At 72.5% G+C, this 55,894-nt stretch carries 51 protein-coding genes, 1 tRNA gene, 1 rRNA gene and 1 riboswitch (1 of these 54 cut by a window edge); of the genes, 32 read left to right on the forward strand and 21 right to left on the reverse strand.

Annotated features, from left to right (window positions below):
* From rrf to ACFQBR_RS24445, 3 genes are all read left to right on the forward strand, one after another.
* Positions 1–85, forward strand: a 5S ribosomal RNA gene (gene rrf, locus ACFQBR_RS33675); the annotation flags it as partial.
* Between the two features lie 186 nt (positions 86–271).
* A complete protein-coding gene (locus ACFQBR_RS24440) occupies positions 272–904 on the forward strand; it encodes a class I SAM-dependent methyltransferase (RefSeq protein ID WP_344178165.1) in 633 nt (210 codons plus the stop codon).
* 323 nt (positions 905–1,227) lie between these two features.
* Complete coding sequence (locus tag ACFQBR_RS24445) at positions 1,228–4,461, forward strand: transglycosylase domain-containing protein (protein ID WP_378554519.1); 3,234 nt, start codon at positions 1,228–1,230, stop codon at positions 4,459–4,461.
* 107 nt (positions 4,462–4,568) lie between these two features.
* Here ACFQBR_RS24445 and ACFQBR_RS24450 read toward each other — a convergent pair whose 3' ends face one another.
* The 4 genes from ACFQBR_RS24450 to ACFQBR_RS24465 all read right to left on the reverse strand — a co-directional run bounded on the left by ACFQBR_RS24450 (position 4,569) and on the right by ACFQBR_RS24465 (position 8,974).
* A complete protein-coding gene (locus ACFQBR_RS24450) occupies positions 4,569–5,651 on the reverse strand; it encodes a prenyltransferase (protein ID WP_344178171.1) in 1,083 nt (360 codons plus the stop codon).
* Positions 5,651–6,370 carry a class I SAM-dependent methyltransferase gene (locus ACFQBR_RS24455; RefSeq protein WP_267950491.1) on the reverse strand — a complete coding sequence of 240 codons (720 nt, stop codon included), beginning with the start codon at positions 6,368–6,370 and terminating at the stop codon, positions 5,651–5,653. The genes ACFQBR_RS24450 and ACFQBR_RS24455 overlap by 1 nt, the downstream gene beginning before the upstream one ends.
* A 54-nt stretch (positions 6,371–6,424) precedes the next feature.
* Complete coding sequence (locus ACFQBR_RS24460) at positions 6,425–7,774, reverse strand: glycosyltransferase family 4 protein (protein WP_267946289.1); 1,350 nt, start codon at positions 7,772–7,774, stop codon at positions 6,425–6,427.
* A 171-nt stretch (positions 7,775–7,945) separates the two neighbouring features.
* Entirely contained in the window at positions 7,946–8,974 is a 1,029-nt protein-coding gene (locus ACFQBR_RS24465; RefSeq protein WP_344178174.1) for an MBL fold metallo-hydrolase, read from the reverse strand.
* Positions 8,975–9,334: 360 nt separating this feature from the next.
* Here ACFQBR_RS24465 and ACFQBR_RS24470 point away from each other — a divergent pair, with 360 nt between their 5' ends.
* Complete coding sequence (locus tag ACFQBR_RS24470) at positions 9,335–9,961, forward strand: TetR family transcriptional regulator (RefSeq protein ID WP_344178177.1); 627 nt, start codon at positions 9,335–9,337, stop codon at positions 9,959–9,961.
* A gap of 56 nt (positions 9,962–10,017) precedes the next feature.
* Here the strand turns inward: ACFQBR_RS24470 and ACFQBR_RS24475 are convergent, their stop codons facing one another.
* Positions 10,018–11,478, reverse strand: a complete 1,461-nt coding sequence (locus ACFQBR_RS24475; RefSeq protein WP_344178178.1) for a sigma-70 family RNA polymerase sigma factor — start codon at positions 11,476–11,478, stop codon at positions 10,018–10,020.
* 171 nt (positions 11,479–11,649) lie between these two features.
* Entirely contained in the window at positions 11,650–12,648 is a 999-nt protein-coding gene (gene nadA / locus ACFQBR_RS24480; RefSeq protein ID WP_267946285.1) for a quinolinate synthase NadA, read from the reverse strand.
* A 136-nt stretch (positions 12,649–12,784) separates the two neighbouring features.
* On the opposite strand from nadA, the gene ACFQBR_RS24485 reads away from it, so the two are divergent.
* The 6 genes from ACFQBR_RS24485 to ACFQBR_RS24510 all read left to right on the forward strand — a co-directional run bounded on the left by ACFQBR_RS24485 (position 12,785) and on the right by ACFQBR_RS24510 (position 18,103).
* Complete coding sequence (locus tag ACFQBR_RS24485) at positions 12,785–13,516, forward strand: NUDIX hydrolase (protein ID WP_378554574.1); 732 nt, start codon at positions 12,785–12,787, stop codon at positions 13,514–13,516.
* A 74-nt stretch (positions 13,517–13,590) separates the two neighbouring features.
* A complete protein-coding gene (locus ACFQBR_RS24490) occupies positions 13,591–14,262 on the forward strand; it encodes an HAD family hydrolase (protein ID WP_267946283.1) in 672 nt (223 codons plus the stop codon).
* A gap of 285 nt (positions 14,263–14,547) precedes the next feature.
* Positions 14,548–15,663, forward strand: a complete 1,116-nt coding sequence (locus ACFQBR_RS24495; protein ID WP_344178182.1) for an ABC transporter ATP-binding protein — start codon at positions 14,548–14,550, stop codon at positions 15,661–15,663.
* On the forward strand, positions 15,663–16,472 hold the full coding sequence (locus ACFQBR_RS24500) for an ABC transporter permease (protein ID WP_267946281.1): 810 nt from the start codon (positions 15,663–15,665) through the stop codon (positions 16,470–16,472). Before ACFQBR_RS24495 ends, ACFQBR_RS24500 begins: the two co-directional genes overlap by 1 nt.
* A complete protein-coding gene (locus ACFQBR_RS24505; protein ID WP_267946280.1) occupies positions 16,460–17,140 on the forward strand; it encodes an ABC transporter permease in 681 nt (226 codons plus the stop codon). The genes ACFQBR_RS24500 and ACFQBR_RS24505 overlap by 13 nt, the downstream gene beginning before the upstream one ends.
* Positions 17,141–17,194: 54 nt before the next feature.
* Positions 17,195–18,103 carry an ABC transporter substrate-binding protein gene (locus ACFQBR_RS24510; RefSeq protein WP_267946279.1) on the forward strand — a complete coding sequence of 303 codons (909 nt, stop codon included), beginning with the start codon at positions 17,195–17,197 and terminating at the stop codon, positions 18,101–18,103.
* Between the two features lie 271 nt (positions 18,104–18,374).
* On the opposite strand, the gene ACFQBR_RS24515 is transcribed toward ACFQBR_RS24510, so the two are convergent.
* Positions 18,375–19,376 carry a LacI family DNA-binding transcriptional regulator gene (locus ACFQBR_RS24515; RefSeq protein WP_267946278.1) on the reverse strand — a complete coding sequence of 334 codons (1,002 nt, stop codon included), beginning with the start codon at positions 19,374–19,376 and terminating at the stop codon, positions 18,375–18,377.
* A gap of 151 nt (positions 19,377–19,527) precedes the next feature.
* Between ACFQBR_RS24515 and ACFQBR_RS24520 the strand changes: the two genes are divergently transcribed.
* From ACFQBR_RS24520 to ACFQBR_RS24540, 5 genes are all read left to right on the forward strand, one after another.
* The gene (locus ACFQBR_RS24520) at positions 19,528–20,088 is read left to right on the forward strand and encodes a TRAP transporter small permease (RefSeq protein WP_344178185.1); all 561 of its coding nucleotides are present in this window, start codon (positions 19,528–19,530) and stop codon (positions 20,086–20,088) included.
* On the forward strand, positions 20,085–21,359 hold the full coding sequence (locus tag ACFQBR_RS24525) for a TRAP transporter large permease (protein WP_344178187.1): 1,275 nt from the start codon (positions 20,085–20,087) through the stop codon (positions 21,357–21,359). The genes ACFQBR_RS24520 and ACFQBR_RS24525 overlap by 4 nt, the downstream gene beginning before the upstream one ends.
* 123 nt (positions 21,360–21,482) lie before the next feature.
* On the forward strand, positions 21,483–22,478 hold the full coding sequence (locus tag ACFQBR_RS24530) for a DctP family TRAP transporter solute-binding subunit (RefSeq protein WP_267946275.1): 996 nt from the start codon (positions 21,483–21,485) through the stop codon (positions 22,476–22,478).
* Positions 22,479–22,523: 45 nt separating this feature from the next.
* Positions 22,524–24,413, forward strand: a complete 1,890-nt coding sequence (locus tag ACFQBR_RS24535; RefSeq protein ID WP_344178189.1) for a bifunctional sugar phosphate isomerase/epimerase/4-hydroxyphenylpyruvate dioxygenase family protein — start codon at positions 22,524–22,526, stop codon at positions 24,411–24,413.
* Positions 24,410–25,291 (forward strand): shikimate dehydrogenase, encoded by an 882-nt coding sequence (locus ACFQBR_RS24540; protein WP_267946273.1) that lies wholly within the window; start codon positions 24,410–24,412, stop codon positions 25,289–25,291. The genes ACFQBR_RS24535 and ACFQBR_RS24540 overlap by 4 nt, the downstream gene beginning before the upstream one ends.
* Positions 25,292–25,338: 47 nt before the next feature.
* Here ACFQBR_RS24540 and ACFQBR_RS24545 read toward each other — a convergent pair whose 3' ends face one another.
* Positions 25,339–25,797, reverse strand: coding sequence for a flavin reductase family protein (locus tag ACFQBR_RS24545; RefSeq protein ID WP_267950490.1), 459 nt, complete (start codon positions 25,795–25,797; stop codon positions 25,339–25,341).
* A 20-nt stretch (positions 25,798–25,817) separates the two neighbouring features.
* A complete protein-coding gene (gene sppA / locus ACFQBR_RS24550; protein WP_344178191.1) occupies positions 25,818–27,560 on the reverse strand; it encodes a signal peptide peptidase SppA in 1,743 nt (580 codons plus the stop codon).
* Between the two features lie 157 nt (positions 27,561–27,717).
* Between sppA and ACFQBR_RS24555 the strand changes: the two genes are divergently transcribed.
* The 4 genes from ACFQBR_RS24555 (at position 27,718) to ACFQBR_RS24570 (ending at position 32,820) form a co-directional block, all read left to right on the forward strand.
* On the forward strand, positions 27,718–28,401 hold the full coding sequence (locus tag ACFQBR_RS24555; RefSeq protein ID WP_267946271.1) for a hypothetical protein: 684 nt from the start codon (positions 27,718–27,720) through the stop codon (positions 28,399–28,401).
* Positions 28,402–28,571: 170 nt separating this feature from the next.
* Positions 28,572–29,915: a M16 family metallopeptidase gene (locus tag ACFQBR_RS24560; RefSeq protein WP_267946270.1), complete on the forward strand. Its 1,344-nt coding sequence runs from the start codon at positions 28,572–28,574 to the stop codon at positions 29,913–29,915.
* A gap of 55 nt (positions 29,916–29,970) precedes the next feature.
* Positions 29,971–31,317, forward strand: a complete 1,347-nt coding sequence (locus ACFQBR_RS24565; protein WP_267946269.1) for a M16 family metallopeptidase — start codon at positions 29,971–29,973, stop codon at positions 31,315–31,317.
* Positions 31,318–31,653: 336 nt separating this feature from the next.
* Positions 31,654–32,820, forward strand: coding sequence for a serine/threonine-protein kinase (locus ACFQBR_RS24570; protein ID WP_344178195.1), 1,167 nt, complete (start codon positions 31,654–31,656; stop codon positions 32,818–32,820).
* A 318-nt stretch (positions 32,821–33,138) separates the two neighbouring features.
* Here ACFQBR_RS24570 and ACFQBR_RS24575 read toward each other — a convergent pair.
* Positions 33,139–33,213 (reverse strand) — tRNA-Leu (locus ACFQBR_RS24575).
* An 88-nt stretch (positions 33,214–33,301) separates the two neighbouring features.
* Complete coding sequence (gene bcp, locus ACFQBR_RS24580; RefSeq protein WP_267946267.1) at positions 33,302–33,784, reverse strand: thioredoxin-dependent thiol peroxidase; 483 nt, start codon at positions 33,782–33,784, stop codon at positions 33,302–33,304.
* A 327-nt stretch (positions 33,785–34,111) separates the two neighbouring features.
* Between bcp and ACFQBR_RS24585 the strand changes: the two genes are divergently transcribed.
* A complete protein-coding gene (locus ACFQBR_RS24585; protein WP_267946266.1) occupies positions 34,112–35,296 on the forward strand; it encodes a CDP-alcohol phosphatidyltransferase family protein in 1,185 nt (394 codons plus the stop codon).
* Positions 35,256–35,651, forward strand: coding sequence for a DUF3618 domain-containing protein (locus tag ACFQBR_RS24590; protein WP_267946265.1), 396 nt, complete (start codon positions 35,256–35,258; stop codon positions 35,649–35,651). The genes ACFQBR_RS24585 and ACFQBR_RS24590 overlap by 41 nt, the downstream gene beginning before the upstream one ends.
* Before the next feature lie 210 nt (positions 35,652–35,861).
* On the opposite strand, the gene ACFQBR_RS24595 is transcribed toward ACFQBR_RS24590, so the two are convergent.
* Positions 35,862–37,100: an alanine racemase gene (locus ACFQBR_RS24595; protein ID WP_344178198.1), complete on the reverse strand. Its 1,239-nt coding sequence runs from the start codon at positions 37,098–37,100 to the stop codon at positions 35,862–35,864.
* Between the two features lie 171 nt (positions 37,101–37,271).
* Here ACFQBR_RS24595 and purU point away from each other — a divergent pair, with 171 nt between their 5' ends.
* The 8 genes from purU (at position 37,272) to ACFQBR_RS24635 (ending at position 41,339) form a co-directional block, all read left to right on the forward strand.
* A complete protein-coding gene (gene purU / locus ACFQBR_RS24600) occupies positions 37,272–38,159 on the forward strand; it encodes a formyltetrahydrofolate deformylase (protein ID WP_344178200.1) in 888 nt (295 codons plus the stop codon).
* 305 nt (positions 38,160–38,464) lie between these two features.
* Positions 38,465–38,653: a CsbD family protein gene (locus ACFQBR_RS24605; RefSeq protein ID WP_267946262.1), complete on the forward strand. Its 189-nt coding sequence runs from the start codon at positions 38,465–38,467 to the stop codon at positions 38,651–38,653.
* A 48-nt stretch (positions 38,654–38,701) separates the two neighbouring features.
* Complete coding sequence (locus ACFQBR_RS24610; RefSeq protein WP_267946261.1) at positions 38,702–39,175, forward strand: Asp23/Gls24 family envelope stress response protein; 474 nt, start codon at positions 38,702–38,704, stop codon at positions 39,173–39,175.
* Positions 39,175–39,495 (forward strand): hypothetical protein, encoded by a 321-nt coding sequence (locus ACFQBR_RS24615; protein ID WP_267946260.1) that lies wholly within the window; start codon positions 39,175–39,177, stop codon positions 39,493–39,495. Before ACFQBR_RS24610 ends, ACFQBR_RS24615 begins: the two co-directional genes overlap by 1 nt.
* Positions 39,496–39,533: 38 nt before the next feature.
* On the forward strand, positions 39,534–39,707 hold the full coding sequence (locus ACFQBR_RS24620; protein WP_267946259.1) for a hypothetical protein: 174 nt from the start codon (positions 39,534–39,536) through the stop codon (positions 39,705–39,707).
* Between the two features lie 63 nt (positions 39,708–39,770).
* Complete coding sequence (locus tag ACFQBR_RS24625; RefSeq protein ID WP_344178203.1) at positions 39,771–40,139, forward strand: Asp23/Gls24 family envelope stress response protein; 369 nt, start codon at positions 39,771–39,773, stop codon at positions 40,137–40,139.
* Between the two features lies 1 nt (position 40,140).
* Positions 40,141–40,746 (forward strand): DUF6286 domain-containing protein, encoded by a 606-nt coding sequence (locus tag ACFQBR_RS24630; protein ID WP_267946257.1) that lies wholly within the window; start codon positions 40,141–40,143, stop codon positions 40,744–40,746.
* Between the two features lie 2 nt (positions 40,747–40,748).
* Positions 40,749–41,339: an Asp23/Gls24 family envelope stress response protein gene (locus tag ACFQBR_RS24635; RefSeq protein WP_344178207.1), complete on the forward strand. Its 591-nt coding sequence runs from the start codon at positions 40,749–40,751 to the stop codon at positions 41,337–41,339.
* 320 nt (positions 41,340–41,659) lie between these two features.
* Here the strand turns inward: ACFQBR_RS24635 and ACFQBR_RS24640 are convergent, their stop codons facing one another.
* Positions 41,660–42,928 carry a metal-dependent hydrolase family protein gene (locus ACFQBR_RS24640; protein WP_344178209.1) on the reverse strand — a complete coding sequence of 423 codons (1,269 nt, stop codon included), beginning with the start codon at positions 42,926–42,928 and terminating at the stop codon, positions 41,660–41,662.
* 144 nt (positions 42,929–43,072) lie between these two features.
* Here ACFQBR_RS24640 and ACFQBR_RS24645 point away from each other — a divergent pair, with 144 nt between their 5' ends.
* Both ACFQBR_RS24645 and ACFQBR_RS24650 read left to right on the forward strand, forming a co-directional pair.
* The gene (locus ACFQBR_RS24645) at positions 43,073–43,906 is read left to right on the forward strand and encodes a MurR/RpiR family transcriptional regulator (protein ID WP_344178211.1); all 834 of its coding nucleotides are present in this window, start codon (positions 43,073–43,075) and stop codon (positions 43,904–43,906) included.
* Between the two features lie 177 nt (positions 43,907–44,083).
* Positions 44,084–45,532 (forward strand): sodium:solute symporter family protein, encoded by a 1,449-nt coding sequence (locus ACFQBR_RS24650; RefSeq protein WP_378554536.1) that lies wholly within the window; start codon positions 44,084–44,086, stop codon positions 45,530–45,532.
* Positions 45,533–45,935: 403 nt separating this feature from the next.
* On the opposite strand, the gene ACFQBR_RS24655 is transcribed toward ACFQBR_RS24650, so the two are convergent.
* From ACFQBR_RS24655 to gcvT, 7 genes are all read right to left on the reverse strand, one after another.
* The gene (locus ACFQBR_RS24655; RefSeq protein WP_344178215.1) at positions 45,936–46,586 is read right to left on the reverse strand and encodes a restriction endonuclease subunit S; all 651 of its coding nucleotides are present in this window, start codon (positions 46,584–46,586) and stop codon (positions 45,936–45,938) included.
* Positions 46,571–48,214, reverse strand: coding sequence for an N-6 DNA methylase (locus ACFQBR_RS24660; protein ID WP_344178217.1), 1,644 nt, complete (start codon positions 48,212–48,214; stop codon positions 46,571–46,573). Before ACFQBR_RS24660 ends, ACFQBR_RS24655 begins: the two co-directional genes overlap by 16 nt.
* An 11-nt stretch (positions 48,215–48,225) precedes the next feature.
* Entirely contained in the window at positions 48,226–48,876 is a 651-nt protein-coding gene (locus ACFQBR_RS24665) for a hypothetical protein (protein ID WP_344178219.1), read from the reverse strand.
* 274 nt (positions 48,877–49,150) lie between these two features.
* Entirely contained in the window at positions 49,151–50,563 is a 1,413-nt protein-coding gene (locus tag ACFQBR_RS24670) for an L-serine ammonia-lyase (RefSeq protein ID WP_344178221.1), read from the reverse strand.
* Positions 50,564–50,641: 78 nt separating this feature from the next.
* Complete coding sequence (locus tag ACFQBR_RS24675) at positions 50,642–51,910, reverse strand: serine hydroxymethyltransferase (RefSeq protein ID WP_267946250.1); 1,269 nt, start codon at positions 51,908–51,910, stop codon at positions 50,642–50,644.
* A 7-nt stretch (positions 51,911–51,917) separates the two neighbouring features.
* On the reverse strand, positions 51,918–52,298 hold the full coding sequence (gcvH, locus tag ACFQBR_RS24680; RefSeq protein ID WP_344178224.1) for a glycine cleavage system protein GcvH: 381 nt from the start codon (positions 52,296–52,298) through the stop codon (positions 51,918–51,920).
* Between the two features lie 154 nt (positions 52,299–52,452).
* Complete coding sequence (gene gcvT / locus ACFQBR_RS24685) at positions 52,453–53,568, reverse strand: glycine cleavage system aminomethyltransferase GcvT (protein WP_344178226.1); 1,116 nt, start codon at positions 53,566–53,568, stop codon at positions 52,453–52,455.
* A gap of 145 nt (positions 53,569–53,713) precedes the next feature.
* Positions 53,714–53,814, reverse strand: a riboswitch (glycine riboswitch).
* Positions 53,815–54,085: 271 nt separating this feature from the next.
* Here gcvT and ACFQBR_RS24690 point away from each other — a divergent pair.
* Positions 54,086–54,982, forward strand: a complete 897-nt coding sequence (locus ACFQBR_RS24690; RefSeq protein ID WP_267946247.1) for a penicillin-binding transpeptidase domain-containing protein — start codon at positions 54,086–54,088, stop codon at positions 54,980–54,982.
* Positions 54,983–54,997: 15 nt separating this feature from the next.
* Here the strand turns inward: ACFQBR_RS24690 and ACFQBR_RS24695 are convergent, their stop codons facing one another.
* Positions 54,998–55,894 carry the 3' portion of an Lrp/AsnC family transcriptional regulator gene (locus ACFQBR_RS24695; RefSeq protein ID WP_344178228.1) on the reverse strand. Its footprint extends 129 nt past the window's final position, so the window shows 897 of its 1,026 coding nt (coding positions 130–1,026); the start codon falls outside the window, past its right edge; the stop codon is at positions 54,998–55,000.

The raw sequence follows: 55,894 nt of genomic DNA on the forward strand, positions 1-55,894 counted from the left end.
GTCTCTTTCCGAACCCGGTCGTTAAGTCTCCTTGCGCTGATGGTACTGCCCTGTGGTGGGGTGGGAGAGTAGGTCGCTGCCACGGTTTTTTGTGGGGGAGGGGGTTGCCTTGTGGGCGGCCCCCTCCTTTTTTGTGCCCATGCTTGTGCGTTTGTGAAAAGAGCGGCCGGATGTGTCGGAGAGGGACCGGCCTTTGTGTTCTTCCTGTGTGCTTCTGCGTTTCCGGGAGGCAGGAGGGCCTGCCCGTTTCCACCGGTGGGAGAATTCCCGTATGACGAAGACAATCCCCGCGGACCTCCTGGCCGCCGCAGAGGAAGCCAAGGGCTTCATGCCCACCGACGAGGGCACGCTCCTCTTCGAGACGGCGGTCCGGTACTCCGCCGTCGGCCCCGTCGTGGAGATCGGCACGTACTGCGGCAAGTCCACGATCTTCCTCGGGGCGGCCGCACGCGCCACGGGCACGAAGGTCCTGACGGTGGACCACCACAGGGGCTCGGAGGAGCACCAGGAGGGCTGGGAGTACCACGACGCCTCGCTCGTGGACGCGCAGACCGGCAGGTTCGACACCCTTCCGCACTTCCGCCGCACGATGACCCGCGCCGGCCTGGACGACGAGGTCATCGCGATCGTCGGCCGGTCCTCCGAGGTCGCCGCCGTGTGGGGGACTCCGCTCGGGATGGTCTTCATCGACGGCGGGCACAGCGAGGAGGCCGCGCAGAACGACTACGCCGGCTGGAGCCCCCACGTCGCCGTGGGCGGGGCCCTCGTCATCCACGACGTGTTCCCCGACCCCGCGGACGGCGGACGTCCGCCGCACAACATCTACCTCAGGGCGCTGGAGTCCGGAAGGTTCGAGGAGGTGCGCGCCCTCGGGTCGATGCGCGTCCTCGAACGCGTCGCCTGACCGCTCTCCCGTGCCCCGTACGGGGGCGTGCTCCGGGGACACCGCCCGCGCCGCGGAGGTGGCGTGGTTCCCGGAGTGCGCGGAACTGTCGCGGACATGAGAAAGTGAGGCATTCAACAACTGGCCCGAAACACGCTTGGCGAGGGTAAGCCCTCGGTAAGAAGTGACAGCGCCGTAACGGATTCGACCTCGACCTGGTTACGGGCGGGTATCGTTGCGTGGAGGGCGGAGCGATGGTGGCGTTATTCCCCTCATTACCGCTTCAGTCCTGACTCGAACTGAACGATCAGGGGCACTCGCGCGTCAAACACAAGGACGGCACGGTGCCGGACGTGATTTGCCATGGGGGCGGGGAGCTGAGCGAGAGCACACACGGCGAAGGCGGGGCGGATGGACAGCGTCCCGAGAAGCACACGCCGGAAGTAAAAGACACCTCTGCCGAAGAGCTGTCCAGCAAGAACATTTCTGAGAGTGGCGCGCCCGCCGCACGGGGTGGCGAGACCGAGTCCCCCGACGACGCCGACGAGGCGCAGGGCGGAACGGGCGAGCAGCCGGAGCCGGAGTTCATCAGCCCGATCACCTTCAAGACCAGCGGCACGTTCTTCCGGGAGCGGGTCGCGCAGACCCTCGCCGAGCAGGGTTACGACGATCCCGACCTGATGGAGGGGTCCTCGTCCGCCGGGACAGGCGAAGACGGCTCCGACCGGAGCCCGTCGTCCCCGGGCGGGGGTACCGCGCACGCGGTCGACGCCTCGGGCGAGGACGCGCCGGAGACGGATGACGCGGTCGACGCCGGGGAGGCCCCCACTTCCCGGGACGTTCGCACCGTGTCCTCCGAGGCCGCCCAGGAAGACGCGGAGGAGGGTCCCACCCCGAGGACCGAGGCCTTCCCCGTGCCGCAGGACGCGGCCGACGGCGCGACCGACAGTGCGGCCGGGGCCGACGGCGGGGAGTCCGCCGACGCCGTGGTCGTCGCCGGGGACCCCGGACCCCGCGCTTCGTGGCCCGCGGACCGTGTGTCCGCCGCGGAGTCGGCGCCCCTGTACGGGGACGAGCTCCCGGCGCCCGGAGCCGTCGCTCCGGACAAGGCCGAGGCGGAGAGGATCGACGAGTCCTCCGCCGCCGAGACCGCCGCGCTCTGGCCCGCGCCGCGCCGCCTCTCGGACTACGTGACCGACGAGTCCTCCGCCGTGGAGGGCGTCGGCGCACTCGGCGCCGCGGGTGCCGCCGCGGCCGCCGCCGGCGCCCCGGGCGAGGCGCCCGGGGGACGGTCCGGCGGCCAGGAGCCCACCGGGGCCTCGGCCGCGCACGGTTCGGGCGGCAAGGGCGGTTCCAACGGTCCCGGGGGCCCCAAGGGCCCCGCTGGGCCCGGCGGTACGGGACCTGGCGGCCCCAAGGGCCCCGGAGACCCGAAGGCGGCCAAGGGCGAGAAGGCCAAGAAGCCCCTGTGGTGGCGGATCCTCCGGGTCTTCCTCATCGTCACGGGCCTGTTCGTGGTCCTCGGCGCCGCCGTGTTCGCGTTCTTCTACACCACGGTGGAGGTGCCCGACGCGGCCAAGGCCGACGCGCTCGAACAGGGGTCGACCTTCTACTTCGCCGACGGCGAGACGGAGTTCGCGTACCGGGGCACCGACCGCGAACCCGTCACCTATGACGAGATGGTGGCCGGCGGCGACCACATCGTGGAGGCCGTCATCTCCGCCGAGGACCGCGGCTTCTGGGAGGAGCCCGGGGTCTCGATCCGGGGGACGACGCGGGCCGTGTGGTCCACCGTCACCGGGCAGCAGGTCCAGGGCGGCTCCACGATCACCCAGCAGATGGTCCGCAACTACTACGAGGGCGTGTCACTGGAGCAGACGGTCTCCCGGAAGATCCAGGAGATCATCATCTCCATCAAGGTCGACCAGAGCGAGTCCAAGGAGTGGGTGATGGAGCAGTACCTCAACACCATCTACTTCGGACGCAACGCGTACGGCATCCAGGCGGCGGCCCAGGCGTACTACCACAAGGACGTCGACGAGCTCACGCCCGAGGAGGCGGCGTTCCTGGCCGCGGCGATCCAGCAGCCGACGCCGTTCGGCGAGGCCGACGTGGAGACCACCCCCGAGATGGAGCAGCGCTGGCGCTACGTCGTCAACGGCCTGGTCACCACGGAGGCCATCACCCAGGCCGAGGCCGACGCGATGGAGTTCCCCGCCCCCGAGCCGGAGAAGCCCCTGGAGGGCACCGACCTCAGCGGGTACCGGGGGTACATGTACGAGGCCGTGATGCGGGAGATGGCCGACCTCGGCTACACCGAGGACCAGATCAACCGCCAGGGCTACTCCATCGTCACGACCTTCGACGAGGACCTGATGGAGGCCGCCTACGAGACGGTCGAGGCGTCGATCCCCCCGGAGGCCCTGCCCGAGGGCGTCAACGTCGGCCTGACCACGATCGACCCGGCCACGGGCGAGGTCCTGGCCTTCTACGGCGGCCACGACTACTACGAGAACCAGTACGACAGCGCGCTCCTGGGCGGGGCGCAGGCCGGATCGGCGTTCAAGCCCTACGTGCTGGCCACCGCGCTGGAGGAGGGGTACAGCCTCCGCAGCATCGTGAACGGCAGCGGCCCACGCAGCATCGCCGGCTCCACGATCCAGAACGCCGGCAACGCGCCGGGCGGCCCCATGGACCTGGTCCAGGCCACCCGGGTCTCCAACAACCTCGGCTACATCGAGCTGACGATGGAGACCGGCTACGAGAACGTCCGGGACACCGCCTACGCGGCGGGGCTCCCCGACGGGAGCATCCTCGACAACCAGCTCGTGCCCACCATGGCCCTGGGCGTCTCCACGGTCCGCCCGGTCGACCAGGCCAGCGGGTACGCGACCTTCGCCAACGGCGGGGAGCACGTCGAGGCGCACGTGGTCAAGGAGATCATCGACACCGAGGGCGAGGACCTGCGCCCCGAGGTCGAGAGCACCCGGGCGCTGGAGGAGTCCACCGCGGCCGACGTCACCCATGCGCTCCGGCAGGTGATCGAGGGGGGCACGGGTTCGTCCGCCAACTTCTACACGCACCCGGCGGCGGGCAAGACCGGTACCACCGACAACAGCGTCGCGGCCTGGTTCGTCGGGTACACGTCGCAGCTGTCCACGGCCGTGGGCGTCTACAACCAGAACAACCAGAGCTTCAGCATCCCCGGGTACGACATCTCCGGCGGCGGTGTGGCCGCGCCCATCTGGCGCGACTACATGCGCAGGGCGATGGAGGGGCGCGAGGTGGTCCAGTTCCCGGAGCCGGCCTTCGCCGGATCCACGCAGTACTGGGCCCCGGACCCGTCCACCCAGGAGCCGGAGGCTCCCCCGCAGGGCGAGGAGCAGCCGGAGCAGCCCGCCGACCCCGAGGTGCCGACGGACCCGGTCGAGCCGGGGATCCCGGAGCAGCCCGAGGTGCCGACGGACCCGGAGCAGCCGGGGATCCCGGAGCAGCCGGACCCGGGCGGAGGGGGCGAGGTCCCGCCGCCGGGTGGGGGTGAGGAGACGCGCCGGTCCGAGGAGTGGGGCGTCCCCTAGCGGAGCGAAGGCCCGGAACAGGCACAGCCCCGGCGGTGGATACCGCCGGGGCTGTGCCTGTTCCGCCCTCCCCGTCCGTACGCGGACGCGGGCCGGGCGCGGTTCCGCTACCGGACCGCGGGCTCCTCGTCCCAGGTGTGAAGGAAGACCCGGGACCCCGGCGTGGTCCCGGTGAGGGCGTCCACCGCCAGGATCACGGCGGCCGACGTCCACGTGCTGCGCTCCACGGGCCAGCGCACCTGCTCGGCGAACTGGTAGCCGGTCCAGTAGACCCCGTCGTCGGGGTCGCGCAGGTGCTGCACGTCCCGCATGACGCGGACTCCCCCCTCGACGTCACCCACGGCGGCCAGGGTGAGCACCAGCTCCGACGACTCGGCCGCGGTCACCCACGGCTGGTCGCTCACGCAGCGCACCCCCAGCCCCGGCATGACGAAGGTGTCCCAGCGCTCCCCGATGCGTTCCTTGGCGGCGGCACCGCGGACGGCCCCGCCCAGGACGGGGTAGAACCAGTCCATGGAGAACCTGCTGCGGTCGGAGAACAGGTCCTCCCGCTCGTTGATCAGTGTCGCCAGCCGGTCGGCCGCGGCCGACCACTCGGGCCGGTCGCGGCCCAGGCGCGCGCCCAGGGCGACGCCGCACCGGAGGGCGTGGTGCACGCTCGCGCACACCGTCAGCAGGGCGTGGTCGCCCGGCGAACCGTCCTCCGAGCGCGCCCACAGGATCTCGCCGTGCTCGCCGCGCAGCCCGAGGACGAACTCCAGGCCGCTCTCGACCACGGGCCAGGTCCGTTCGGCGAACCCGGTGTCGCCGGTGACGAGCAGGTGGTGGAACAGGCCCACCGCGGGGTAGGCGGCGTGGTTGGCCTCGCGCAGTTCCGTGACCGGTACGCCCTGCCGGAACTTGGCGGGCCAGCCGCCCTCCGGGTGGCGGGTCCGCTCCAGCCACAGGTAGGCGCGTCTCGCGGCCTCACCGTGCTCGGGCACGCTCAGCCCGGTGACGGTCAGCGCCATGGCGCACTCCACGTGGTCCCACACGTCGGTGTGGCCCCCGGGGAACCAGGGGATCGCGCCGTCCTCCTCCTGGCTCCGCGCCAGGTAGTGGGCGGAGCGGTGCAGCTGCTCGGTGCTGAGCACGCCGGGCAGGCGCAGGGTTCCTTCCGGGGCGGGTGCGGTGGCGGGCGGGGCGGCCATCAGGCGGCGTGCGGCTTGCGCACGTACACGACCACGCTCTTGCCGATGACCGGGTTGAGGAGGCGTTCGGCGATCCGGGTCACCTTCGGGGCCTGGAGCATGTCCCACACCAGCATGTCGTGGTAGGCCTTGGCGAGGGGGTGGTCGTCGTTGTCCGTGCCCACCGCGCACTTGATCCACCAGTACGGTGCGTGCAGGGCGTGCGCGTGGTGGTGCGGGCCGATCTCGAACCCGGTGGCCTTGAGCTTGGCCTCCAGCTCGGCGCGCGTGTAGATGCGGATGTGCCCGCCCTCGTTGGTGTGGTACTGCTCCGAGAGGGCCCAGCAGAGGCGTTCGGGCAGGAAGCTCGGAACCGTCACCGCGGCGATCCCACCCGGTCTCAGCACCCGGAACAGCTCCTTCATCCCGGCGGTGTCGTGCGGGATGTGCTCGAAGATCTCGGCAGCGACCACCCGGTCGAAGCTGTCGTCGTCGAAGGGCATGTCGAGGGCGTCGCCCTTGACGGTCTCGGCACTGGCCTCCTCGGGGGCCTCCCCCTCGTGGCGCATCGCCGCGAACATCGTCTCGACCTCGGCGAGGTCGCCGACGTTCTGGTCGAAGGCCACGACGTCGGCCCCGCGGCGGTAGGCCTCGAAGGCGTGCCGGCCGCCGCCGCAGCCCAGGTCGAGAACGCGGTCGCCCGGTCCGACGGGGAACAGGTTGAAGTCGACGGTGATCAGTGGAGGCTCCCTAGGTGGTGCGGACGCGGGTGGTGGTGCGCGCGGCCCGCCGGGTCAGGCGCCGTTCGCGCGGGCCCGCGCGGGCGCGGGACGGGTGTCGTCGGCGGGGCGGCCGCCCCTGACGAGGTCGATGGTGGAGGCGTACCTCCGCGCGGTCAGCTCGGCGACCGCACGCCAGGTGAAGCGCTCCTGGACGCGCTGCCAGGCGGCGGCGCCCATGCGCCCGCGCTCGGCGCCGTCGTCGAGCAGGGCGGCGATCGCGTCCGCCAGGACCTCCGGGTCTCCCGGGGGGACGAGCCGTCCGGCGTCGCCGTCGGTTCCCACGACCTCGGGCAGCGCCCCGGCGTGGCTGGCGACCAGGGGGGTGCCGCAGGCCATGGCCTCCACGGCGGGCAGGGAGAAGCCCTCGTAGAAGGACGGGACGACGGCGACCTGGGCGCTCGCGATCAGCTCGGCCAGCTCCGTGTCGTCGATGCCGCTGACGAACTCGACGCGGTCGCGCAGGCTCAGCTCGTCCACCAGCCGGTCGGTGGGGCCGCCCGGCCGGGGTCGGCTGACGACGGTCAGGGAGACGTCGCGTTCGGTGGCGAGCTTGGACACGGCGCGCAGGAGGACCGCCACGCCCTTGAGCGGGCTGTCGGCGCTGGCCGTGCACACGATGCGGCCGGGGACGCGCTCCAGCTCGGGGCGCGGGTGGAAGTAGCGGGTGTCCACGCCGAGGGGGGTGACCTCCATGGCCGCGGGGTCGACCCCGAACTCCCTGGCGATGTCCTCCGCCGAGGACCGGGAGGGGACGAGGATGGGGTCGAGTCTGCGGGCGACGCGGGCCTGCATCCCCACGAACCCGTACCAGCGGCGCTTGGAGAGCTTCTGGAGGCCCTTGGCCTCCTCCAGTTCGATCCTGCGGTCCACGCTGATGGGGTGGTGGATGGTGGTGACCAGGGGGAGGCCGGCGGACTTGATGCCGAGCAGGCCCCAGCCCAGTGTCTGGTTGTCGTGGACGACGTCGAACTCGTCCAGTCGCCGGCGCAGTTCGCGGTTGGCGCGCAGGGAGTACGTGAGGGGTTCGGGGAATCCGGCGGTCCACATGGTGGCGACCTCCAGGACGTCGATCCAGTCGCGCCATTCGCGCACGGGCGGGGCGACGAACGGGTTGGCGTCGTTGTAGAGGTCCAGGGAGGGGATCTTCTCCAGGGTGACGCCCTCGTCCAGGACCGGGTAGGGCTGGCCGGAGAAGACGGTGACCTCGTGGCCCAGGGCGGCCAGCTCCCGCGACAGGTGGCGGACGTACACGCCCTGTCCTCCCACGTGCTGCTTGCTGCGGTAGGACAGCAGGGCGACGCGGAGGGGGCGCTCGGCGGACGGCCGTGGGCCCGGTCCCGTGTTGTTGCCCGGCTGGGTCAAGAGTCCACCTCTTCGTTGGGTCGCTGGCCCGCTCGCCGCTGCGTGCCGCCGGTGTGTGGGCGGGGTGGTCGCCGTCGCGGACGCGCGTGTTCGCCGGTGACGGGCATGAGCGCCCCATATGTTACTCGGCAGTTGGGTCGGCGGCGGCGTCGGGCCGGTTGGTAAGGGATCCTATGCCGGGCGCCGTGCCGGGGCGACGGCGACCCAGCGTGGCAGGCCGTCCTTCTCGGAACGGTGTGCGAGACCGCGCGCTTCGAGGAGCCGCAGGTGGGCGGCGGTCTCGGCGGCGGCCATGTGGCGTGCCTGGACGCGCATGCCGGTCCAGGGCCGCTTCCACGCGAGGCGGGAGGTGACCTCCCACAGCGTGGCGGGACCCTCGGAGAGGAGCGCGGCCATCTCGTCCAGGCGCTGCTCGTGGTGGGCGGTGATCTCCTCCGAGCGGGCGGTGAGTCCGGTGAAGCGGCTCTCGTGTGAGGGAAGGCACACCAGCCGGTCGGCGTCGGGGAGCCTTCCCATGCGCGCCTGGGAGTCGAGGAAGGCGCCGAGGGGGTCGCCCGTGTCGGACAGGAGCGGGAACCGGCCCACGTGCGGCGTGATGCGGGGCAGGACGTGGTCCCCCGTGAACAGCCTGCCGCCGTCGGCCAGGTGCAGGCACAGGTGTCCGGGGGTGTGGCCGGGGGTCCACACCGCGCGCAGGTCGCGGCCGGGGAGGTCGACGGCGGCGCCGTCCTCCAGGGCGAGGTCGGGCACGGCGGAGGGCGTGAACGGCCGCGGTCCGTCCAGGAGGGTCCGGACGTCCTCGTCGGGGAAGCCCGAGCGGCGCAGCTGGTCGGCGATCGAGGCGCGGCGGGTCTCCGCGGGGACGGAGCCCAGGTGTTCGGTCACGGCGATGTCGGCCGGGTGCATGGCGATCCAGGCGTCGGAGGCCTCGCGAAGGCGGCCGGCCAGGCCGGAGTGGTCGGGGTGGAAGTGGGTGAGGACCGCTCCCCGGACCTCCTCCACCGCGTGCCCGGTCCGCCCGAGGCCCTGGACGAGCGCCTCCCACGACTCGTCGTGGTCCCAGCCGGTGTCGACGAGGACGGGGCCGTCCGGGCCGGTCAGGACGTAGACGTAGGTGAAGCCGAGGGGGTTGCCGGGGATGGGCACCGGAAGGCTCCACACCCCGTCCCCGAGGTCCTCGACGGGGGGCACGTCAGGCATGGGGCGACCTCTCACTAGAAACCGAATCCGGTTCGATTCTAGGATGTGGTCGTTCCGGGGCCGCGGCCGGAGGGGGCCGGGTGGGGCATAGGGGGCGGGGGCCAAGCGAGCCCCCTAAATAGAACATATTCTATAAAGCTTGGACGGGATATCCGAAAAGCCTGGCGTCCTCTTCGTATTGCTACTGCTACGTCGTGCGATGAGGTGTGGATCATGGGCGTGAAGAACTGCGCGGGAGGGAAACCGTTGGATAACGTGTTCTCGTACGGTCGGGGTTCACAGGAGCCTCGGCCGAGTCCTGGCCCTCAGCGCCGTGGCGAGCGGGCAGCGCGCGGACTGACGACGAATGGGAGAGATCCTGTGGCGGTGCAGGCGCCGAGCGGAACCATGTCGCGAAGTCAGACCCAGCGCCGAAAGCGCATCGTGCAGACGGCGGCCGCGCTCGCCGTGCGCGGTGGCGTCGAGGCCATGCAGATGCGGTCGGTCGCCGAGCGGGCCGGGGTCGCCCTCGGCACCCTGTACAGGTACTTCCCCTCCAAGATGGACCTCGTGGTCGCCGTGGTCACCGAGGAGCTCGACCTGTTGGAGGGCGGGATCGTCCGCCGGCCGCCCACGGCCGACTCCCCGGCCGAGCGCGCCGTCGACGTCCTGCTGCGCGCCACCCGCGGGCTGATGCGCGAGCCCGAGCTCGCCGACGCGCTCATCCGGTCGCTCATCATGGCCGAGGTCAAGATCGAGCTGGACGTGCGCATCTCCGACCTGGTGTGGCGGGTGGCCACCGGCAACCTGGAGGGCGCCGGAACCGCCCCGCCGGAGGAGGACCCCGCCGCCGGGGTCGACCGGACCGGCGCCGGGTACGTCCTGGTCGGCTCGCTCACCAGCGTGTGGATCTTCGAGCTGGTCGAGGTCCTCAAGGGGCGGCGCGACGTCGACGAGGTCGAGCGGAGGCTGCGGACCGCGGCCGAGCACCTCCTCGTCGCCTTCTGACACCCGCGTAGACGTCCGGCCGCGACGGCCGCGCGGGAGGTCGGGGCGCCCCGGCGTCAGCCACCGCCGAAGAGCAGCCCCAGCAGCCCGTCGAACAGACCACCGCCACCGCCCCCGTCGTCGGACCCGTCCTCCTCGGACGGGTCGCCGGGGGCGTCGTCGTCCCCGGAGCCGTCCCTGTCCGAGCCGTCGGGGTCGTCGTCCGGTCCGCCGTCGGCGGGCGGGCTCTGCTCCCCGGCCGACGGCGCGGGCGCGGCGCCCCCGTCCGGTGTGCCCTCCCCGGAGGCCTCCTCCCCGGGAGCGTCGTCCCCGGGCTTCCCCGGGGCCTCGGGGGAGGCGGGAGCGGTCGGCTCGGAGTCCGGGCCGGTGGGGCCGGCCTCGGGTTTGGCGTCGGAGGCGGTCGAGGCGGTCTCCACGTCCGAGGCGCCGGGACCGCGTTCGGCCTCGGCGGGGGCCGTGCCGATCATCGTGGAGGGGCCGCCCACGGCACTCGCCCACGCCCACAGGGAGACCGCCACCGCGACCGTGGCCAGGCCGGAGACGGCGGGCAGCGACCAGCGGCGGTGGTCGGCCCGGCGGCGCCGCGCCCCCTCGTCGTCCTGTTCCGGGCGCGGACCGGGGAGCGGGGTCGCCCCCTCCTCGTGCGCCGGGTGGTCCGCGGTGGTCAGGCGGTCTCCGGGCAGGGCCCGGGGGAGGGGTTCGGGGCCGGGCTCGAAGGCCTCCGGGACCTCTTCGGGCTCTCCCGGCACGCGGGACCGGTGCAGGGGGTAGCCCTCGCCGGTGAGCGGGTGCATCTGGGCGGCGATCCGGTCGCGGACGCCGGAGGACCCGGGGTCGAGGCAGGTGAGGAGCACCCGCTCGCGGAGGCCGGGCGGCGGACCGGGCGGGCGCAGCAGCGCGAGGGCGGAGGAGACCTCGTGGACCTGGGCGCGCCACGCCGCGGAGCCGGGGGAGCCGATCCCCCCGGGGGCATCGGGCAGGGCCTCCCCGGCCCGGGTCCCCTCGGGAGGGGCCTCCCCCCGGTCGGCGGGGGCGGATCCGCCGGTCTCCTCCGCCAGGCACTCGGCCGCGCGGCGGATCGCGGAGCGGGTCAGCTCACCGCAGATCGCGGGGTCCAGGCCCAGGACGCGGGCGGTCGCCGAGGTGGGCAGCGCGTGCCGCAGGTGCAGCTCGACCAGTTCGCGGTGGCTGGCGGGCAGCCCGGCGAACATGCGGGCGACCGGGGCCTCGGCGGGCACCGTGGCCAGGCCGGTGTAGGGGCTGACGTGGGCCAGGCCGCGCCGCTGGCAGGCGGAGCGGACCAGGGCGTACAGCCAGGGGCCCCGGTCGGCGGGGTCGGAGCGGCGCGCGTCGAGGACGACGCCCGCCACCAGCCCGTCGTGCACGGCATCGGAGACCTGCTCCGGACCGTCTCCCAGGAGCGCCCAGGCGTACCTGTACAGGGGTGGGGCGAAGGCGTCGTAGAGCGCCTCGATCGCCGTCCGTGCTGGTTCGCCTGTTTCGCCATCTCTGGTCACGATTCTCCCCCGCTCAACCGTGACGGTAGCGAGGGGAGGGGAGCGGCGTGGAGATAAAGAGACAGCTGTGTCCCGAAGGTAAGAGTTCTGTTACCCGAATTTCCGTGGCCGGCCGGGAGCGGCCGCAGGGGCGGACCGGACCCGGCCGGCCGGAGGGGGGCGGGGCCGGTGCTACTCGCCGCCCCGGGAGGGCGAGCCGATCGCGACCATGCGCTCGACGGAGCGCCGTGCGCGCTCGGCCGTGTCGGCGTCGACCGTGATCTCCGTGGTGCCGTGGCGGAGGGAGCCGAGCAGCTTGTCGGCGTCGATCATCTTCATGTAGTGGCACTCGGCGCGGGAGTTGACCGCCTCGAACTCGGTGGTCGGGTTGACCCCGCGCAGCTGGTGCAGCATGCCGGTCTCGGTCGCGATCAGCACCTTCTTGGCGGTGGTGTTCTCGGCCGCGGTCAGCATGCCGCCGGTGGAGAGGACCTTCACGCGCTCCTGGGGGACGGCGCCGCTGCCCACGAGGTAGAGGGCGGAGGTGGCGCAGCCGCACTCGGGGTGGACGTACACCTCGGCGTCGGGTTCGGCGGCGACCCGCTCGCGCAGGGTGTGGCCGTCGATCCCCGCGTGCACGTGGCACTCGCCCATCCAGATGTGGATGTTCTCGCGACCGGTGACCCTCTTGACGTGGGCGCCGAGGAACTGGTCCGGGAGGAACAGGATCTCGCGGTCCTCCGGGATGGACCGGATGACGTCGGCGGCGTTGGAGGACGTGCAGCAGATGTCCGTCTCGGCCTTGACCGCCGCGGTGGTGTTGACGTACGCGACGACGACCGCGTCGGGGTGCTCGGCCTTCCAGGCGCGCACGTCCGCGGCGGTGACGGTGTCGGCGAGCGAGCATCCCGCGGCGGGGTCCGGGAGGAGGACGGTCTTCTCCGGGGCGAGGATCTTCGCGGTCTCGGCCATGAAGTGCACGCCGCAGAAGACGATGGTCCCGGCGTCCACGGTGGCGGCCAGGCGGGACAGCGCGAGGGAGTCACCGGTGTAGTGCGCCACGTCCTGGATTTCCGGGCGCTGGTAGTTGTGCGCGAGGATGACAGCGTCGCGCTCCTCTGCCAGGCGGCGGACCTCGGTGGCCCATTCCTGCCTGGTCATGGTGTCCGCCGTGGCGGTGACCGGTGCCATGTCCAACTACTTCCTTGGGGCTGTGGGCACGTCGTACGGACTCCGTGCCGTGAGAGGTCGATGCGGATGAACAGGTTTTCGTCTGTCAGGCACAAACCTGGTGCAGCTTAACATGACGAGGAACGGAAGGGACAGGGTGGACAACCCGGAAGCAAACGGACAGGTCAGGGCCTCCGTCTGCGGCGAGGCGGACCACGCGGTGCTGTCGGCGCACGAGGCGCTCGCCGTCGTCCTCCAGATCCGCGCGGGAGAACTGTGCGTCCTCCTGTGGCGCAGGGCCCTCCCCCCGTGCGAGGGGGAGTGGGCCCTTCCCGGCGGGCGGCTCGGGGCGGGTGAGAGCCTCGGCGCCTCCATCCGGCGCCAGCTCGCCCAGAAGGTGGACGTGCGCGACCTCTCCCACCTGGAGCAGCTGGAGACGCGCAGCGACCCCGACCGCCACCCCCAGCGCCGCACCCTGGCCACGGCCTACCTCGGGCTCGTGCCCGCGAACATCGACCCGGTCGTGCCGGCCGACACCGGCTGGCACCCCGCCGCGCTCCTGCCCCCGATGGCGTTCGACCACGCGTCCATCGTCCGCTCCGGCCACCACCGGCTGCGCGCCAAGCTCAGCTACACCAATGTCGGGTTCGCGCTCGCCCCGCCCGAGTTCACGATGTCGGAGCTGTCGGGCTACTACCGGGCGGCCCTCGGGCACGACGTGGCGGCCACCAACCTGCGCCGGGTCCTGCTGCGGCGCGGGCAGATCGAGGAGACCGGCCGCTCCGTGCCCTCAGGACGCTCGGGCGGGCGCCCCGCGGCCCTCTTCCGCTTCCGCACACGGGGATTGGAGATCACCGACGCGTTCGCCGTGCTGCGACCGCCCGGCTGACCGGGGTCCCGAGGACGGTCACCGGCCCCGTCCGCCCCCGGAACGGTACAGGGGTGCTTGTAGACTCCCTGACCGTGACAATTCGTACCGTGGTGTTCGACGTCGGAGAGACGCTCGTCGACGAGACGCGCATCTTCGCGCGCTGGGCCGACCGCTTCGGCATCCCGCACATGGCGTTCTTCGGCACCATCGGCGGTGTCATCGCCTCGGGCGGGACCCTCACCGAGGGCTTCCGGCTCCTCGTGCCCGGGTTCGACCTGGCGCGGGAGAGCGCCCGGTGGCGGGCGGAGGACCCCGGCGGCGAGCGCGAGCACTTCGGCGTGCGCGACCTCTACCCCGACGTGCGCCCGGCCTTCGCGACCATGCGCGACGCCGGGCTCTCCCTGGTCGTCGCGGGCAACCAGCCGCCCGAGGCCGGACCCGCCCTGGCCGCCATGGACCTGGGCGTGGACGGCATCGGCATCTCCGACGACTGGGGCGTCGCCAAGCCCGCCCCCGAGTTCTTCGACCGGGTCGTCGAGCTCGCCGGCCGGAGCCGCCCCGGGATCACGCCCGGCGAGATCCTCTACGTCGGGGACCGCGTCGACAACGACGTCGTCCCCGCGCTCAAGGCCGGGATGCGCGCGGTCCTGCTCCGCCGCGGCATCTACGGCTACCGCCACTCGGCCATGGACGACGCGGCCCGGGCCGACGCCGTCCTGGACGACCTGTACCAGCTCGCCGCGTGGATCGCCGCTCAGGACTGAGCCGCCACCACCGCGGAACCGGCCCACGGGCCGGGCCCACGAACGGGCCCGGCCCGTTCGCGTGTCCGGACCCGGAAGGCCCCGCCGGCGCCCCCGGGCCCGGCCGCGTCCGGGACGGCGACGCCCTGCCCCGCCGCCGACGCCACCCGCCGCGGACACGAGGTCCCGGTCGGGTCACGGCCGAGACCATACCGTTTGATCCACCTGCACACGGGTAACGTGCGGACGGCCTGCTCACCGCCGTCTCACCACCACCCCGGTCCCCGAACGGAGACAGCCCGGCCGATGATCACATTCGAGGGCGCTGCCAAGCTCTACCCCGACGGCACGGTCGCCGTCGACGACCTGGACCTCACCGTGGAGACCGGACAGACCACGGTCTTCGTCGGTCCCTCCGGCAGCGGCAAGACCACGTCGCTGCGGATGATCAACCGGATGGTCGAGCCCACCGGGGGCGCCGTCCTCATCGACGGCGACGACATCCGCGGCCGCGACCCCGCCGAACTGCGCAGATCCATCGGCTACGTCATCCAGCAGGCCGGGCTCTTCCCGCACCGCACCGTCCGCGACAACATCGCGACCGTGCCCCTGCTGCTCGGCTGGAACAGGTCCCGGGCCCGGGCCCGGGCCGACGAGCTCATGGAGCTGGTCGGACTCGAACCCTCCCAGGCCGGGCGCTACCCGCACCAGCTCTCCGGGGGCCAGCAGCAGCGCGTCGGCGTGGCTCGCGCGCTGGCCGCGGACCCGCCCATCCTCCTGATGGACGAGCCCTTCAGCGCCGTCGACCCCGTCGTGCGCGCCAGCCTCCAGGACGAGCTGCTGCGGCTCCAGGCCGACCTGCACAAGACGATCGTGTTCGTCACCCACGACATCGACGAGGCGGTCCGCCTGGGCGACCGCATCGCCGTCTTCCGGCCCGGCGGCCGGCTCGCCCAGTACGACACCCCCGAGAACCTGCTGGCCTCCCCCCGCGACGCGTTCGTGGAGTCCTTCGTCGGCTACGACCGGGGCGTGCGGCGGCTGTCGTTCTTCCCCGCACGCGACCTGTCGCTGCGCGAGGACGTCGTGTTCGGCGACGGCACCCCGGTGACCGAGGCGGCCGCCGTCGCACGCGGCAAGGGCGAGCCCTGGGTGCTGGTCGTCGACGGCGACCGCATGCCGCTGGGGTGGGCCGCGGCGGACCGGCTCGACCGTGCCCCCGCCGGGGCCGCCCTCGGCTCGCTCGACCTCGCACCCTACGGCCACACGTTCGACGTCGGCGCGGACTCCCTGCGCGCCGCCCTCGACGCCGCCGTGCTCTCCCCGGCCGGCCGCGCCGTCGGCGTGGACTCCGACGGGCGCGTGGCCGGCGTGGTCACCCAGGACGACCTGGGCACCGCACTGTGGTCGGTGGCCGAGTGATGGGCGGGGCCTGGGAGTGGGCGGTCGGCGTCCTCGACTGGGGCGTGGCTAACTGGAGCTACCCGGGTGAGCCGGACCGGGGGATCCTGCCCCGCCTGACCGAGCACATGCGGCTGGCCTACCTGTCCATCCTCATCGGACTCGCGGTGGCCGTGCCGCTGGGCCTGGCGTGCGTGCGCTGGAAGGCGCTGTACCCGCCGGTGCTGACCGGCGTCAACGTGCTCTACGCGGTGCCGTCCATCGCCCTGTTCTTCCTGATGCTGCCCTACACCGGGTTCAGCGACTGGACGGCCGTCGTGCCGCTCGCCCTGTACACGCTGGTGATCCTGCTGCCCAACGTGGTGGACGGGCTCCGCCAGGTGCCGGAGCACGTGCGCCAGGCCGCCGTGGCGATGGGCTTCAGTCCGCTGCGTCGCCTGGTGTTCGTGGAGATGCCGGTGGCGGTGCCGGTGGTCATCGCCGGCCTCCGGGTGGCCTCGGTCGCCACCATCAGCATGGTCAGCGTCGCCTCCCTGGTGGGTCTGGGAGGGCTGGGCCAGCTGATCCTCAGCGAGGGGTTCCGCCGCCAGTTCGACGCGCCCATCGTGGTCGGCGTCCTGCTCACCGTCCTGCTGGCCTTCGTCACCGACGCCCTGCTCGTGCTCGCCCAGCGCGGGCTCACCCCCTGGGCCCGCCGGGACGACAGGAGGAGCGGCCGGGGACGCAGGGCGGTCGCCCGCGCGTCCGCCGGGGCCGCCGCGCGTGCCGGGTCGGGAACCCCGGCCGGGGAACGCACCACGCCGGGGGAGAGGCAGCCATGGACATCCTGAACGAGCTGGTCGCGTGGTTCGCCGATCCGGCGCAGTGGACCGGGAGCGCGGGCATCCCCGCGCGCATGGCCGAGCACGTCTACTTCTGCCTGCTCGGCCTGCTGATCTCCGCCGTCATCGCCGTCCCCCTGGGACTGCTCACCGGGCACACCGGCGTGGGCGGGTTCCTCACCGCGAGCCTCGCCAACTTCGCCCGCGCCCTGCCGACCATCGGCGTCCTGTTCCTCATCGTCCTGGCGGCCGGGATCGGGCTCGTCCCCGTGGTCTGCGCGCTGGTGGCGCTGGCCGTCCCGCCGATCCTGGTCAACACCCACGAGGGCGTGCGCGGGGTGGAGCCCCGCCTGCGCGACGCGGCGTTCGGCATGGGGATGCGCGGCCGCGAGGTGCTGTTCAAGCTCGAACTGCCCGTGGCCGCCCCGCTCATCCTCATCGGGATGCGCACCGCGGCGGTCCAGGTGGTCGCCACCGCGACCATCGCCGCGTACGTGGGCGTGGGCGGGCTCGGACGCTACATCGTCGACGGCCAGGCCCGCCAGGACCTGACGATGATGCTGGGGGGTTCCGTGCTGGTGGTGCTGCTCGCGGTGCTCACCACACTCCTGTTCGCCGGGTTGCGGCTGCTGCTCGTCGCACCCGGGCTGCGCGCCGAGGCCGCGTCGGCGCGCTAGGCGGTCTCGGGCGCCGCATGCTGACGCAGTACTGAGAGAAGAGAAGGTTCGGACATGGACAAGAGGCTCGCCCTCGTCGGGCTCCCACTCGCAGCGGTGCTCATGACCGCCTGCGGCGGCAGCGACCCCTACGCGGAGGACGGGGAGGGAGGAGGCGGCGCCGAATCCGGCTCCGTCGTCATCGGCTCCGCCGACTTCCCCGAGAGCACCCTGCTCGCCGAGATCTACGGCCGGGCCATGGAGGCCGAGGGGGTGGACGTCACCTACCAGCTCAACATCGGCAGTCGCGAGGTGTACTACTCCCAGATCGAGTCCGGGAACCTGTCGGTGTTCCCGGAGTACAACGGCGCCACCCTGGCCTACCTCGACGACGAGGCGCCCAGCGGGAACAGCGAGGAGACCAACGCGCTCATCACCGAGGCGCTCCCCGAGGGCCTGGAGATCCTGGACTCCTCCAGCGCGGAGAACAAGGACTCGGTGACGGTCACCGCCGAGACCGCCGAGGAGCACGACCTGAGCACCCTCGCCGACCTGGCCGGCGTCGCCGGCGAGCTGACCCTCGGGGGGCCGCCGGAGTTCGAGACCCGCCAGCAGGGCGTGGTGGGCCTGGCCGACGTCTACGGCATCGAGTTCGGCGAGTTCCGCTCCCTGGAGGTGGCCCTGCTGACCCAGGCCCTCCTGGACGGCGACATCCAGGCCGCGAACCTGTTCACCACCGACCCGCAGATCGCGGTGGAGGACCTCGTGGTCCTGGAGGACCCCGAGAACCTGTTCGGCGCCCAGAACATCACCCCGCTGATCAACGGCGAGCAGGTCGACGAGACCGCCAGAGGCGCCCTGAACGCGGTCTCGGCGGCGCTCACCACGGAGGCCCTGACCTCGCTCAACGAGCGCGTCGTCGTCCAGAACGAGAACGCCGCCGACGTCGCCCAGGAGTGGCTGGAGGAGGAGGGGCTCGCCTAGCTGTACCGACCACAGAGGTCGGATACGGTCCGGCAGCGATGTGACGGCAGGTGAGGGCCTCCGACATAGGCGTGGATCGTCGAGATCAACACCGGAAGGTCAGGAGGCCCTCCGCGGCCCACATCGCCCACGCCGACGCCACCCTCACACCCGCCGTGCCTCCGGCCGGTCCGCGGGCGTGATGGCGGACCCCCGGGCGTGACGGAGGGCGTCGGGACCGGTGCGAGGGCGCGCCGGGCCCGGCGCCCTCCCGGAGAGGGACGGCGCGCGGTCAGTCCGGCGCCGGGCCGGTCGAGTCGCGGACCACCAGGTGCGCCGGGAGGACCACCTGCCGCGGGGCCTCCCCGGCGGCGGCCCGCGAGACCCGGTTCAGCAGCAGCTCCACACCCGCGCGCCCGGCCTCCTCGTGGGGGCCCGCGAGCGTGGTCAGCGCCGGCACGCAGAAGTCCGCGCCGAAGATGTCGTCGTACCCCACGACGCTGCGGTCCCGCGGCACGCGGATCCCGCGCTCCGCCAGGCGGCGCAGCATGCCGATCGCCAGCAGGTCGTTGTGGGCGACGAACGCCGTCGCCCCCGACACCAGCGCGGCGTCCGCCGCCGCGGCGCCGCCCGCCACGCGGGGCGAGAAGGGGCCCAGGCGTGTCGCCGCCATGCCGCACCGCCCCGCCGCCGCGCTCAGCCCCCTCCACCGCTCCTTCGCCTGCCACGACTGCTCGGGCCCGCTGAGGTACACCACCGACCGGTGCCCGAGGGAGGCCAGGTGGTCGATGATCTGCCGGCTGCCGCCGCCGTTGTCGACGATCGCGCTGGGCAGCCCCTCGACCTGGCGGTTGACCAGGGCCATGTTGTGCTCCCGGGCCAGTTCGACGGTGGTCGCGTCGCTCATCCGGCTGGAGGCGAGGACGAAGCCGTCCACCGAGCGGTCCAGCCGCAGGATCTGCTCGCGCTCGTTGTCCGCGGACTCCTGGGTGTAGCCCAGGATGAAGGTGATCCCCGAGGCGCTGGCCCGGGCCTCGGCGCCCCGTATCGTGCCGAAGAAGTGCGGGTTGGCGATGTCGGGGACCAGGAGCGCGATCGTGGCCGTGCGGCCGGACTGGAGGGCGCTCGCCAGCGGGTTGGGCCGGTAGCCCAGGCGCTCGGCGACGTTGAGGACGTGTTCGCGGGTGACCGCGTTGACCCGCCGCGGGTCGCTGAAGGCGCGGGACACCGTGGACGCGGCCACGCCCGCCTCCCGTGCCACGTCGTAGACCGTGCTTCTCCTGACCGGGCTCATGGGGACTTTCTACGCCGGACGGCAACTTTTGGCAATCGCTTGCCATGCGCGACGACCGAAACCTAGAGTTCACAACCACGACATACGGCCTCCAGGAGCACGTCTCTGAACAGGGCGTATGCAACCCCCCGTTTGTCGAGTGGAGCCCGGGATGACCAATCCCCCCAGTACGTCCGGAGACGGGCCCTCGGGCTCGCGCCCGGCACCCGTCCGATGGCTGGAGACCGCGGAACTCGTCCTCGGCGCGCTACTCCTGGCCATGCTCCTCGTCCTGATGCTCATCCAGGCCGGCCAGCGCTACGTCCCCGGTGAGAGCTGGGTCTGGGTAGGGGAGCTCGCCCGGTTCGGCCTGGTCTGGCTCGCCTTCTCCCTCGTCGGGCACCTCGTCGGCCGCGACGAGCACATCACCCTCAAGCTCGTCGACTTCGTCGCCCGGGGCCGGGCGATGCGCGCCGTGTGGATCTTCGCCAACCTCGTCGTCGCGGCGACGTGCGGCCTGCTCGTCGCGGCCGCGGCCGACCTCGTGTTCGCGGGCGGACCGCAGACCACGCCGGTGATGGGCATCCCGATGGCCTGGACCTACGTGATCCCGATGGCCGGGCTCGCCGTGGCCGTGCTGCGCGCCCTGGCCAACGCGATCCTCGTCCAGGGGCCGCCCGCGCCCGGCACCCCTCCCCCCGCACCGACCGACCACGAGGAGCCCACCCGATGAGCGCCGGCCTCGTCCTCCTGGGAACCGTCGTCCTGCTGGCCCTGCGCGTACCGATCGCCTTCGCCATCCTCGGGCCGTCCCTGGCGTACATGCTCCTGACCGACCAGTCCACCGGCCTGAGCCTGCGCACCGCGACGCAGGAGATCAACAGCTTCCCGCTGCTGGCCATCCCCCTGTTCATCCTGGTGGGCGTCGCCGCCAACCACACCGGTATCGCGGACCGCATCTTCGGCTTCGCGCAGGTCCTGCTGGGGCGCCTCCGGGGAAGCCTGGGCTACGTCAACATCGGTGTCAGCGTCGGCTTCTCGTGGGTGAGCGGCACCGCCCTGGCCGACGTCGCGGGCATGGGCAAGATGCTCGTCCCGGCGATGACCGACCGCGGCTACCCCAAGCGCTTCGCCCTGGGGCTCACCGCCGCCTCCAGCCTGATCAGCCCGATCATGCCGCCCAGCATCCCCGCGATCGTCTACGCCTCCGTCGCCGCGGTCTCCACCGCCGCGCTGTTCGCCGCGGCGGTGGTCCCGGCGTTCCTCGTGGCCGCCGGACTCGCCCTCGCCGTCCACCTGTGGGCGCGCAAGCAGCCGCACCTGGCCGGCGAGCGGGCGACCGCCGGCGAGGTCCGCACCGCGGTCGTACGCGTCCTCGGCCCGCTGGGCGCGCCCCTCATCCTGCTCGGCGGCATCCTGAGCGGGCTCTTCACCCCCACCGAGGCCGCGGCGGTCGGCGCCGCCTACGTGCTCGCGCTCGGCCTCCTCTACCGCCGGCTGGACCCGCGCACCCTGTGGCGGATCCTCGTGGAGACCGCGACGACCACCGCGTCGATCGCGATCGTCCTGGCCGCGTCCGGCCTGCTCGGCTGGATCCTGGCCCGCGAACGCGTGCCGCAGGACATCGCGTCGTTCCTGCTGGGGCTCACCGACAGCCCGATCGTGTTCCTGCTGCTGGTGAACCTCGTGCTCATCCTCCTCGGCACGGTCCTGGAGCCCGTCGCCGCACTGATGATCACCGTGCCCGTCCTGCTGCCCATCGCGGCGCAGTTCGGGGTCGACCCCGTCCACTTCGGGATCATCGTCATCGTCAACCTCATGATCGGGCTGCTCACGCCGCCGATCGGAGGCGTCCTCTTCGTGCTCGGCTCGGCCACACGCAGCCCCATGCACGAGGTGTTCCGCGGCACGGCGCCCTTCCTCGTGCCCCTGCTGCTCATCCTGGCCCTGCTCACCTTCGTGCCGGACCTCGTGCTCTTCCTGCCCCGGTACCTCGGCCTCTGAGCCGCGCCTCCCCGGGGCGCGCCCCTGCGCGGCCCCGCACCCCGGGGAGCGGGGCCGGCCCCGACACACACCGCCACCACCGCCGCCGCCGTACGGCGGCACGACCCCCCCAGGGAGCACCGCATGCGCACCCCCCACCGCTGGACCGCCCTGGTCCCCGTCGCCGTCCTCGCCCTCGCGGGCTGCGGCGCCGACGAGGCCGCCGACGGCGAGATCACCCTCTCCTTCGCCAACAGCTACACCGCGGACCACCCCCACACCCGTTGCGGTCTCGACCTGGTCGCCGAGCGCGTCGCGGACGCCGGCGTCGGAGTGACGGTCGAGACCTTCCCCAACAGCCAGCTCGGCAACAACACCGAGACCTTCACCTCGGTGATGTCGGGCGACATCGACATGGACGTCCAGGGCTCCGCCGCGCTCGGCTCGGCGTACGAGCCGATCGGGGTGCTCGACGCGGCCTACGCGTTCGACGACGTCGACCAGATGTTCGGCTACTTCGACTCCGAGGAGTCCGAGCAGCTGAAGGCGGACTTCGAGGCCGCGACCGGCGTCAGGATCCTCGACGTCTGGTACTTCGGCGACCGGCACTTCACCGCGAACCGGCCCATCCGCACCCCCGGCGACCTCAGCGGCCTGCGCATGCGGTTCCCCGACTCCCCGATCTACCTGGCCAACGCCGAGGCGATGGGCGCCACCCCCACCACCGTCGCCTTCGAGGAGGTCTACCTCGCCCTCCAGCAGGGGACCGCCGACGGCCAGGAGAACCCGATCCCCACGATCTCCGCCGACAGCTTCGACGAGGTCCAGAGCCACATCAGCCTCACGAGCCACCAGATCGGATCGCAGCTCATCGTGGTCTCCGGCCAGAGCTGGGAACTCATGGACGAACGCCAGCAGGAGGCGCTCCAGGAGGCGGTCAGCACGGTCCGGGAGGAGAACCGCGCCTGCATCGAGGAGTCGGAGGCCGAGATCCTCGACCGGTGGGCCGCCGACGGAGCCATGGAGGTCGTGGACGACGTCGACGTGGACGCGTTCCGGACCAGGTCCAGGGACTACTTCGCGGAGCACCTCGACGAGGGGCAGCGGGCCCTGTACGAGTCCTTGCACTCCGGGTCGTAGACGGCCGCGGACCGGACGGAACACGGAAGGACAGGGGAGACGGACATGCGGCGTTCCATCGCCACGGTGTCGTTGAGCGGCACGCTGGAGGAGAAGCTCCGGGCGGCGGCCGAGGCCGGTTTCGACGGCGTCGAGATCTTCGAGAACGACCTCATAGCGTCGCCGCTCAGGCCCCGGCGGATACGGGCGCTCGCCGCCTCGCTCGGCCTGGGCATCGACCTCTACCAGCCCATGCGCGACATCGAGGGGGTGGACGACGACCGGTTCCGGCGCAACCTGCGCCGTGCCCGGGACAAGTTCGCCCTCATGGTCGAACTCGGCGCGGACACGGTGCTCGTGTGCTCCAACGCCACGGCGGCGGCCCTGGACGACGACGCCCGGGCCGCGGCCCAGCTGCGCCTGCTCGCCGAGACGGCGTCGGAGTACGGGGTGCGCGTGGCCTACGAGGCACTGGCCTGGGGAACCCGGGTCGACGACCACGAACACGCCTGGCGCCTCGTCCGGGAGGCGGACCACCCGTCCCTCGGCGTCTGCCTGGACAGCTTCCACATCCTCTCCCGTGACGGCGACCCGTCCGGGATCCGCGACATCCCGGGGGAGAAGATCTTCTTCCTCCAGCTCGCGGACGCGCCGCGCATGGCCATGGACGTGCTGCAGTGGAGCCGCCACTACCGCTGCTTCCCCGGCCAGGGAGGGTTCGACCTCACCGCCTTCACCGGCCACGTCCTGGCCGCGGGCTACACGGGCCCCCTGTCCCTGGAGGTCTTCAACGACGTGTTCAGGGCCTCGGACGCGCGGCGCACGGCCGCGGACGCCCTGCGGTCCCTGTCGCTGCTGGAGGACGGGCTGAGCCGGTCCGCGGGGGAGGAACCCGCCGCGGCGGAGGGGGAGGGCGCGCGCGGGGCCGTGCGGCTGCGCCGGCTGCCCGAACCGGTCCGCCCGTCCGGGTTCGCTTTCGTGGAGGTGGCGGCCGAGCCGTCGTCGGCGGAGCGCGTGCGCGTGCTGCTCGGCGCGCTCGGCTTCGCCCACACCCGGGACCACCGCTCCAAACCGGTGCAGCTGTGGAGCAACGGCGACGCGCGCGTCCTGCTCAACTCCAGCGACCCCCGGCTCGGGCACACCTGGAGCGGCGACGCCTCCGTGACCGCCCTGGGCGTTTCCGTCCCCGACCCCGCCAACGCGATGCGCCGTGCGGAGCGGCTCCTGGCGCCCCCCCTGCCGCGCCGCCGCGACCCGGCGGAGTCCGCGCTCAGCGCGGTCGCCGCGCCCGACGGGACCGCGGTCTTCTTCTGCGCGGACGGTCCGGGCGACGGCGAGCCGTGGCTGGAGGACTTCTCGGCCCCGCCCGTCGACGGCTACCGGGAGGGGGGCGGGGCACGGCTGACCGGCATCGACCACGTCGGGCTCCTCCAGCCCTTCGACCACTTCGACGAGGCGTCCCTGTTCTACCGCTCGCTGCTCGGCCTGCGCCCGGACACGAGCGTGGAGATGGCCGCCCCCGACGGACTCGTGCGCAGCCGGGCCCTCACCGACCCGGCGTCCGCCCTGCGCGTCGCCCTGCACGTGTCCGTCCTGGGCGGCGAGCACGCGGACACGGGCGGAGGCGCCCAGCACGTCGCGCTGGGCTGCGACGACGTCTTCGCCGTCGCGCGCTCCCTGCGCGAGGCGGGGGTCGCGCCCCTGGCCATCCCGGACAACTACTACGACGACCTCGCCTGCAGGACCGACCTGCGCCCCGACACCAGGGAGCGCATGCGCGAGGGCGGCATCCTCCACGACCGGTCGGAGGAGGGCGAGTTCCTGCACTTCTACACGCCGACCGTGGACGGGCGGCTGTTCTTCGAGGTGGTCCAGCGCGTCGGCGGCTACCAGGGGTACGGGGCCGCCAACGGCACCGTGCGCATGGCCGCGCAGCGGGCGGAGCGCTCCCGGTGAGCGGCGCGTACGGCGCCCCGGGGCGGTCCTTCCTCGCGGGGCTCATCGGAGCGGGGATCGGCCCGTCGCTCACGCCCCCCATGCACGAGAGGGAGGCCGCGAGGCTGGGACGCCGCCTCGTCTACCGGACGATCGACATCGACCGGCTCGGCATGGAGCCGGGGTCGGTCGGCTACCTGGTGGAGGCGGCGTCCAGGCTCGGCTTCGACGGGCTCAACATCACCCACCCGTGCAAGCGGCTCGTGCTGCCGGCCCTCGACGGGCTCTCCCCGGAGGCGGAGGCCCTGGGGGCCGTCAACACCGTCGTGTTCGGGGCCGGGGGAGCGGTGGGGCACAACACCGACTGGTCCGGGTTCGCGCGGTCGCTCCGGCAGGAGCTGCCGGACGCGCCCGGGGACCGGGTCGTGGTGCTGGGGGCGGGCGGCGCGGGAGCGGCCGTGGCCTACGCCCTGCTGGTGTCCGGTGTGCGGGAGCTGGCCGTGGTCGACGTCGACGGGACGAGCGCCGTGGCCCTCGCCGCCCGTCTGGCGGAGCGGTTCCCCGGGGCGGTCTGCCGTCCCGCGGGGACGGACGGGCTCGGAGCCGCCCTGGCCGGGGCCGACGGCCTGGTGCACGCGACGCCCACGGGCATGGCGCACCACCCCGGGATCCCCCTGGACCCCGGTCTGCTGCGCCCGTCCCTGTGGGTCGCCGACGTCGTCTACCGGCCCGTCCGCACCGAGCTGCTGCGCGCGGCGCAGGCGCGCGGCTGCCGGACCCTGGGCGGCGGAGGCATGGCCGTCTTCCAGGCCAGTGACGCGTTCGGCCTGATCACGGGGCTGGAACCCTCGCCGGAGCACCTGCACGCCCACTTCCGGGAGCTCATCGCCGGAGAGTGAGCGCCGTGCCGGGACCGGAGCCCTCCGGTCCCGGCACGGCCCCCCGGTCAGTCCAGGGCGTGGTAGCGGCCGGAGCGGCGCACCAGGGCCGGGCCCTCGCCCCGCACACCGGCCAGGCCCACCACGTCGGCGAGGTACACCACGTGGTCGCCGACCTCCAGGCGCTGCCGCACCGTGCACTCCAGGGCGGCCAGCGCGTCGTCCAGCACGATGGCGCGCGTGTGCCCGCCCCGGTGGTGGGGCTGGTCCGTCACCAGGAGTCTGGCGCTGGGGCGCCCCTCGGCCGAGAAGCGGCCCGCCACCACCCGCTGTCCGGCGCCGAGAACGTTCACGGCGAACGCCCCGGCGGCCCCGATGACCTCGGCCATGTAGCCCTCGGCGCCCACGCCCACCCACACGATCGGCGGGTCGGCCGACACCGAGCCGAACGCGGTGACGGTCGCGCCCACGTCGTCCCGGCCGTCGGCGACGGTCACCACGGTGACCCCGGCGGGCAGCAGCGCCATGGCGTCCAGGTACGGACCGGTCAACGGATGTCCCAGACGTCGGGCATCGTCAGCGGACCGGCCGCGGGCAGCCCCATCGCCACGGCCGCGTGCTGGAGCGGGCCCCACGCGCCGAGCACCGTCTGCGGCTGCGAGGCCGCCATGTCCTCGCTGGACTCGTGCTGGCGGATCCGGTCCAGCGGGTGCGCGCGCGGGAAGGCGCGCAGGGGCAGGGGGCCGGCGCCCGCCTTCTCCCGGGCCAGGCGCACGGCCGTCTCCAGGCCGCCCAGCTCGTCCACCAGGCCCCGCTCCTTGGCGTCGCGACCGGTCCACACCCGTCCCCGGGCGACCTCGTGGACCTGCTCGCGGGTCATCTTGCGCGCCTCGGCGACCTTGCCGGTGAAGTCCTCGTAGATCTCGTCGAGGAGCGCGTTCACCCGCTCCCACTCGGACTCGGTGAACGGCTTGCGGGTGTCGAACATGCCCGCGTGCTCCCCGGTGCTCACGGAGTCGCTGGTCACGCCGAACCGCTCCAGCAGCCCGCCCAGGACCGGCTTGCCGGTGATCACGCCGATGGACCCGGTGAGGGTGCCGGGCTGCGCGACGACCGCGTCGGAGCCCAGCGTCACGTAGTAGCCGCCCGAACCGGCGATGTCGCCCATCGCCGACACCACCGGGATGCCGGCCCGGCTGGTCAGCTCGGACTCGCGGCGGATCGCGTCGGAGGCGGTCGGCGACCCTCCCTGGCTGTCCACCCGGAACACGACCGCCTTGACCTGCGGGTCCTTGCGGGCGGCCCGGAACGCCGCCGTCACGGTGTCCGAACCCATGACGGTGCCGCCGCCCAGCGGGGACCGCCGGGTCCTTCCCAGGCTGATGGCCCCGGTCGCGGAGATCAGCGCGATGTACCCCGGTCCGCCCGCCGCGCGGGGGCGGGGCACCGGGGTGTGCTTGCGGTGGTAGCGGGTGACGAACTGGAGCGAGGGCTCCGGGGCGGAGCCGTCCCCGGCCCCGTCCGCCTGCGACCGGACCTCGCCGAGGAGGTCGGCGTACACCTCGTCCCGGTAGGCCAGGCCGTCGACCAGGCCGGCGTCCAGGGCCTCCTTGGGCATGAACGGACCGCGCGAGACCAGCTCGCGCACCTTCTCCTCGGGCAGGCCGCGCGCCTCGGACACCGCCTCCACCAGCTGGTCGCCCAGCGACGAGACGATGCGGCCGGACGCCTCCCTCTGGGCCTCCGTGAAACCGGTCTCGGTGACGCTGTTCAGCGCGTTCTTGTACTCGTGGCGCCTGCCGACCTCGTAGGACACGCCCAGTTTGTCCAGGGCGCCCTTGAGGAACGTCACGCGCATCATCAGGCCGGTCAGCCCGAGCACCCCCGTGGGGGCCATGACCACGCGGGAGAACGCGCAGGAGAGGTAGTACGGGAGGTTGCCCTCGCCCGTCTCCCCGAAGGAGTCTGCCCAGGCCACGGCGGTCTTGCCCGCGGCGCGGAAGTCGGCGACGCAGTCGCGCAGCTCCTGGACCTTCGCGAACCCCAGCGACCTGGCGTCCACGCGGACCAGGAGCGCGGCCACCCCCGGGTCGCGCGCACCGCGGCGGATGCCCTCGACGATGTCCAGGTAGTGCTGCCGGCGCCGGTTCACGATCTGGCTGATCGGGTCCCCGGGGGCCTCGTCGGCCACCCCTTCCGTCAGGTCCAGCTCCAGTACCAGCGGCCCCCGGGGGCGCGGCCCGAACCGGGTGAGGGACAAGGGTTCTGTGATCTTCGCGAGGTCCACCATGGCCCCAGCGTAGTGGCCGCTGTCCAGCGACTCCCTCGCCCGTCCCGGCAGCGCCTCGGTTGTCGCGAACGTGCCGGGATCCTCGGGTTCGCACCGTGTGCCGGGGGCGCTATGGTCGACTGGGTTCTGACCACGGGACGCGGGAGAGGGACGACGCATGGCGGGCATCCACGGGCGACGGCATCGGGCGCGAGGCGTGCGCGCCGGGGCGGGAACGGCCGTAGCGGCCTCCGCACTCCTGCTACTGGGCGCCTGCTCGGGCGGCGCGGAGGAGGGCGGCACCGCGATCGAGCTGGAGCGCGGCGAGAGCGGCATGGTCCCGGCGGTCGAACCGCCCGGCCCGGAGGGCTTCACCCCCCAGACGGTCGAGGGCATCACCATCGACGTCCCCGACGGCTGGGACGTCCAGAACCAGGGCGGCACGCTGTGCGCGAGCCCTCCCGGCCAGGCCGCCTGCGCCTACGGGTCGGTGCAGCTGACCGCCCACGCGGCGGAGAACCACCCGCAGGAGTGGCCCTCCAGGGGCGGGGCCCACAGCAAGGCGGACGGCTGGGCGGACAACACCGACCGCTGCCGCAGCCTCAACACCGCGGCCTCCGGCGACATCGGGATCAAGGACGCCGAGCTGCGGGTCTCCGACTTCACCGAACACGCCGACACCCTCAAGTCGCACCACTCCGTCTGGGACGTCACCTGCGCCAACGACGACACCTTCGAGGTGCGCATGTGGTTCCTGCCCACGAGCGACGTCCTCCTGTACGTCTGGTCCGCCGACTCCCAGCACTCCGCCGTCTACGACCAGATGGCCGCCTCCATGGACACGACCGAGTACCGGAGCTGACACCTGGCGCGTCCGTCCCGGATTCGGCCACCGGTTGCGCCGTTCCAGTGTCCCCCGGGTCCCGTTAGGCCATAGGGTCGTACTCGTCACGGCAGAGGACGTCCGGGGCGGCGCACGGCCGCGCGGACGACGGCAGTTCAGGCGACAGCGCGAAGCGGGGTGCAGCACTGGTGACCACCATCGGAGCGGCGGGACGGGTTGGTCAGTACACGCTCGACAACGGATTGCGCCTGGTGACGGCGGCGGCCTCCACCGGCCAGGTCACCGCGGTCAACCTGTGGTACGGCGTGGGTTCCCGGCACGAGGTCCCCGGGCGCACCGGTTTCGCGCACCTCTTCGAGCACCTCATGTTCCAGGGCAGCGGCAACGTGTCCAAGGGCGAGCACTTCGAGGAGATCGAGCGGCTCGGCGGCGACATCAACGCCTCCACGTCGAGCGACCGCACGAACTACTACGAGACGGTCCCCGAGCACGCCCTGGACCGGGTGCTGTGGCTGGAGGCGGACCGCCTGGAGACGCTGCGCGACGGCATGACCCAGGAGGTCCTGGACAACCAGCGCGACGTCGTCAAGAACGAGCGCCGCCAGCGCTACGACAACCAGCCCTACGGCACCGCCCTGGAGCGCATCCTGCGCCTGGCGTACCCCGAGGGCCACCCGTACCACCACCCGACCATCGGCTCCATGGCCGACCTGGACGCCGCCGACCTCGACTACGTCAAGTCGTTCCACAAGGCCCACTACGGGCCGGACAACTGCGTGCTCACCGTGGTCAGCGACCTCGACCCCGAGGACGTCCTGGCCCGCGTCGAGAAGTACTTCGGGTCGATCCCCGCCAGGGACTTCGTCCCCGAGGCGCCCGACGCCTCCCTCGGAGCGCCCCTGGGCGGTCCGGTGCGCGACGCCGTCACCGAGACGGTGCCCGCCGCCGGGGTGTTCATCGGGTACCGCGTCCCCCCGTACGGCGAGCGGGAGTTCGACGCCGTGCACCTGGCCTCGGCCGTGCTCGGCCAGGGGCAGGGCAGCCGCCTCTACCGCTCACTGGTGGTGGACCGCCCCATCGCCGCCGACGACGGCGGCGCCGCGGCCGACATCCTGCCCTTCCGCTACACCGACAGCCTCCTGCTGGTGAACATGCTCGCCCGCGAGGGCGTCGACGGCGACGTGCTGGAGGAGGCCGTGCGCGAGGAGATCGCGAAGCTGGCCTCCGGCGTGACCGAGGAGGAGCTGGAGCGCGCCCGCGCCGTCATGGAGCGCGACCACCTCCAGTCCATCTCCAGTCCTGCCGGGCTGGCCGACAGCATCAGCAGCTGCACGCAGCTGTTCGACGACCCGGAGCTCGCCTACACCTGGCCCCGGCGCTGGGACGACATCACCGCGGAGGAGGTGCGGGCCGCCGCCGAGCGCCTGCTGGTCGACGACAACCTGCTCGTCGTCCGCTTCGACCCCGAGGAGTCCTCGGAGGCCGAGACCCTCCAGGCGGACGCCGAGGCGAACGCCGCCGGCGCCTCCTAGGGCGCGCCGCCACCCCTGGCCCTGTCACCGCAAGCCGCAGAAAGAGCCGCAGAGCATGCCGCAGACCCGCCCGCCACTCGGTGCCGTAGCGTCCTACTCCTTCCCGAAGCCCCAACGGGTCACCGTCGGGGGCGGCACCGTCGTCGCCATCGACGTGCCCGGCCAGCGACTGGTCTCCCTCCGCCTCGTGCACCCCCACGGGGGCGCCGTGGAGCCGCTGGACGCCATGGGCGTCAACGTGCTCACGAGCGAGGTGCTGGAGGACGGCCCCGACGGCAACAGCTCCCTGGCCCCCGCCCTGGAGCGCCACGGCGCCGAGTGGATGTCCCGCGTCAACTGGGACGGATTCATCACCGGCCTGGACGCCCCCGCCAACCGCGTCAACGAGGCCGTCCGCCTGTTCGCGGACGCGGTCCGGCGCCCCGCCCTGAACCCGGACGACGTCGTCCGCCGCCGCGAGCAGCTGCTGGAGCGGTTCTGGCTGGAGGCCGCCACGGCCGGGACCCTGGCCATGCGCAGCCTCGGCGGCCAGCTGTTCACCGGCCGCTACGCCACCCCGCTCGGGGGAGGCCCGGTCCGGCTGGCCGACATCACCCCGGAGACCGTGGCGTCCTTCCACGCCGAGTCCATCGCCTCCGTCGCCGGGACCCTCGTGGTCGTCGGCGACCTCGACGGGATCGACCTGGAGGAGCTGGGCAAGACGGTGTTCGGCGACGCCGCCTCCGTTCCGGAGCGCGAGTCCTCCGTCCCGGCGCCGCCGCCCGGCGAGCTGCCCCGCATCCTGATCGTCGACCGCCCCGGCTCCGTCCAGTCGGCCCTGGTCATCGCGCACCGAGCCCCGTCCCGCTCACAGGTCGACCTGCCCAGGGCCGAGGGCATCAGCGAGGTGCTGGGCGGCATGTTCACGTCCAGGCTCAACATGGAGCTGCGCGAACGCCTCGGCTACACCTACGGCGCCGGGTCCCGGTTCGACCTGCGACGCGACAGTGGCGTGTTCTTCATGTCCACCCAGGTGGAGGCGGACACCACCGCCCACTCCGTCACCTCGTCGCTGGAGCAGGTCGCCGAGCTCCGCGAGTCGGGCGTCACGGAGGAGGAGCTCACCGCGGTGCGCGAGTCCAACACGGTGGGCCTGCCCGTCAGCTACTCGACGGCGCGCTCCCTCGCGGGCGCCCTGGTCGACATGGTCGTCCACGACCTGCCGGACGACCACGTGGACCGCAACCGGGCCGGCTACGAGAGGCTGACCAAGGAGAGCCTGGACTCGGCCGCCACCGAGTACCTGCACCCGGAGGAGGCCGTCGTCGTGGTGGTCGGCGACGCGGACCGCCTCCGACAGCCGCTCACCGACACCGGGATCGGCCCCGTCGAGGTCCGCGACCCGGAGTCCCTCTGGTCCTGATCCGGGGCGTGCGGGCGTGTCGCGCCCGCACGCCCGCCCCATGGCCGGGGCAAGGACGGGTAAAGGAGAGGCAGGTCATGGCATGCGCAGGTTTTCGTCGGACATAACGAAAGCGAACCTATGTGCCAGTGTTATGGCAACTACCAGCGTGGACTCGGCGTCCTGCTGGTATAACGAGTGATCCGTGCACCTACATGGTGACAGCGACCGCAATGCTCCGCAGGAGGCCACCATGGCCGGTGAATGGACCCGTGGATAACCGTGTCCTCCCTAGACAACCCTCACACACAGCGGCCCCGGGCGTCGCGCTCTTCCGAAGGTCCGGAGGTAGCCGGTATGGGCGACTCCGGTCCTGAGGGGCGCCTGCTCAAAGGGCGCTACCAGCTGGTGTCGGAGATCGCCAGGGGCGGTGTCGGCACGGTGTGGCGCGCCGTCGACCTGGTCATCGACCGCGAGGTCGCCGTCAAGGAGCTCAGACTCCCGGCCGACCTGAGCCGCTCCGAGCGCGAGTCCCTCCTCCAGCGCACCACGCGTGAGGCCCGGGTCGCCGGGCGCCTCACCCATCCGAGCCTGGTCACCGTCCTGGACGTCGTGGACGAGGACGACCGGCCGTGGATCGTCATGGAGCTGGTCGAGGCCTCCACCCTGGAGGAGCTGATCCAGGTGGGCGGCCCGCTGCCCTACCAGCGGGTGGCGGAGATCGGGCTCCAGCTGATCGACGCCCTCAAGGTCGCGCACACCGAGGGGATCGTCCACCGCGACGTCAAGCCCGAGAACGTGATGATCAGCCAGGCCGGGCGCGTGGTGCTGACCGACTTCGGGCTGGCCGCCTGGAACGGCGAGTCGGCGCTGAGCGCGTCGGGCCGCATCATCGGCTCTCCCGCCTACATCCCGCCGGAGAGGGCCAAGGCCGGACCGGTCGGGCCGGAGTCGGACCTGTGGTCCCTGGGCGCCACCCTGTACGCGGCGGTGGAGGGCCACCCTCCCTACGACCGCAAGGGCTACATCAAGATCCTGCGCCAGGAGCAGCTGGACGAGCCCGCGGAGGCCGCGAACGCGGGCCCGCTCGCGCCGGTGCTCGCCGGCCTGCTCCGCGTCGAGCCCGGCGAGCGGCTGACCGCGGAGAACGCCACCAAGATGCTGCGGATCGCGGCCCTGGCCCCGTGGGCGCCCGAGACCAGCGTGGAGACGGCCGCCTCCGGGGCCCGTCCGGCCGAGCCGCGTCCCGGCGAGGGCGGCGGGGACGAACAGGACCGGGAGTCGGCCCGCGAGCACTTCAAGGCGGGCGCCCACGTCCTGGCGGAGTCCATCAACGAGCGGCTGCGCAACAGCCCCGAGGCGATGAACTCGATCATGACGTCGATCCGCGAGTCCACGGACACGCTGGGGCTGACGAGTTCGGGCCGGCACGCGGAGAAGAGCATGCTGCCGGTGTTCGCCGGCGTCGCCCTCGGCGTGGTGCTCCTGCTGGCCGTCGTGCTCTGGGCCCTGCTCGGCCGCTAGCGGGCCGGCCGCGGGAGCGGCCGTCGCGGCCCGACGCCCCCGTCCTCGCCGGTCCTGTGCCCGTGGCGGGGTTCGGCGCCGGGGCTCGCCGTGCGGGACCGCGGTGCGCAGGAGGCGGGCGGGGCCCGCCGACCGGCGCATACCGCCTGCGGTTCGGGGTGGGGGGTGTCCCCCGGGGTGTCGCGGGTCGCGCGGAGGGTGGGCGGGGCCCGCCGACCGGTGCATACCGCCTGCGGTTCGGGGTGGGGGGTGTCCCCCGGGGTGTCGCGGGTCGCGCGGAGGGTGGGCGGAGCCCACCGACCAGCGCATACCACCTCGTAGGGCCGGCGGGATTCGAACCCGCACTGTACAGCACCTAAAGCTGTCGTCTCCTGCCGGTTGGACTACGGCCCCGTCGGGACAACTGTACCGGGGACGCGGGCGGACCCGGCCGCCAGGCCCCGCAGGGCCGGGCCCGGCCGGGCCGCCGGAGGCCGGCGGGTCAGACGCCGAGTTCCTTCTTGAGGCGGTCGACGTGCCCGGTGGCCTTCACGTTGTAGAAGGCCTTCTCCACCTTGCCGTCGGCGCCGACGACGACGGTGGAGCGGATGACGCCCTGGACCGTGCGGCCGTAGTTCTTCTTCTCGCCGAAGGCGCCGTAGGCGCGCAGGGTCTCCTTGCCGGGGTCGCCGAGGAGGGTGAACGTCAGGCCCTCCTTCTCCCGGAACGCGGCCAGCTTGTCGGTCGTGTCGGGGGAGACGCCCAGGACGGTGAGGCCCGCCGAGCCGAACTCGCGGAGGTTGTCGCGGAAGTCGCAGGCCTGGGTGGTGCACCCGGGGGTCATCGCCGCCGGGTAGAAGTACAGGACGACGCGCTGCCCGGTGGAGGCCAGCACCTCGCTGAGGGTGACGGGCTTGCCGTCGGCGTCGTCGAGGGTGAAGTCGGGGGCCTGGTCGCCGGGCGCCAGGCGGATCGGGTCGCTCACGTGGTGTTCCCATCTGCTCGTCGGCGGGGCGGTGGGGCCCCGCCCGCTCACTGCTCCTACCGTAGCGAGCGCGCGGGGTGCCCCGGGGAGCGGCGCTTCTTCACCTGTGTCAGGCTGGGTTTACCGGCTTCGGTTGCGATTCCGGTTCGGTTCATCCGCTTTGGGGGTGACCAGCGGTTCGATCACCTATTGTTGACCGCACTCGTGCTTTCGGTCGACCCGCTGGTGACGCCCTTCGCGCACCCGGGCGCCACGCCCCTCCGGTGGTGGTCGGCACGGCCTCCGGGCCGGAACACATCCGCTTCGTGTTGGGGAGTATTGGCGACGATGCCTGGATTCACACTCGACGAGGTCAGGGAGCGCACGCTCAAGGAGCGCGACTCCTGGCTGACGGTCTCCCTCGTGGACCCGGTCGCGGTCCGGCTCGTCCGCCTGGTCGCCAACCGGACCTCGATCACGCCCAACCAGCTCACGGTGGTCGCGCTCTTCCTGGGGCTCGGCGCGGCGGTCTGCTTCGCCCTGGGCTACCGGCAGTTCCTGGCCTTGGGCGCGGTCCTGTACATCCTGTGCTTCCTCGTGGACTGCGTGGACGGCAAGCTGGCGCGGCTCACCGGTTCGGAGTCCCTGTTCGGGTCGTGGATGGACTACGTGTCCGACCGGTTCCGGGTGCTGGTGTGCGCGGTCGCCCTCATGGGCGGGCAGTACGTCGTGTCCGAGGAGGTCGCCCCCGACTCCAACCCGGTGTGGTTCGTGTGGCTGGCCCTGGCCGTCGTCTTCCTGGACATGCTCCGGTACCTCAACGCCCTGCAGGTCTACAAGGTGCGCAGGGAGATGCGCTCGCACCTGGCGGCCGCACTGGAGAGGGCCCGTGCGACCCTGTCGATGCTGGAGCCCGAGGACGACGACACGGCCTCGGCCACCGGCGGCGGCGGACGCACGATGAGCGACGGCGGAGAGCAGGCGGTGCTCCGCCACGGCATCGGCGTGCTGGAGCAGATACTGCACAGCCAGAACGAGCGGGAGGCGCGCAACCACCGCACGGCGGGCAAGCAGCCGGACCTGACGCTGCCCAAGGTGGACCTCCACCAGGAGTTCCGCTCCCGCTTCCCCTGGTACCAGCGCTTCTGGTCGGCGCTCAACGCCAGGCGCATCAGGACGCACCTGGTGGGCGGTATCGAGTTCCAGCTGGCGGTGTTCGTGGTGGCTCCCCTGGCCGTCGCGGTCCTCGGCGCCACGTCGCTGATCGGCTGGATCACCGCCGCCGCGGGCGTTTTGCTTCTCGCCTTCGAGATAGCCATCATCTATAAACTGTGGTTGTCCACGCGGGACTTCTTCCGCGTGGTCGACGGAATCGACGGCGCGCTGAGATTCTCCGGTCCGTCCGACGGCGCGGAGGAGAGCCGGGACTCCGGCTCGGACTCGGACTCGGGCTCTCAGACGACCCTGCGCCAGTGGAGAGAGGCGGAGCCCCATGACGGGACGCGACACCGAACCGCGCCAGACCCCGGCTGAGATCCAGGCCGAGATCACCCGCGAACAGCGGCGGCTGGCGGAGACCCTGGACGAGCTGAGTGAGCAGGCCCGGCCTGCCAACATCGCCCGTAGACAGATCGGGAGGGCCCGCGAACGCGGCGCACGGATCGTCGACGAGGCACGCGCCCTCGTGGTCGGCGGAGGCGCTGTGCGTGTGGAGAGCCACCTCGTGGCCCCCGAGGAGGGCAGCATCGTCATCAAGGGCGATGACGAGGTCGTGACCACCTACCAGTCGCGCCGCCGGCTGCCCCCGGAGGCGCTGATCCTCGCGGTCGGCGTGGGCGCGGTGATCGCCGTGGGCGTGGTGGCCTGGGCGGTCCGCCGCCGCGGGTAGCGGAACCGGTGGGAGGGGCCCGTGCGCTCGGCGCACGGGCCCCTCGTCGTACGGGCGGTCCCGTGTTCAGGCGGCTCCGATCAGGCGGCTCCGGCCCGGCGGACCGGGGGCAGCCCCCGTGGCGGGCGCGCGGGGACGGCGGACCCCGCCGGCTCCGGGCCGCTCCGCGGGCGCCGGTGGCGCGGCCCGGAGCCCGGGCCGCCGCCCGGCTCAGAGGAAGGTCCGGCCCTCGCCCCGGTAGGTGGGGACGGCGCCGACGTACTCGCCGGTGTCGGAGTCGACCAGGTGCAGGGTGTCGAAGCGCTCGCAGAGCTCGCCCGCCTTGGCGTGGCGCATCCACACGCGGTCGCCGACGGCGAGGCCGTCGGCCGCGGCGCCGACGAGGGGGGTCTGCACCTCTCCCGCGCCCTCGTTGGCCGTGTAGGACAGTCCTTCGGGGAGGTGGGGGGTGGGCGCCCGGTGGGGGTCGACGGGCCCGGAGGCGGGGTAGCCGCCCCCGAGGGCGGTCACCACGCCCGGGGCGGGGCGGCGCACGACGGGGAGCGCGAAGAGGGCGGCGGGGCGGCCGCGGAAGGCCCGGTAGTGGTCGAACAGGTGCGGGTGGAAGAGGCCGGACCCCGCCGTGAGCTCGGTGACGGCCTTCTCCCGGCCGGTGGTGTGGAGGCTGCCGGTGCCGCCGCCGTTGACGAAGCGCAGGTCGGCGACGGCGCCCACGGCCCGCACGACGGCGGCTCGGCGCCGGGCGAGTTCGACCGCCGATCTTCGCTGGACGGCGCGCAGGACGCGCGCGTACAGGGGGCGCCCGGGAGGGGCGTCGCCCACCCCGGCGATCTGCCCCTCGTAGGCCATGATCCCGGCCAGCTCCAGCCCGGGCCGCTCGACGACGGCGCGGGCGAGCGCCGCCGCCTGTGCGGGGGTGCGCACGGGGGAGCGGAAGGAGCCGATGCGGGCGCGGGAGCCGAGGGGCTGCCAGCTGGTGTCGATGTCCAGGCAGACGCGGACGGGCGGGGCCCCGGCTCCGCGCGCGCCGGAGGCGGCCGCGTCGGCCACGGCGGCGCTGATCAGGTCCAGGTGGGCGGTGTCGTCGACCATGACGGTGACGGTCCGGGCGGCGTCGGGGTCCCCCGCGAGCCGGGTGAGGGCCTCCCGGTCGACGGTGGGGTAGGCCACGAGGATGTCGTCGTCCAAGGGGCCCTCGGAGTCGCCCTCGGCCAGCCAGAGCGCCTCGGGGAGGGTGAAGGCCATGATCCCCGCGTAGCCGGGGAGGGAGAGGGCGGTGCGGAGCAGGGCACGGCTGCGCACGGACTTGCTGGCGATGCGGACGGGCTTGCCGTGGGCCCGGCGGGTGAGGTCGGCCGCGTTGGCGCGGAAGGCGGCCAGGTCGACCATGGCGAAGGGGGCTTGGAGTTCGCGCGTCGCGGCCTCGTACTTCTCACGCAGGCTTGTCATGCGTCCGAGGATGCCAGAACATGAATGTGTTTCATATTCCCGGTAGTGAACGGTTCGGTGAACCCTGTGGCCGGGACGACGCCCCGGAACCGCTCCGCCGGGCGGCCCGGGTCGATATCCTGGGGCGTCACGGCTGATCAGCCGGTCCGACCCCAGGAATGGTTCTTTCCCATGAGTGAGCGCGAGTACGTCCTGACCCTTTCGTGTCCCGACAGCAGGGGCATCGTCGCGGCAGTGGCCAACCTGCTGTCCGACCACGGTTGCAACATCACCGAGAGTCAGCAGTACGGCGACCACTACACGGGCCGCTTCTTCCTGCGGATGCAGTTCGTGGCGGAGCGGGGCGGCGACGGGCCGGTCGGCGAGGACGTGCTGCGCGGGGCGTTCGCTGCGCTGGCGGGGGACTTCGGGTCCGATGCGGGCGAGGCGTTCGTCGAGTGGACGCTCAACCCCCGCGACGTGCGCCCGCGCATGATCGTCATGGTGTCCAAGTTCGGCCACTGCCTCAACGACCTCCTCTACCGCCAGCGCAGCGGGCTCCTGGACGCCGACATCGCCGCCGTGGTGTCCAACCACCCGGACCTGGGGTTCCTCGCGGACTCCTACGGCGTGGACTTCCACCACCTGCCGGTCACCGCGGGGAACAAGCCGGAGCAGGAGACGCGGCTCCTGGAGCTGGTGGACTCCTACGACGTGGACCTGGTCGTCCTGGCCCGCTACATGCAGGTGCTCTCCGAGCAGCTGTGCACCAAGATGTCCGGTCGGATCATCAACATCCACCACTCCTTCCTGCCGAGTTTCAAGGGTGCGCGCCCCTACCACCAGGCCCACACGCGCGGGGTCAAGCTGATCGGTGCGACGGCCCACTACGTCACCGCCGACCTGGACGAGGGGCCCATCATCGAGCAGGAGGTGTCCCGGGTGGACCACACGCACAGTCCGGAGCAGCTCACCGCGATCGGCCGGGACCTGGAGTCGGTGGCGCTGGCACGCGCGGTCAACTGGCACGCGCAGCGCCGGGTCCTCCTCAACGGGGGGAAGACGGTCGTCTTCGGCTGACGCCGGGGACACGGCCTCCCCGGCGGATCGCCGGGCGGGACCGCTTTTCGGACTCAGGGGCGCCTTCCGGGGCGCCCTTTTCGTTTTCCCGCGACGCAGGGGTGTGTCGTGCCCGTGGAGGCGGGATGGGAAAGACTCTCTCCTCTTCTGACCAGCGATTCGTTACTCAAAGTATCTTGGCCGCTACGTACAGTGTGTATATGGTGTGTTTAGTTCGGAACTCATCTGGCCATCCCTTGGCGCAGATACCGGGTTTCGGTCCGAAATCTCCGAGAGCAATGCGCTCGGAGGAGGGGGCAGAAAACATGGGCAAGCACTTCGACGACGCCGCCGGCAAGGCCAAGGAGGCCTACGGCAAGGCCGCGGGGGACCGCGGCAAGGAGGCCGAGGGCAAGGCGGACCAGGCCAAGGCCGATGCCAAGGACAAGGCCGACCGGGCCAAGGACAAGGCCAAGGACGCGAGCGAGAAGGCCAAGAACGTCTTCAAGCGCTGACGACCGCTGTGACCACGGGGTTTCTGCACACTGCGCAGGGGGGGACCAGTGTCGGACATCAGGACCGAAGCGAAGGTGCCGGGCGCCCGCGAGGCGGGCAGGGGGGACGCCTCCGGCGACGGGGGAGGACGCACCCAGATCGCGGACGGGGTGGTCGCGAAGATCGCCGGGATGGCCGCGCGTGAGATCGGCGGCGTCCACGCGATGGGCGGCGGGACGGCGCGCGCCGTCGGCGCCGTGAGGGACGCCGTGACCGGCGGCGGCGCCGACCGCGGCTCCGTCTCGCGCGGGGTCTCGGTCGAGGTGGGCGAGCGCCAGGCCGCCGTGGACATCGACCTGGTCGTCGAGTACGGGGCCGCCATCCAGGACCTCGCGGCCTCCGTGCGGCGCAACGTCGCCACGGCGGTGGAGCGCATGACCGGCCTGGAGGTCACCGAGATCAACATCAGGGTGGACGACATCCACCTGCCCGACGAGGACCAGGACGACGACTCCGACGACTCCGGGCCCCGGGTCCGGTAGTGGCGGCCGGCGGTGGGGACCCGGGCGAGGTGGCCCGGCGCGTGGCCGAGGAGGCCGTCCGCTTCCCGGACGTGGTGGAGCTGTCGTCCGGAGGGTTCGGAACGCTGGCCACCCCCGTGCCCGGCGGACGCGTGCACGGCGTCGCGGTGCGCTCGGACGGGGTCGAGGTGGGCGTCGTGGTCCGCTTCGGGAGACCGCTGCCGGAGATCGCAGCCGAGCTGCGCCGGGGCCTGGCCCCGCTGGCCGGCGGCCGCACCGTCCACATCTCGGTGGAGGACGTGGTCGCCGGTCTCGGCGACGGCAGCCGGACGGGGCTCTGAACGTGGAAGCAACAGGTGCTGGACAAGAGGGGGAAGCCATGTGGCCCATCGTCGGCCTGTCCTACGGGACGGTACTGGGGCTCGCCGCCGCCTTCGGCGGGTTCGCGGCCTTCGCGCTGGTCCTGGTTCTGGGCCTCGTCGGGTTCGTCGCGGGCCGGGCGATGGAGGGCGAGATCGACCTCGGTGAGATGTTCTCGCGGCGATCGGCCTGAGGCGGGCCCCTCGGACGGGCGAGGGCGCCGCCGACACACACGCCCCGGAGGGAAGGAGCGGTCGTGGCCGGAGTGCGGACCGATACGGTCCCCAGGCAGAGGGAGCACCCGCCCGGCGGGCCGGACCACGGGCGGCACGAGCGCGGACACGGCCCCGCGGGCCGCACCGTCATCGAGCCCGGAGTGGTCGAGAAGGTCGCGGCCCGGGCCGTCCGCGAGGTCGAGGGGGCCCGCGCGACCAGGTCGAGGGCCGCACGGGCGAAGGTGAGCGGTGACGTGGTCCTCCTGCGGCTGCGGATCACCGTGCGCTACCCGCGCTCGGCACGGGAGGTCGCCGCCCGTGTCCGCGGACACGTCAAGGAACGGGTCGAGCGGACCACCGGCAAGCAAGTCCACCACATCGACATCGAGATCGCGGAGCTGGTGCGCTGACATGACCACCGTGGAAGAGGTGCTCGGCCGCCCGGACCAGGGCGTCGACCGTCGGGCGAAGCGGGTGGCGGTCCATACCTTCCGGCCGAGGAGGTCGTGGCCCGCGGTGATCACGGGGCTCGTGATCCTCGTCGTGGCCGTCGTCGCCGCCGCCGAGGTGATCTCCGCGCTCGCCGGGAGCCCGCTGCGGCTCATCCCGGTGGGCGCGGCCACCGGATATGCCGGGGCCACCACCTGGTCCGCCCCCTCGGTGCAGATCGCGTCGGCCGTCCTGGCGCTGATCGGCCTGGCGCTGATCGTGGCAGCCCTCACGCCCGGGCACGGGCACTGGACCGCGCTGCGCACCGACGACCCCGCACTGGTGGTGGGGCTCACCAGGCCCGCGCTGCGCCGTGCGGTGGCCGCGGCGGCGCACGAGGTCAGCGGTGTCGACGCCGTGAACGTCGCCGTCCGGGGCAACAGGCTACGGGTGCACGTGCGCACCGGTATGCGGGAGGCCGCGGGGCTGCCCGCGGAGGTGACCGCGGCCGTGGAGCGGCGGTTGGAGGAGCTGGCGCCGCTGCGCAGCATGCGGATCGCCACCCATGTCAGGTACGCGGAGGTGTGACCGTGGTGCGAGACAGGGCCCGCAGGTCGGCCCGGGGGAACCGTTGGGGCCTCGCGGTCGTGGGCGCGGTCCCGCTCGCCGCGGGGCTGGCGGCGCTCGCCGCGGGGCGCGGGCTGTTCGGCGCGTCCCTCGCGGAGCGCCCCCTGCTCAGCGCGTCGGCGGCCGACTTCCTCGGACGGCCGTGGGTGCCGTACGCGGCGGTCGCGGTGGCGTTCGTCGCGGGGTTCCTGGCGTTGCGCTGGCTGATGATCCAGGGGCTCAACGACACCGTGGGGCGCCTGGTCCTGGACAAGGGCGACGACGGCCGGGTGGAGATGTCCGAGAGCGTGGCCCGCGGAGCGCTGGAGCAGGAGGTCGCGGACTACCCGGGTGTGCGCCGCGCACGTGCGAGGCTGACGGAGTCCTCCGACGCGCCGCACCTGCGGCTGGCGCTCACCCTGGACGACGACGCCGACGTACGGGGGGTGTGGCAGCGGGTGCGCTCGGACGCCCTGGCGAACCTGCGCAGCTCTCTCGACCTGGAGAGGGTGCCCGCCGTCGTGCGGATGTCGATGACCGCTCCGGCCAAGAACCCCAGGCGGGGCCTTGCCTGAGGGGGAGGGCCCGCACGGGCCCTCCCCGGCTCGGCGCGGCGACCATCCGTCCTCGACCACGCAGCGGGCCGGCGCGAGGCGCCCACGGGGCCAGGGGTGCGTTGGCATGGGTGGTGTGAACCACGAAGGGTCCTCCGGTGAGTCGGTGCAGATCCAGACGATCCACACCGATACCGGAGGCCCTCTTCGCTTGGGCCGGGCGGGGTGGGCGGTTCCCGACCTCAGTGGCCAGCACACCTGGGCGTGGTCCGTGGGTGCTTTCGGTGGGCCCGGCGCTCGCGCCGATCGCCGCGGGCCCGGGACGACCCGCGGAACACGGCCTACGCCAGGGCGGCGTCCGCGTCGCCGCGCTCGTGCCGCACGCGGCCGTCGCGAAGGACGGTGCGCACGTTGCGCTCGGGATCCGCGAGCACCCCGACGTCGGCGAGGGGGTCGCCGTCCACGACCAGCAGGTCTGCACGGGCGCCGTCGCGCAGGGTGCCGACGACGCCCTCCAGGCCGAGGAGCCGGGCGGCGTTGACGGTGGCCGAGCGCAGGACGTCGGCGGCGGGCTGGACCCGGCCGCGGATGGCGAACTCCCGGCTCTGGCGGTCCTGCATACCGCCGAGCAGGTCGCTGCCGAAGACCAGGTTCACCCCGGCCTCGTGCGCCATGCGCAGCGCGTCCATGCCGCGGGTGAGGACGGTGTCGACCTTCTCCTGGCTCGCGGCGGGCAGGCCGTAGGCGGCGCCCTGGAGGGACAGTTCCTCGTAGGTCACGAGCGTGGGCACCAGGAAGGCGTCGTGCTCCAGGAACAGCTCGACGCTGCTCTGATCGATGAGGTTGCCGTGCTCGATGCAGCGCACGCCCAGGCGCAGGCCCCGGTTGACGGCGCGGGCGGTGTAGGCGTGGCCGGTGACGTAGCGGTTGGCGGCCTCGGCCTCCTCCACCACGGCGCGGATCTCGTCCTCGGAGGACTGCGTGGAGTCGATGCGGTCGGTCGGGGAGGCGACCCCGCCCGACAGCATGATCTTGAGGTGGTGCGCGCCGGTGCGGAGCTGTTCGCGCGCGGCCCGGCGGAACTCGTCGGGGCCGTCGCAGACCACGCCGGCGCCGGGGCAGCAGGCGTGGGTGTCGTTGCCCTGGCGGCCGGGGCCCCGGAAGTCGCCGTGCCCGCCCGTCTGGGAGAGGGCCTTGCCGCCGAACATCAGCCGGGGGCCGTCGACCAGCCCCTCCTCGACCGCGAGGGCCAGGCCCCAGTCGCCCCCGGCGACGTCGCGGACGGTGGTGAAGCCGCGCTTGAGCATGGCGTTGAGGGACGTGGCGGCGTAGCTGGCGATGTAGGAGGGCGAGTGGTCCATGGCCGCGCCGAGGTCGGCGCTGAAGGCGGTCGCGTGGATGTGGCCGTCGATGAGACCCGGCATGAGGGTGGCTCCGCCCAGGTCGACGACCTCGACGGCCCCGTCCTTCTCGGGGGCGGGGCCGCGGCCGCTGCCCGCGATGAGCCCGTCCTCCACGAGCAGCCAGGAGTCCGGCGTCCTGGTGCCCGCCTCCGGGTCGAGGAGGCCCGCCCCGGTGAAGAGGAGCGGCGGCTGGGACTGGCGGGTCATGTGTACCTCCGATGGAACGGCTCGGCGTGTGGGCCACGCATCTGCAATATATGTTGCATCAAAGGCGCGCGGACGGCCAGGGGGTGGTATCGCTTGGTGGACGCGCGGCCCGGGGTGTTCCGGCCGCGCCGGGACGGAGGGGTGATGGCGGACTGGATCGAGGCCGCGCTCGGCGACGGGCGCCTGGGCCGCGCGGCCGAGCGCGTGGTCAGGGTGCTGCGGGACCAGCCGAGGTTCGCGTCCTACGCGAGCACCGCGGAACTGGCCGAGCGCGCCGGGGTCAACGTCGCCACGGTGGTCCGCGCCGCGCAGGCCCTCGGGTTCAGCGGCTGGCCGGCGCTCCGCGTCGAACTGCGCTCGCGCTACCTGGCCTCCCTCAGCGCGGGGGAGGTGCTGGCCGAGCACGCCGGGTCCGACGCCGACCCGGTCCGGGCGGCGGTCCGCGCCGACCGCGAGGGGCTGCGGACCCTGGAGCTCACGCTCGAACCCGGCAGGGTGCGCGCGCTCGCCGCCTCCATCCACGCCGCGCGCAGGACCAGGGTGGTGGGTTCGGGCACCTTCGCGGCGCCCGGCCTGCAACTGGCGCACGCCGCCGGGATCATGGGCTACGACGTGGAGCGGTTCGACGTCGGGGGAACGGCGCTGGTCAACGCCCTGGGGCGGATGGGACCGGAGGACCTGCTGCTGGCGTGCGACCTGTGGCGGCTGCCCACCGCGCTGCGCGCCGCGGTGAGGGTCGCCGGGCAGCGGTCGGTGCCGGTCGCGGTCATCACCGACCGCAGGGACTCCCCGCTGGCGGAGGGCGCCGCGCACCTGCTGCTCGTCCCGAGCGAGGGGGTGGGCATGTTCCCCTCGCTGGTCCCGGCGATGTCGGTGATCCACGCGGTGCTGGCCGAACTGGCGCGGATCGGTGGGGACGGGGTGCTGCGTGCCGTGCGCGACACGGAGCGCCTGTGGGAGGAGTCGGAGCTCTTCTGAGCGACGGCCGGGTGGATGACCTGCGGCGACGGAGTGACGCGCACGTGACGTGATCAGGATCACGTTCTTTGCAATAAGTGTTGCACTTCACTGGCGCGACTGCTTTCATGGCGGACGGATCACCGCCGGTGGTCTCCCCCCGTGCCCATCCCCTGAACCGAACCTCGCAGGTGGCCAATGCAGACGACCCATCTCGTGATCCTCGCCGTGTACATCCTGGCCATGCTGGGGATCGCCCTCTACTTCCTGCGCTCCGGCAAGCTGCGCGGCGGTGACGACTTCCTCTTCGCCGGACGCAGCCTCCCCCGACCGGTCATGATCGCCACCATGCTGGTCACCTGGGTCGGGTCCGGAACCATCATCGGCGGCGCCAACTTCGCCTACACCTACGGGCCGACGGCCGGGCTCGTCTTCTTCGCGGGCACCCCGCTGGGCATCCTCGTCCTGCTCCTGGCGGCCCGCCGCATCCGGAGGGCGTCCAGGCACACCATCCCCGAACTGCTGGAGGTGCGCTTCGGCATCGGGGTCCGCACCGTCGCGGCGGTGGTCACCACCATCGCCTTCCTGGGCCTGACCGCCTCGCAGTTCGTCGGCGGCGGGTACGTCGTCAGCCTGGTCACCCCGCTGTCCGCCACCCAGGGGACCGTGCTCATCGCCGTCGTCGTGACCCTGCTGACGATCAGCGGCGGCCTGTTCTCCGTCGCCTACACCGACTTCGTGTCCGCCATCCTCATCGTTCTCGGCCTGTGCATGGCGCTGCCCCTGGTGTTCGCCGCGGTCGGCGGTCCGGGCGCCTACTGGGACGGGCTGCCGGAGCAGGCGCGGACCTTCAGCGGCGGACTGAACGCGCTCCAGCTCCTCGGCTACTTCCTCCCGCTGTTCCTGCTGCTCCTCGCCGACCAGAACATGTACCAGCGCCTCGCCGCCGCCAAGGACGAGCGCGAGGCCAGGTCGTCCACCATGGGCATGCTGGTGGGCAGCTTCTTCGTCTTCATCCCCGTCGTCCTGCTCGCCACGGCCGCCGCCGTCCTCATGCCCGGCATCAACGGGGACATGGCGGTCCTGAGCCTGGCGTCCGAGGGCTACCTGCCCGCCGTCCTGGGCGGCCTGATCCTGGCCGGCGCGGTCGCCTTCGTCATCACGACGGGCTCGTCGTACATGCTGTCCGGAGCCTCCAACGTCGCCTACGACCTGTACGCGCGCTTCGTGGGGGACCGGGTGAGCGAGCGCAGCAAGCTCGTGGTCCAGCGGCTGTCGGTCCTGGGCATCGCGCTCGCGGGCCTGGCCCTGAGCCTGTACTTCCCGACCGTGCTCGAGCTCCAGATGTACTCGTACACCGTCTACGGCGCGGCGATCACCCCGGTGGTCCTGTCGGTGCTGTTCTGGAAGCGCGCGACCACCGCCGGAGCCGTCGCCGCCCTGGTCGTCGGCGCGGCCACCACCATCGGCTGGCAGCTGGCCGGGACCCCGGCCGGCCTGAACGGGGTCATCGCGGCACTGCCCGCGGCCCTGGTCGCCCTGGTCGCCGTCAGCCTCCTCACGAAGGCGCCGGACCCGGAGAGGGTGGCCGCCGCCGTCGCGGCGCCCGAAGCCGACGCCGGCGCCGAGGCCGACGCCTCGAAGTGACCCGCCCCCGGGCCGCGCTCACACGCGGCCCGGCCGGCGTCCCCGACAGCCGGGGACGCCGGGAGCGCTCGCGGCGCGGGCGGCCGAAGCCTCAGCACTCGATGACGTTGACGGCGAGGCCGCCGCGCGAGGTCTCTCTGTACTCGTCCATCATGTCGCCGCCGGTGTCGCGCATGGTGCGGACGACCTCGTCAGGTGCGACGGTCGACAGCGGTTCCCCGAAGCGGCCCCGGACCCCGGGGGGTGACGCCCTCCCTCGTCCCCAGCCGTTGTCGTCGGCCTCCGTGGGGAGGTCCGCCCCGCCTCCTCCGATCGTTCAGAGGCTGTCTGAACCGCCCGATGCCCCGGGCCCGCTATGGGTTCGGCTTCTGGTTCTCGGTACCTCACCGGGCTGGCCCCCTCCTCAGGTTCCGGTGGAATCGTTCGGGGGGAGGGAGCGCCCGGCGAAAAGCAGTTCTGCCAGGGAGGAGCGAAGCTCTCGTGTGGTCTCCAGGATCTCGGACTGCAGCCGGACCCGCGCATCCAGAAGCTCCAGTCTCTCCCCGATACTCCGCTGGACGTTCAGAGGCGGAAGGCGCACTGGAAGCGACTCCACCGTCTTCCGGGTGATCGAGGGAACGGTGCTGCCGGAGGTGTGCGCGTCGATCCAGGCCCGGGTCCGGGGCAGAGCCAGGTAATGCACGAGATAGTGCGGGTCGACTGCTGCCGAAGGGCGCAGCCGCAGGAGTTGGCCGCTCATCAGCCACCCCTGCTGCTCCTGCTCGACCAGCGCGAATCTGCCGAGGGTACCGGTGCGCGCCGTCACGATGTCGTTCGCCAGCAGGCGGTACCTATGGCCCAGATGAGCGGCGTTCTCCTCGGACACGTGAACCAGGCCGTGCTCCGAGATGCGTGATTCGACGATGTTGAGCGGGCGGACCAGGGGTGTCCCCCGGTCGGAGAAGCCCTGGGAAGAAGTGCCCCTCCCCGAAGTCCCGGCCTGAACCTCACAGACTTCTCCCAGGGGGCGTTCCACCTGGTCGTCGGTATTCGCTTCGTTCAAGGCCGTGTCCATCGCCGTGTCTCCTCGATCAAGCGGCTGACAGGGGCGTCGGTGGCCGCCAGTCTTTTCTCCAGCAGGCGCAGTCGGCGGTTGAGGGCCTCGAACCTCTCCCTCTCCTCGTCCACATCGAGGACCTGGACAGGAGGTGGGACATAGGAGGCGGGGAGGAGGGAGTGGTTCCGCTCACGGATCTTGTCCAGGCCGACGGCGCAGCCCATACCCGAAGCGGGGGCGCCTCCGCGCCAGGCCGTTACGGTCGAAACGATGTCGTCGATTTCTCCGGGGGCAAGGCTGCGTTCGGTGCGGGACACCGTTCCCAGCTTCCGCGCGTCGACGAACAGGACCTCGGGAGGGGTGCCGGCCGGCCTTTGCAGAAGCCAGATGTCGACGGGGACGCCCGTGTTCTGGAAGAGCCGGTCCGGAAGTGACACCACGGCCTCCACCACACCGTCCTCCACCATGGCCGCGCGGATGGCCTGTTCCCCGGGATGGGAGGAGGAAGCAGCGCTCGGCGGCATGACGACGGCGGCCCGCCCCCCCGGCCGGAGCGTGGTCGCGACGGATTGCAGCCACACGAAGTTCGCGTTCGAGAGGGGGGGCCTCCCATAGGGAAGGTGATACGGGTCGTCGTCGAGGTGCTGATCGGTCGCCCAGCGCAGATTGAACAGCGGGTTGACCAGGACGAGGTCGGCCCGGGCCCGATGCCGCAGTCCGTAGGGGTTGGCGCCGGGCACGAGTTCGGCCTCCACACCGTGGACGCGCAGGCGCATTGCGGCTATGTCCGACAGTTCATCCGAACTCGGGATCCCGCTGAATCGGGCTCGGGAGGTTGGCTGGTTGGTGCGAAGCCACCGCTCCATGGAGATGAGGAACTCACCGGTCCGGCAATAGGGGTCGTGTACAGCCCGGGGAGGCGTTCGTGGATCGAGTATCCGAACGGCGATCTCTACAACGGATGCTGGGGTCTGCCACATCTGTCCGGCTTTGCCCGTCACCTCCGTCAGTCGGGTGAGCACATGGTCGAAGAACGCGGCGGCTTCCTCCCTCCGGTCTCCGCCGCAGACCAGCGCCTCGACCTCTCGGAGGACATCGGGCAGGGCGTGCTGTAGGTCAGGCGGATCCGGCAAGCCGTGCCTTCGCGCGGGAAGCAGGGAGATGAGGGAGGAGGCCGTGCCGAAGTACGTGGGTTGGCGCAGGAGTTCTCGCCAGTCCTGTTCTCGCGAAACGGAGATGTCGATCAGGTGGAGAAGGAACTTGAGATTGGCGTCGACGGAGGCACGACCGCGCAAGTGGTCCAGAATCCTCCAGAGGGCCCGTTCCAGGTCCTGTTTCCCGGGTGCGTTCCTCCTCTCCGGCGCGCGTGCGGGAACAAGGGATGGATCCGGGTCGGCCAGGGAGGCGCGTACCCGTGCGGCGTAGGTCGTACCCGCCACCTCGCCCGGTCGGCGTGCATCGGCGGGAATGGTACGCCCCGCCAGCCAGGCGGTGACCTGACCGAGGTCGAACAGCTCCTTGCCCGGTTCCGCCGGTTCGGGGAAGTCGGGTCCGCGCTTGGCCCAGTTGGTCACCGCCGCGCGGCTGACCCCGGCGTACCTGGCGAGCTGCGCACGTGACACGAGCCCTGAGGCGTGCTCGTCCATGGTGTCCTTCCTCAGAAGCTCGGCGGAAGTTCGCCCCGGCACACCCGGTCCTTGACCAGAAGCACCTCGGGGACGCGGTCGAGGGGCTTGACGCCGGAGGCGGCAGCGGGGTTGACGTACGAGAGCACGAGGTAGAGCTTGGCGTGGTCCGCTTCCAGGTGGCGGTGGTGGATCGGCTCGTGGTGCATGATGCGGTTGCGCAGCAGCCGCAGGGAGTAGAGCTTGTCCTGGAGGACGCGACGCGGTCCTCGGTAGCCGGGGAACGCGCGGTGGAGGACGGGGACCCAGAGGTCACGGTCGTACCTGCGGGCGAGCAGCGAGGTCCAAAACCCCAGGGACAGTTCGGTGACGATGTCGTCCGGAGTGGCCGAACGGCCACAGCGGGACCACGCCTGGCGGACGAGGCGCCGGCCCTCGTTGTCCAGCGGAGCCTTGTTCCACCAGTCCTCCTGCCCGAAGTGGTCGCTCAGGCGGTCGTGGAGGGAGTTGCGCAATGTCAGCTCGAACGTGTGCAGCGGGCCGTAGAAGGCCGCGGAGACCATGACGTTCCAGTGGTAGAGGTTGACCGCCCGGACGGCGTCGTCCTGGCTGTGTCGAAGGTAGGGCGCGAGGCGCGCGGAGGAGTACGCGGAGACCATCCAGTCCGGGATATCGGTGCTCACGACGACCTTCGTTCTATCTCGGCCGAGGGCACGAGAGGACAGGGGGCGAGGGGGTTTGGTATCGTTGCCTCTGTAAGCCCCGGGTTCGCCTCTGCTCAGCACGCCACCCGGGGCACGGCTTTTTCCGGGGCGGCACTGTCCAGACCCCGAAGACCGTCTCGTCGCGAATGCGACCGCGTGTACCGTCTGTCGATGACAACGGTACACACGGCGCTCTCGTCGCGCAAGCGCATTCCAGTGCGCAAGCGTGTTAACAGTTTCGTCGGGAAAGCCCTCAGCACTCGATGACGTTGACGGCGAGGCCGCCGCGCGAGGTCTCCTTGTACTTGTCCATCATGTCGCGGCCGGTGTCGCGCATGGTGCGGATGACCTTGTCCAGCGACACGAAGTGGCTGCCGTCGCCGCGCAGCGCCATGCGGGTCGCGCTGATCGCCTTCACGGAGGCGAGGGCGTTGCGCTCGATGCACGGCACCTGCACGAGGCCGCCGATCGGGTCGCAGGTCAGCCCCAGGTTGTGCTCCATGGCGATCTCGGCGGCGTTCTCCACCTGGGCCGGGGTGCCGCCCAGGACCTCCGCCAGGCCGGCGGCGGCCATCGAGGAGGCCGATCCCACCTCGCCCTGGCAGCCGACCTCCGCGCCCGAGATCGACGCGTTCTGCTTGAACAGGATGCCGATCGCGGCGGCCGTGAGCAGGAAGCGCACCACGCCCTCGTCGCCGGCCCCCGGACTGAAGTGCAGGTAGTAGTGCAGCACGGCCGGGACGATGCCCGCGGCGCCGTTGGTCGGCGCGGTCACCACACGGCCGCCCGCCGCGTTCTCCTCGTTGACGGCCAGGGCGTACAGGGTGATCCAGTCGCTGCCGCGCATCGGGTCGGGGTCCACCCCGGTCGGCGCCAGCAGGCCCGCCTCGTCGCAGTTCCCGCCCAGCTGCCGGTACAGGCGGTGCGCCCGGCGCGGCACCTTCAGGCCGCCGGGGAGGCTGCCCTCGGTCATCACGCCCCGGCGCACGCACTGGCGCATCGCGGTCCAGATGACCAGGAGCTCCTCGCGGATCTGCTCGGGGGTGCGTCCGAACGCCTGCTCGTTGTCGAGCATCACCGCGCTGATCGACTTCCCCGTCTCCGCGCAGATCGCCAGCAGCTCCTCGGCGCTGTCGAACGGGTGCGGGACGACGGTGGCGTCGGGTGTGATCCGGTCGGCTCCGGCGGCGCGCTCGTCCACGACGAAGCCGCCGCCCACCGAGTAGTACACCTTGGAGGCCAGTTCGCCCCCGTCGGCGTCCAGGGCCGCGAACCGCATCCCGTTCGGATGGTCGGGCAGGCTCTCCCGGCGGCGGAAGTCGATGTCCACGGCCGGGTCGAAGGCCACCCGCGGCCCGTCCGGGCCGCCCAGGTACAGGCCCCGGTCGTCCCGGACCCCCTCGACGAGCTCGGAAACCCCGTCCACGTCCACGTGCTCGGGGGTGTGGCCCATCAGCCCCAGCACCACGGCGGTGTCGCTGCCGTGCCCCTTGCCGGTGAGCGCCAGGGATCCGTACAGCTCGGCCCGGACACGGGCGGTCCGGTCGGCCGTGCCCGCCTCGCGCAGCCCGGTGGCGAACGTGCGGGCCGCCTTCATCGGGCCGACCGTGTGCGAGCTGGACGGCCCGATGCCGATCTTGAACAGGTCGAACGCGCTGATGGCCATGGCTGTCCTCCTCGTTGAGTACAGGGCCCGGGGAGCAGGGGTGCCGTGCGGGGCCCGGGGCCCCGCACGGCGGGCGCCCTACAGGTTGGGGTAGAGCGGGTACTTGGCGGTCAGGGCACGGACCCTGCCGCTCAGGGCGTCGGCGTCGAACTCCGGTTTGAGCGCCTCGGCGATGACGTCGGCGACCTCGGCGAAGTCCTCGTCGCCGAACCCGCGGGTGGCCAGGGCCGGGGTGCCGATCCGCAGACCGGAGGTGACCATCGGCGGGCGCGGGTCGTTGGGCACCGCGTTGCGGTTGACCGTGATCCCGATGCCGTGCAGGCGGTCCTCGGCCTCCTGGCCGTTGAGCCGGGAGTCCACCAGGTCGACCAGGACCAGGTGCACGTCCGTGCCCCCGGAGGCGACCTTGACGCCGGCCTCGGCCATGTCCGGCCGGGTGAGGCGCTCGGCGAGCAGGCGCGCACCGCTGACGGTGCGGCGCTGGCGCTCGGCGAACTCCTCGCCCGCGGCGACCTTGAACGAGACCGCCTTGGCGGCGATCACGTGCTCCAGCGGGCCGCCCTGCATGCCGGGGAACACCGCGGAGTTGATCTTCTTGCCGTACTCCGACTTCGCGAGGATCATGCCGCCGCGCGGCCCGCCCAGCGTCTTGTGCGTGGTGGTGGTGACCACGTCGGCGAACGGTACCGGGTTGGGGTGCAGCCCGGCGGCGACCAGGCCGGCGAAGTGCGCCATGTCCACCATCAGCAGGGCGCCGACGGAGTCCGCGATCTCCCGGAAGCGGGCGAAGTCCAGCTGGCGCGGGTACGCCGACCAGCCGGCGACGATCATCTTCGGCTGGTGCTCCTTGGCGAGCGCCTGGACCTCGTCGTAGTCGACGGTGCCGTCCTCGTCGCGCACGTGGTAGGCGACCGCGTTGAGGATCTTGCCGGAGTAGTTGATCCGCATGCCGTGGGTGAGGTGGCCGCCGTGGGCCAGGTCCAGGCCCAGGATGGTGTCGCCCGGCTTGAGCAGCGCGAAGTACACGGCCGTGTTGGCCTGCGCGCCCGAGTGAGGCTGCACGTTCGCGTGCTCGGCGCCGAACAGCGCCTTGGCGCGGTCGATCGCGAGCTGCTCGACGACGTCGACGTGCTCGCACCCGCCGTAGTAGCGGCGGCCGGGGTAGCCCTCCGCGTACTTGTTGGTCAGGACGGTGCCCTGTGCCTCGATCACCGCCTGCGGGGCGAAGTTCTCCGAGGCGATCATCTCCAGGGTGTCGCGCTGGCGGGCCAGCTCCGCGTCGACCGCGGCCGACACCTCGGGGTCCAGTTCGCCCAGTGTCTGGTTGAGCGTGTTGTCAGTAGCCATCGGGGGCCTACTCCTCGCCTTCGGTCAGCTTCGTGTACTCCTCGGCGGAGAGCAGCCCGGAGGGCTCCTCGGCGAGCCGGGCCCTGAACAGCCAGCCGCCCTCGAAGGGGGCGGTGTTGATCGTCTCGGGCGCGTCCTCGAGGGACGCGTTGACCTCGACGACCTCGCCGCTGACCGGCGAGTAGATGTCGCTGACGGACTTGGTGGACTCCACCTCGCCGCTCGGCTCACCGGCGGTCACCTCGCTGCCGACCTCGGGCAGCTCGACGAAGACGATGTCGCCCAGGGACTCGGCGGCGAACGAGGTGATCCCGACGGTGGCGATCCCGTCCTCGACCGCGACCCACTCGTGTTTGGCCGTGTAACCCAGCTCCGTGGGAACGCTCACTTCAACTCTCCTTGGAGGTGTTCCATTTTCCTGCCGTGCACCTGTGCTGCCCGGCCCGGCCTACGCCCGGTCGCGCCCCGTGCGTGCCGGTCCCCGGTCAGGGGATCCGGCCGCGCGGGGCGCGCGGGCCTTCGGGGTGTGAAGGCCCCTGCTGCTACGGCTGCCGCTTGTAGAACGGCAGCTCGACCACGTCGACGTCCTCGCCCCTTCCGCGCACGTCCACGGTGAACGCGCCGGTCGAGGTGTCGAGGTCGCCGTCCACGTAGGCCATGGCGATGGGGCGGCCCAGGGTGGGGGAGGGCGCGCCGCTGGTGAGGGTTCCGACGGTCTCGCCGTCGCGGAGGACGTCCTGGCCCTTGCGCAGCGGGCGGCGCCCGCGCGCGACGAGGCCGATGAGGCGGCGGGGGCGGGCGGTGCGGGAGGCCTCCTCCAGGGCGCCGCGGCCCACGAAGTCGCCCTCCTTCTCGAACTTGACCACGCGGCCCAGCCCGGCGTCGAAGGGGGTGAGCTCCGCGGTGAGCTCCTGCCCGTACAGCGGCATCCCGGCCTCCATGCGGAGGGTGTCGCGGGCCGACAGCCCGGCCGGGACGAGCCCGTGCCGTTCCCCCTCGGCCATCAGGGCGTCCCAGACCAGGGGGGCCTTCGCGGCGGGCCGGACGAAGATCTCGAAGCCGTCCTCGCCGGTGTACCCGGTGCGTGCGAGCAGGACGGGTTGGCCGGCGACGGTGTGCTCGTACCCCGCGTAGTAGCGGATGCCGTCCAGGTCCGCGTCGGTGAGCGGCGCGAGGATCTCGACCGCGCGCGGCCCCTGGATCGCGATCAGGGCGTGGTCGGCGGACTCGTCCGCCACCTCGACGTCGAAGCCCTCGGCGCGTTCGGCCAGCGCGGCGGCGACCACGGGCACGTTGGCGGCGTTGGCCACGACGAGGTACTCCCCCTCCCCCAGCCGGTAGACGATGAGGTCGTCCAGGACGCCGCCCCCGGCGTCGGTGATCATGGTGTAGCGGGCACGGCCGACCTTGACCTGGGACAGGTGGCCGACCAGGGCGAAGTCGAGGGCTTCGGCGGCCTGCGGGCCGGTGAGGCGGATCTCGCCCATGTGGGAGAGGTCGAAGAGCCCGGCGGCCTCGCGGACCGCCTTGTGCTCGGCGGTCTCACTGCCGTAGCGCAGCGGCATGAGCCATCCGGCGAAGTCGACCAGCGTGGCGCCGGCCTTCTCGTGGACCTCGCGGAGCGCGGTGGCGCGCGGCGCTGATGCGGGATCGGACATGGGCACTCCCGAGAGGATGGGCGTCGTGTCGTGCAGAGGCGTTGCCATCCTCCCCCTCTGTCATCTGTGCCTGAGAGCTTCGCCGCGCGCTCGGCGTGGCTTGCACCTTCGGCGAGGGACGCTGGTCCCTGCTTTCCAGAGTGGTCTCGCCCGTACGGTCCGCTGTGCCTGAGAGGTTGTCGTGGGGAGGGATTGCTCCTTCGGCGGCCCGAGATGGCTACGCGGGCACTCTCCCGTACGGGGTCAGCAACACGTTCAGCCTAGCAGCGGGCGCACACGGCCCCCAAAGGTGCCCGGGCCGGGGCGGGAGCCGGGGGCGGGGCGCGGCACGGCCCCGGGGGGAGCCGCTGCCCGGCCGCGGGAGTCGGGCCGAACCCGTCGCGGAGGGGGGCTCCGGGGGTTAGCGTGAGCCGGGGACGGACTTCCTGCGTGGGAGGGATGACGGGTGCGAGCCGACGGGAACCGGGAGACGGGCGGACGGGCGCGGGCGGCGCGCCGAGGGGGGCGGCCGGCGGCCGTGCACGGCACGGCGGTGCTGGCCGCGGCGTGCGTCCTCGGGCTGACCGCGGGCAGCGGGTGCGCGCAGGGCGGCGGTGGCGGGCCGGAGGCGCCGTCCGAGGGGCGGCTGGAGGCGAGCGCGCACGAGCGGCGGGGCGACGTCGCCGCGGTGGAGCGCCAGGACCTGGAGTCGGTGTTCGCCGAGGCCGGCGTGGAGGGCACGTTCGTGCTCCACGACACCCGTGCCAGGGAGTCGACCCTCGTCGGGGCGGAGGCGGCCTACGAGCGCGCGGTGCCCGCGTCCACGTTCAAGCTGGCCAACACCCTGATCGGCCTGGAGACGGGCGCGGTGTCGGGACTGGACGAGGTGCTGCCCCACGGCGGCGGGCCGCAGCCCGTCGAGGCGTGGGAACAGGACATGTCCCTGAGGGAGGCGTTCCCCGCCTCGAACTTCCCCGTCTACCAGGAGCTGGCCCGCAGGGTGGGGCACGAGCGGATGGCGGCCTGGGTGGACCGCTTCGACTACGGGAACCGGGACATCGGCGGCGAGGACGTGGAGGACCGGTTCTGGCTGGACGGTCCGCTGGAGGTCTCCGCCGTGGAGCAGACCGAGTTCCTGGCCTCGCTGGCCCGTTCGGAGCTGCCGGTGGACGCGGCCCACCAGGAGGCGCTGCGCGAGATCGCCCTGGTGGAGGAGGGTGACGGCCACGCGCTCTTCGCCAAGAGCGGTTGGGCGGTGGACGTCGATCCGGCCCCCGGCTGGTGGGTCGGCTGGGTGGAGCGCGGGGAGGACCTGTACACGTTCGCCCTGCGCATCGAGATGGACGACGACGCGAACGCGGAGCTGCGGGAGCCCCTGGCCCGGGAGCTGCTGGTGGAGCTGGGCGCGCTGCCGGGCGGGGCCGCCGGGGACTGACCGGGCGCGCCGCCGTCAGGGGGTCCCGGCCGGGAGCAGCTGGACGGGGACCGAGCGGGTGAAGCGCTGCTCGGCGTCCATCACCCCGCCCATGAACTTGAAGGTGCGCAGGGTCATCCGCCGGTCCGCGATGCGCAGGCCGGGCAGCTCCTCCAGGAGCTGGCGCTCCACCCGGGTCAGGTCGGGGGCGTTGCGCAGCCACAGGATGAAGAGGGTGTTCTCGGGCCCGGCGATGGTGGTGCACAGGCGTACTTCGGGGATGCGCTCGCCCAGGTCGCTGGCGCCCTCCAGGACGCGGGGGTCGACGGTTCCCCAGAGGGTGGCGGCCGCGTGCCAGCCCATGCGGGCGCGGGAGATGTCGCAGCGCAGCCCGACGAGCGCCTGGCGCAGGAGCCGGTTGACGCGCCGCGCGGCGGTCGTGGGCGCGATGTCGAGGCGTTCGGCGATGTGCTGGTACCCGAGGCGCGCGTCGACGCACAGGAGGTCGATGATCCGCTGGTCGAGGGGTGTGACGCGCTCGTCGCCCGGCCCGGGTCCCCGCACGGGGGAGAGGGCCCGCAGCCGGCGCCGCTGGTGCGGGGACAGGGCGCGGACCTGCCACAGGTAGGCCTCCCGGGGCACCTCCGTCACGACGTGCACCCGGTAGGACACCACGTCGGGGAACCCGCCGACCCAGTTGAGCAGGTAGTCGGCCAGTCCCGCGCCGGGGACCACGGTGAGCATCAGCTGGTGCGACCCGGCCACGAACTGGATGCTGAGGGTGTCCCGGTCCTGCGCCAGGGCGGCGGCCACCCGCTCGACGGTGCCGTTGCGGCAGCTGAGTTCGACGTAGGACAGGTTGCGCCGCGCCATCACGCGCTGCCGCGGGAAGACGGCGATCCTCGCCAGCCCCTCCTCCTCCAACCGCCTCCA

Origin of the sequence: Nocardiopsis tropica (assembly GCF_042660575.1) — a bacterium.
Classification (GTDB): domain Bacteria; phylum Actinomycetota; class Actinomycetes; order Streptosporangiales; family Streptosporangiaceae; genus Nocardiopsis; species Nocardiopsis tropica.

Coding starts and splice junctions, on each gene's coding strand:
- ACFQBR_RS24515 (WP_267946278.1), bottom strand. CDS start 19,376: ATGAGCCCGGTCAGGAGAAGCACGGTCTACGACGTGGCACGGGAGGCG.
- sppA (WP_344178191.1), bottom strand. CDS start 27,560: ATGGTGGACCTCGCGAAGATCACAGAACCCTTGTCCCTCACCCGGTTC.
- ACFQBR_RS24545 (WP_267950490.1), bottom strand. CDS start 25,797: ATGGCGCTGCTGCCCGCCGGGGTCACCGTGGTGACCGTCGCCGACGGC.
- ACFQBR_RS24670 (WP_344178221.1), bottom strand. CDS start 50,563: ATGGCCATCAGCGCGTTCGACCTGTTCAAGATCGGCATCGGGCCGTCC.
- ACFQBR_RS24590 (WP_267946265.1), top strand. CDS start 35,256: ATGACGGGACGCGACACCGAACCGCGCCAGACCCCGGCTGAGATCCAG.
- ACFQBR_RS24640 (WP_344178209.1), bottom strand. CDS start 42,928: ATGACCCGCCAGTCCCAGCCGCCGCTCCTCTTCACCGGGGCGGGCCTC.
- ACFQBR_RS24650 (WP_378554536.1), top strand. CDS start 44,084: ATGCAGACGACCCATCTCGTGATCCTCGCCGTGTACATCCTGGCCATG.
- nadA (WP_267946285.1), bottom strand. CDS start 12,648: ATGGCACCGGTCACCGCCACGGCGGACACCATGACCAGGCAGGAATGG.
- ACFQBR_RS24645 (WP_344178211.1), top strand. CDS start 43,073: ATGGCGGACTGGATCGAGGCCGCGCTCGGCGACGGGCGCCTGGGCCGC.
- ACFQBR_RS24570 (WP_344178195.1), top strand. CDS start 31,654: ATGGGCGACTCCGGTCCTGAGGGGCGCCTGCTCAAAGGGCGCTACCAG.
- ACFQBR_RS24655 (WP_344178215.1), bottom strand. CDS start 46,586: ATGGACACGGCCTTGAACGAAGCGAATACCGACGACCAGGTGGAACGC.
- ACFQBR_RS24495 (WP_344178182.1), top strand. CDS start 14,548: ATGATCACATTCGAGGGCGCTGCCAAGCTCTACCCCGACGGCACGGTC.
- gcvT (WP_344178226.1), bottom strand. CDS start 53,568: ATGTCCGATCCCGCATCAGCGCCGCGCGCCACCGCGCTCCGCGAGGTC.
- ACFQBR_RS24510 (WP_267946279.1), top strand. CDS start 17,195: ATGGACAAGAGGCTCGCCCTCGTCGGGCTCCCACTCGCAGCGGTGCTC.
- ACFQBR_RS24605 (WP_267946262.1), top strand. CDS start 38,465: ATGGGCAAGCACTTCGACGACGCCGCCGGCAAGGCCAAGGAGGCCTAC.
- ACFQBR_RS24500 (WP_267946281.1), top strand. CDS start 15,663: ATGGGCGGGGCCTGGGAGTGGGCGGTCGGCGTCCTCGACTGGGGCGTG.
- ACFQBR_RS24630 (WP_267946257.1), top strand. CDS start 40,141: ATGACCACCGTGGAAGAGGTGCTCGGCCGCCCGGACCAGGGCGTCGAC.
- ACFQBR_RS24505 (WP_267946280.1), top strand. CDS start 16,460: ATGGACATCCTGAACGAGCTGGTCGCGTGGTTCGCCGATCCGGCGCAG.
- ACFQBR_RS24535 (WP_344178189.1), top strand. CDS start 22,524: ATGCGGCGTTCCATCGCCACGGTGTCGTTGAGCGGCACGCTGGAGGAG.
- ACFQBR_RS24450 (WP_344178171.1), bottom strand. CDS start 5,651: ATGGCCGCCCCGCCCGCCACCGCACCCGCCCCGGAAGGAACCCTGCGC.
- ACFQBR_RS24675 (WP_267946250.1), bottom strand. CDS start 51,910: ATGGCTACTGACAACACGCTCAACCAGACACTGGGCGAACTGGACCCC.
- ACFQBR_RS24585 (WP_267946266.1), top strand. CDS start 34,112: ATGCCTGGATTCACACTCGACGAGGTCAGGGAGCGCACGCTCAAGGAG.
- ACFQBR_RS24595 (WP_344178198.1), bottom strand. CDS start 37,100: ATGACAAGCCTGCGTGAGAAGTACGAGGCCGCGACGCGCGAACTCCAA.
- ACFQBR_RS24520 (WP_344178185.1), top strand. CDS start 19,528: ATGACCAATCCCCCCAGTACGTCCGGAGACGGGCCCTCGGGCTCGCGC.
- ACFQBR_RS24620 (WP_267946259.1), top strand. CDS start 39,534: ATGTGGCCCATCGTCGGCCTGTCCTACGGGACGGTACTGGGGCTCGCC.
- ACFQBR_RS24465 (WP_344178174.1), bottom strand. CDS start 8,974: ATGCCTGACGTGCCCCCCGTCGAGGACCTCGGGGACGGGGTGTGGAGC.
- ACFQBR_RS24660 (WP_344178217.1), bottom strand. CDS start 48,214: ATGGACGAGCACGCCTCAGGGCTCGTGTCACGTGCGCAGCTCGCCAGG.
- ACFQBR_RS24555 (WP_267946271.1), top strand. CDS start 27,718: ATGGCGGGCATCCACGGGCGACGGCATCGGGCGCGAGGCGTGCGCGCC.
- ACFQBR_RS24530 (WP_267946275.1), top strand. CDS start 21,483: ATGCGCACCCCCCACCGCTGGACCGCCCTGGTCCCCGTCGCCGTCCTC.
- ACFQBR_RS24440 (WP_344178165.1), top strand. CDS start 272: ATGACGAAGACAATCCCCGCGGACCTCCTGGCCGCCGCAGAGGAAGCC.
- ACFQBR_RS24565 (WP_267946269.1), top strand. CDS start 29,971: ATGCCGCAGACCCGCCCGCCACTCGGTGCCGTAGCGTCCTACTCCTTC.
- ACFQBR_RS24525 (WP_344178187.1), top strand. CDS start 20,085: ATGAGCGCCGGCCTCGTCCTCCTGGGAACCGTCGTCCTGCTGGCCCTG.
- purU (WP_344178200.1), top strand. CDS start 37,272: ATGAGTGAGCGCGAGTACGTCCTGACCCTTTCGTGTCCCGACAGCAGG.